The following is a 56,348-nucleotide window of genomic DNA, read 5'->3' as shown; positions in this document are numbered from 1 at the left end:
GCGGACCGCCAGCTCCAACACCCTGGTGGCCAACTTCCGGGTGGCGTCGACCGCACGCCGGGTGGACAAGGAGACCGGCCGCTGGGTGGACGGAAACCACCTTCGCGTACGCGTGAATTGCTGGCGCCGTCTCGCCGAGGGCGTGGCGTCCTCGGTCACCGTCGGCGACCCGGTCATCGTGGCGGGCCGCCTCTATACCCGCGACTGGACCGATGCGGAGGGCAACCTGCGCACCAGCTACGAGATGGAAGCGGTCTCCGTAGGCCACGATCTTTCCCGTGGTCGGGCCAAGTTCTTCCGCACCAGGTCGGCCGCCACCGCGACCGTGGACAACCCCGAGATCACCCCCACCGTACGGGGCGAAGCGGCGTTTGCCCTCAGCGACGACGACGCCCCCACGCGTTACGGCGATGGCCTGCCCGACGCCGACGAACCCGCCTTCGACGATGTCCCGGCCCGCACCCCGGACGGTTTCGAGCCGGTCACCGCCCTCCGCGGCGGAGGCTTCGAACCGTTCGGCACCGGCATCCATCGGGCACCCGACCCGGCACTCGACCTCCGGTCCAGTCCGAGCACGCAGGACGAGGCCGACCTGCTCCTGGAGTCGATCGTGCACCCCACCATGAACGCCGAAGCCGTCGCGACCACACCAGGTGCCCCGCGCGGCGACGCAGGTCCGACGAGCAGGCCGGCGACTCTCGAAACCGGCGTGACGGCAGAGCTGGACGCCTCCTCGACTGTTGCCACCTCGACAGCTGCCACCCCGACTGTTGCCACCTCGACCGGTGCCGAATCGGCCGCTGTCGAATCGAATCCTCGCCGGGTGCGCGGCCGGGTGGCGCGGCGCCAGCCGGTCGCCGTCTGACCAACCAGGCTGGACCGCCGCCGTTGTCGGACCTTGCCTCTTCCCCCAAGGCTCCGGACCGGCGGCTACCAGCCCGACCCCCGCCCTGCCGGCACCAGATCGGCCGGCGTCGAGCCTCCGCGGTCGCCGTCGATCGGTGACGCCAGGCATACCCGGGGGTCTGGTTAGCCGGGGGGCTGCGCCCGGGTCAGGCATAGACCCCCGGCAGGCCCCGGGCGGGTGTTCGGTGGTCGGCACCCGCCCGGGTCGAATAGCCGCTCGTCGCGACGGCGCGCGAGCGAGCGGCCGAGCCCGGTCGCCGTCCCCACGGCGGCGGCCGGGCTCCCCACCTTCGCCGACCGTGTCTCGACGCCGACCGTGGCGGCGCGGACGGTCGCACCCGCAGCAATCCAGTGCTGCTCCCGAACTGCCGGTGTCCCGCTCAGGGGTCAGCTCGCGGCATACCGGCCGGGCGGGCGGATGGTGGGCATCCGCTCGTCCACGCTGTCCGCCCTCTCCGTGGTGGCACCCGGGCAACCGGCTCAGCACCGCCCACCCGGCGAGCTGAGCCCACCCGAGGCGGACAAACAGTCGGTTGCCGCCCCGGCCCCTTCCCGGGGCGGCAACCGGCCCAAACCCACCCCGCTACTCGGACCTGTTCGACCCCACGGGGCCGTAACCGATCGGAGCCTGCCCTCATGCCGCGTCCGGCCCGCCCTCCTCCGCTGCTCCCGGCAGGCCGCACCGTTTGACGGGATGGACCCGGCGTGGCCGGGAGCTGCGGGAGATCCTGATTCGGCCTGAACTTGCCCGCCGGAGAGGCCGAGCGGATTGCCCGCACGCCGCATGCCGCATGCCGCATGCCGCACGCCGCACGCCGCACGCCGCATACCGCATGCCGCACGCCGTTCGCCGCGCGATGGACTTCCGCTCGTCGTCTCGCGGATAGGGCATGTTGTGGATGGGAGAAGCGTTGCCGGGCGATGAGAGTCGTCGGGTCGCGCGATGTGATTAAAAGCGTGCCGCTGCTTTCGCTGCCAGGGCCAGGCTCGCCTTGTCGCTCCGGCTCGGTTTGCTGCCGATCTCGGTCAGCACGTCGCCCTTGCGCACCAGGATGTTCTTGGCGACGTAGCCGCCGTACTGCGTGAAAACTACGAGCAGTGATTCGTCGCCCGCGAAGCCCTCGGCGGCGATGTGCACTGTCTGTCCGCCGGGCGGCGAGCAGGCGGCCACCTTCGACCGGACTGAGGCCAGATAGCGGGCAGCCGCACCCTTTTCGTGCAGCCTGGTTTGCTGGAGTACCGACGCTCCCTTTGCCGGGTCGCCGTGGAAAGACCGCCCCCGCTCCTCGATGGGCTTACGCCACTCGGTGCGCGGGCACTGGAGGTTCGAGGCGCCGAATTCGTAGGTCCAGTCACCACCGGCCTCGGTGCCCATGGTGTAGCCAGTGCCGACGTCCTCGGGCTGGAGCATCATCGCCGGTGTGATCTTGGTGATCGGCGGCTCGGTGTCGACCTTCGGCGGGGTGTCTTCCGACGAGGGCGGGGCGGGGTCCGTGGAGGGTTTTCTGGCCGGAGGCCGAGACGGCTGGACCGGCGCCGGCGCGGACGAAGACGGCCGGACCGACGGTGATGGCGGCACGGACGCCGACGGTGCGACGGAGATCGAGGGCACCGCGGCCGGGGGCGGGCCGGCATCGTGGCGGGTCTGGGCCACGGCGACTCCGCCGCCGACCAGGGCTACCGCGACGAGGCCTGCCACGGTGGCAGCCTGACCGAGGGTGCGGCGCCGGGCGCGGGTACGGACCTGATCCATGGAATCCCACCTCAAACCTTCGATGTCGTGAACGGAGCGCGGAAGTCGTCACAGACAACACCCGCCACTCCGTCCCGTGGTTTCACGAAATTTCCCGGGGTTGAGGCAGCAACGGGCCGTTACTGGACCAACCACTCCACTGCCGAGGTGGACCAGATCGTTTCGCCCGTCGAGGGACGCCGAGGGACGCCATGCGCCGGCAAATCCGGGCTCCGCGGAGGGATGCGGGGGCGCTTACTAGGGTGGTCAGGATGGGACGAGGAAGCCGGGTAGCGCGCAGAGCTGACGCGGTCGGGATCGTGGTGGGCTACCTGCTGGATACCGTTTTCGGTGATCCGCGGCGTTTCCACCCGGTGGCCGGGTTCGGTCGGGTAACGGGTGCGCTCGAGCAGCGCCTGTATCGCCCGAATCGGCGCGCCGGTGCGGTGTTCACTCTCATCGCCGCGGGGGTGCCGGTGGCGGTGGGAGCCGGGCTGTCGCTGGCGACCCGGCGGTGTCCGCCTGCGCGGGCTGTTCTGGTGGCCGCCGCGACCTGGACCGTGCTCGGTGGCCGGACACTGCGGTGGGAGTCCCGGGTCATGGCCGGGCATCTGGAGCGGGGCGACCTCGATGCGGCGCGGGGGCGACTCAACCACCTGTGCGGGCGCGATCCTTCGGCGCTGGACGGGTTCGAGCTTGCTCGTGCCACCGTCGAGTCCGTTGCCGAGAACACCTCCGATGCTGTCGTCGCGCCGCTGCTGTGGGGTGGTGTCGCGGGGCTGCCTGGGCTGCTGGGCTACCGGGCCGCGAACACCTTGGATGCCATGGTCGGGCACCGCTCACCGCGGTACGCGCGCTTCGGCACACCGTCCGCGCGGCTCGATGACGTGCTCAATTTTGTCCCCGCCCGGCTGACCGGGCTGTTGACGATTGGCGTGGCGCCGGTGGTGCGGGGGCGGCCGGGGGAGGTGTTGCGGGTGTGGCGGCGGGATCGGCACGATCATCCGAGCCCCAACGCGGGTCAGTGTGAGTCGGCGATGGCCGGGGCGCTGGGTGTGCGGCTGGGGGGACGCAACGTCTACTTCGGACGTACGGAAACGCGGCCTTTCTTGGGCGACGGGCCGCGACCGTCGGCCGCCCACCTGCGCAAGGCCGCACGTGTCTCCGGTGCCGTCGGCCTGTCGGCGGTTGCCATCGCCGCCGGCCTCGCCCTGCTCCGCGCCTCGATGGGGCGGCGGCGATGAGCGGCCAGGCGCGGGCAGGGACAGTGGCGATGAGCGGCCAGGCGCGGGCAGGGACAGTGGCGATGAGCGGCCAGGCGCGGGCAGGGACAGTGGCGATGAGCGGCCAGGCCCGGACAGGACAGTGGCTATGAGTGGCGGGTTGCTGGTTGCGGGCACGACGTCGGATGCCGGGAAGAGTGTGCTGACTGCCGGGATCTGCCGGTGGTTGCAGCGCCGCGGGGTCAAGGTGGCGCCGTTCAAGGCGCAGAACATGTCGAACAACTCCGTGGTCGTGGTCGGTGCTGACGGGCGGGGTGGGGAGATCGGGCGGGCGCAGGCGATGCAGGCCGCCGCCTGTGGGATTGCGCCGGACATCCGGTTCAATCCGGTGCTGCTCAAGCCCGGCAGTGACCTGTCCAGTCAGGTGGTGCTGCTCGGGGAGGCCGTCGACACGGTCACCGCCGGCAACTACCGGGCGTTGCGGCCGAAGCTGGCCGAGACTGCGCATGCCACGCTCGCCTCGCTGCGGGCGGAGTACGACGTGGTGATCTGTGAGGGGGCCGGGAGTCCTGCTGAGATCAACCTGCGGGACGGGGACTTCGTCAACATGGGGCTGGCGCGGCATGCGGGCCTGCCGGCGATCGTCGTGGGTGACATCGACCGGGGTGGTGTGTTCGCTGCGCTGTTCGGCACGGTCGCGTTGCTGAGTCCCGAGGATCAGGCGCTGGTCAGTGGGTTCGTCATCAACAAGTTCCGGGGTGATCTCGGGCTGTTGCGGCCGGGGCTGGACATGATCACCGGGGTCACGGGGCGGCCGGTGCACGGCGTGCTGCCCTTCGATCTCGATATCTGGCTGGATGCGGAGGATTCGCTGGCCTACGGCAGGACGCTCGGCCGGCCGGCGCAGCCGCGCGGCACCGAGTGGCTGCGGGTCGCCGTGATCCGGCTGCCGCGGATCTCGAACGCCACCGATGCCGAGGCGCTGGCCGCGGAGCCCGGCGTGCAGGTGCGGCTCACCATCGAGCCCGCTGAGATCGCGGACGCGGATCTCGTGGTGCTGCCCGGTTCGAAGGCCACGGTCAGTGATCTGGCGTGGCTGCGGGAGACCGGGCTCGCCGACGCGATCCGGGGGCATGCCGCCTCGGGCAGGCCGCTGGTCGGCATCTGCGGCGGCTACCAGATGCTGTCCGAAACGATCCACGACGAGGTCGAGAGCCGCCGCGGCACGGTGGCGGGTCTGGGTCTGTTGCCCGTCGAGATCACCTTCGGTGCGCGCAAGACCCTGGCCCGGTCGCGGGGCGCGGCCTGGGGGCAGGTCCCGGTCAGCGGATACGAGATTCATCACGGGTACGTCTCCAGCGGCGCACCGGAGCCACTGCTGCGCTACTCGGACGGTTCGCCGGAGGGTGCCGTGGCCGGCGCCGTCTACGGGACGCACTGGCACGGGGCTTTCGAATCCGACGAGTTCCGCCGCCGGTTCCTGACGGAGGCGGCGCGGCAGGCGGGCCGGCACGGCTTCGTGGTGGCTCCGGACACCGTTTTCGCTTCCGTACGGGAGAAAGCCCTCGACACCCTCGGCGACCTGGTCGAGGAACACCTGCACACCGATGCGTTATGGCGCCTGATCGAGTCCGGGGCGCCGGCCGGGCTTCCCTTCGTCCCGCCGGGGGCGCCCGGTGGATAGCTTCACCGAGCTGGCCGCGCACATCCTGGCGACCGCACCGCGCCTCGGCCCGGTGCGGCTCGTAGCCGTGGACGGTCCGAGCGGCGCGGGCAAGAGCTGGTTCGCCGGGAAGCTGGCCGCTGCCGCCGGCATGCCGCTGGTGCACACCGACGACCTGCTCGACGGGTGGGACGACCAGTTCACCTTCTGGGAGCGGCTCGAAGAGCAGGTACTCGCGCCGTTGCGCTGCGGGCGGACAGCCACCTACCGGCGCTACCAGTGGGACCGGGGTGAGTTCGGGGGGAGCCGTGTCACCGTCGGGCCTGCTGCGGCCGTACTTGTCGAAGGGGTGACGTCCGCACGCCGGACGGTCCGGCCGGAGCTCTCGTTCTCGGTGTTCGTGACGGCGCCCGCCGAACTGCGGTGGCGGCGCGCTGTCGCCCGCGACGGGGGCGACGATGTTGCCTTTCGGGCGTACCTTGAGCGCTGGCGTCTTGCCGAGGAGGAGCACTTCGCGGCGGAGGGCACCGCGGGGGCTGTGGACCTGGTGGTCGACGGTGCGGCCGAGGTGCCCGGTGACCGCTATGTACCGTTGCAGGAACCGCTTCACTGGCCACGATCCGCTGTGTGAGCAGCGGGGACGGGGACGACGATGACGATCGACGACGACAACCGGCCGACGCGGCGACGGGTCACGCTGTCCGGCATCAGTTCCCGCGCGTGGGAGCATCCGGCGGACCGGGGCGCGCTGACCGCCCTCCGTGAGCTGCGCGGCTTCGACGACGTGGTGAAGGCGTTCTTCGGCATGTGGAACGAGCGGGGCTTCCGCCTGCAGTTCCTCGCCGGGTCGATCCGGGTCGACCACCGGCAGTATCCGCGGGTCTACCAGCGGTTCGCCGAGGCCGCGACGGCGCTCGACGTGGCCGAGCTGCCCGAGCTGTACGTCGGCCAGGACCCGGTGATCAACGGGCAGGCCATCGGGATGGACAAGCCGTTCATCGTGATCACGTCGGCGGCGGTCGAGAAGCTGGACGACGACGAGCTGCGTGCACTGCTCGGGCACGAGCTCGGGCACGTCCGCAGCGGTCATGCGGTCTACAAGACGATCATGATGATCCTGACCCGCTGGGCCGCCAACCTGAGCTGGCTGCCGGTCGGTGCCATCGCCCTGCGCGCGATCATCGCGGCGATGTTCGAGTGGTGGCGCAAGGCCGAGCTGTCCGCCGACCGCGCCGGTCTGCTCGCGGGACAGGATCCGGCCGCCTCCACCCGGCTGCTGATGAAACTGGCCGGCGGCGGTGACCTCTCCCAGATCGACACCGCGGCGTTTCTGGAGCAGGCCGCCGAGTACGAGAGCGGCGGCGACCTGCGCGACAGCATCCACAAACTGGGCATGACCGCCTGGAGCAGCCACCCGGTGCCGGTCGCCCGCGCCGCCGAGCTGCGCAAGTGGATCGACTCCGGCGCCTACGGCAGCATCCTCGGCGGCGACTATCCACATCGGGATGCCGACGGCGACGCTTCGGTCACCGACGATGTCAAGGCCGCCGCCGACTCGTACCGGCAGACCTTCAGCACGTCCCAGGATCCCCTGGTCGGGCTGCTCCGCAAGCTCGGCGACGGCGCGTCCGACCTGGCCGGATCGGCGGCCCGCGGAGCCCGCGACTGGGCCACCAACGCCGGCCGCCGGCGCGGTGAGGACGCACCCTGACCGGTTGTCCACAGGGCGGCGCCGCGGAGCATCATCGAGGTGGACCGCAGGCCTAGGATCGGGGGCATGAGCCTCACTGAAGACGACCTGCGCGCCGCGATCGCGCGGGAATTGCCCGGTGTCCGCGCCGACCTCGAACGCCTGGTCCGCATCCCCGGGGTCGCGTTCGACGGCTTCGACCACTCGCACGTCGAGCGGTCCGCCGAAGCCGTCGCCGAGCTGCTGCGCGGCTGCGGGCTCGAGGTGCAGATCGTCCGGGCCGGCGGCGGCCAGCCCGCGGTCATCGGCCGCAAGCCCGCGCCGCCCGGCGCGCCGACCGTCCTGCTCTATGCGCACCACGACGTCCAGCCCGCCGGCGACCCCGCGCTGTGGACCAGCGAACCGTTCGAGCCGGTCGAGCGGGACGGCCGGCTCTACGGCCGCGGCGCCGCCGATGACAAGGCCGGGGTGATGGCGCACGTCGCCGCCCTGCGCGCCTTCGGCGACGAGCTGCCGGTCGGCGTCGTGCTGTTCATCGAGGGCGAGGAGGAATATGGCTCCGACTCCCTCGACGAGCTCGTGCAGACCCACCGGGAGCTGCTGCGCTCCGACGTGATCGTGATCGCCGACTCCGGCAACTGGGACATCGGCGTGCCCGCCCTCACCACCTCCTTGCGCGGCCTCGTCAACTGCTTCGTCGAGGTGAGCACCCTGCACAGCGCCGTGCACAGCGGCATGTTCGGCGGCCCGGTGCCCGACGCGATCACCGTCCTCTCCCGCCTGATCACCACCCTGCACGACGACAACGGCGAGGTCGTGGTCGACGGGCTGATCGGCCGCGAGGGCGCCAGCGTCGACTACCCGGAGGACCGGTTCCGGCACGAGGCCGGCGTCCTCGACGGGGTCAAGCTCATCGGCAACGGCCGGCTGACCGACCGCATCTGGACCAAGCCGTCCATCGCGGTGCTCGGCATCGACGCCCCCGGGACCCACGGCGCGCCCAACGCGCTGGTGCCCAAGGCCAAGGCCAAGCTGAGCGTGCGACTTGCGCCCGGAGACGACGCGTCCTCGGCATATGCGGCGATCCGAGCCCACCTCGAGAAGTACGTGCCATGGGGCGCTCACGTCGAGGTGACCCTGGAGAGCGGCGGCGCGCCCTGCGTCATCGACGCGACCGGCCCGGCCTACGACGCGGCGCGGGCCGCGTTCACGACCGCGTGGGACGGCGTCGCGCCCGTGGACATGGGCGTGGGCGGCTCGATTCCGTTCATCGCCACCTTCCAGGAGCTCTTCCCGCAGGCGGCCATCCTGGTCACCGGCGTCGAAGATCCCTATGCCGGCGCGCACGGCCCGAACGAGAGCCTGCACCTCGGCGAGTTCGCCCGGGTCTGCCTGGCCGAAGCGCTGCTCCTGAGCAACGTGGCCGAGCTGGGTCGATGACATGACGACCCCGGCCCCGGGCGACACCTGCGACGTTCTCGTGGTCGGCGCCGGCCCCACCGGGCTGATGCTGGCGAACTGGTTGGTCACGCTCGGGGTCAGGGTCATCATCGCCGACGGCAAGCCCGGCCCCACCCGCGAATCCCGCGCGCTGGTCGTGCAGGCCCGCAGCCTCGAGGTGTACGCCCAGCTCGGACTCGCGGACAAGGTCCTGGCGGCGGCACACCGGGCCGAGGCACTCGCGCCGGGGTTCGGCAGCCGCGCGTTCGGCCGGATTCCTCTGGGCCAGCTGGGGGCGGAGCTCACGCCGTACCCGTTCATCGAGGTCCTCGAACAGAGCCGCAACGAGGAGATCCTCTACGAGAACCTGCTCTCCCTCGGCGGCGCTGTTCGCTGGGGCGCCACCGTCACCTCCCTCGAACCCGCCGGCCACGAGCGGGTCGAGGCGACGGTCGGCGGCGAGACGGTCACCGCGCGGTTCTGCGTCGGCGCGGACGGCGCCAACTCCATAGTGCGCAGAACAAGGGACATCGCCTTCGAGGGCGTGACCAACCCGCACCTGTTCTACGTCATCGACGTGACCGGCGGGACGGGCCTGGTCAAGGACGCGGTGAACGTACGGCCCGGCCGCGACGACTTCCTGCTCTGCTTTCCGATGACCGGCCCGGACAACTGGCGCCTCATCGGCCTGGTCCGCGACGACGACGGCGACGGAGCGGTGGGCGAACAGGACGCCCGCGCGCGGATCCTGCGCGATTTCGCCGTCTCCTACACCGACTCCCGCTGGTTCGCCACCTACCGGGTCCACCACCGGGTAGCGGCCTCCTTCCGCGACGGCCCCTTCTTCCTCGCCGGCGACGCCGCACACGTCCACTCCCCGGTCGGCGCCCAAGGCATGAACACCGGCCTCCAGGACGCCCACAACCTGGCCTTCAAACTCGCCGACGTCCTCCACGGCCGGGCCGGCTCGTCCTGGCTCGACCGATACGAGGCAGAACGCCGGCCGGTCGCCCGCACCCTCGTCTCCACCACCGACCGGCTCTTCGGCTTCATCACCTCCCAGCGCACCCCGATGCGCGTCCTCCGCCGCGCCATCGTGCCGATGCTCGCCCCCATAGGCGTCCGGGCGCTGCCCGGTTCGTCAGGCGGCTCGCGCCTCTTCCAGTACGTGTCACAGACCCGTATCCGCTACCCCATGCTCCCGGACGAACCCCGCGACCCCGTGGTGGGCCGGCGACTGCCATGGACGGGCGACAACTATGCGGTGCTGCGTGCGCTGGAATGGCAGGTTCACAGGTACGGCGGGACGGGGTCGCCGCCGGATCTCGGGTTGCCGGTGCACAACTTCGCAGCGGCGTCGCGGACTGCCTTGCGGCCCGATCTGCTGTATCTGGTCCGCCCGGACGGATTCGTTGCCGCGGCAGCGTCACCGGCCGAGGCCGAGCAGGCTTTCCGCCTCGCGATGCCGTCCCGGGACTGACCCGTCGGCTGGGTCGCTGCTCGCTGGGCGTCGGTATGGAGCCGCCTGGCCTGGCCCGCCTGGCCTGACCTGGCCTGGCCTGGCCCGCCTGGCCTGGCCTGGCCCGCCTGGCCTGACCTGGCCTGACCTGACCCGCTTGACCTGGGCCGCCTGGCCTGGCCTGGTCCGCCTGGCCTGGCCTTGGCCGGCCGTCTAGGCCCAGCCGCCGGCGGCCCGATGAACGCCGAGCTGGCCTGAGGCAGCAGCCCGGCGTCCATCGGCGACAGTGGTGGCAGGGGCGGGTGTGCCGGGTGGGTAGCTCAGGGGAGTTTGTCGACCTCGATGGTGATGCCGGGGATGGGGCGAGTGCCGGTGAGGGTGGGCAGGCCGCTCTTGTCGTCCTTGAGGGTCAGGCGGAAGTAGGACTGAAGGTAGGTGGCAGCGAAGTCCTGCTGCTGTTTGGCGGTGGGGCGGTCGGGTTGCTGCTTGCAGTCGGAGTCGTCGCCGTTGACCAGGCCGGGGGCGGCGGTCCAGACCGTGTTGAAGAAGTTGTGGTTGGCGTGGGCTACGCGTACGTAGAAAGTGGGTTGGCGGGTTTTGCCTTTGGCGTTGTCGAAGAATTCGCGGTCCTGGGCGCTCCAGCATTCGGCGGAGAGGACAGCGAAGGAGGTCTTGGTCACGATGGAGTCGTCGTCCGGGGCCGGGCCATTGGGGGAGGCCACGGGCACGACGGCGCGGATGCGGACGCCGGGTGGGAGCTTGGTGAGACGGTCGTCACCAGCCGCGTACATGACGGCCTGGGAGCCGACCGAGTGGCCGAGGAGGCCGACGCGGGTCATGTCGAGGTGGCCGCGGAAATCGATGTCGAGCTTCTTGCCGGTGGCCGCGTCGGTGAATTTTCCGGCCAAGGCGCCGCCACCGGTGGAGGTCAGTTTCTGCCACAGGGCGAGGTGCTTGTTGATGAGCTTCGCGCGCTGCGGGGCCGTACCCATGAAATGGTTGATGCCGTTGGCGCTGAGTGAGACGACGACGAATCCGTCGCGGGCCAGGGATGTGCCTAGATAGTCGTATCCGCGGTAGCTGGCGAGCGGTTTCATCCCCTTCGGACAGGGCCAGTCCACCTCGGCGTCGTCCGGTGCGTCGCAGGGGCTGTTCTGCCCGTGCAGCAGCATGACCAGCGGAAGCTTGCCCTTCGGCAGCTCGCGGGGGAAGTGGACGACGGCCTTCATTTCCGAATAGCCCGTCCAAGCCGGCTTGTCCGTAAACGCTTCGTCGCCGAGGTGGTATTCGGCCACGGAAACCGCGGCCGGAGCGGCCGCCGGAGGCTTCTTCCCGGTGCCCGCATCCGCCGTCAGGAAACGATTGACCATCAGGCTGCTCGCGGCTACGGCCGCGAGCGAGAACACGGCGACGCCGATACGTACGCGTTTGCTGCCGGCCATGGAGAAGTCCTTCCGATGGGGGTGGCAGCTGACCCTAGAGCGGGAATGTGAGGTTCCTGTCAGGCCGCTGTCCCGGCCGCCGGATCCCCGCGTCACACCCGAGAAAATCTCTTGAAACCGCGGGGCGGTGTCGCGGGTGTTGTCAGTGACGACGGCGAAGGGGGGACACGGGGTGGCCGAGCACACCGGCTTCGAGGAGTTTTACAGCGGCACGCGACATCGGTTGGTGACTTATCTGTACGCGATGACCGGTGACCGGGCAGAGGCCCAGGACGCGGCGCAGGAGGCGTACGTGCGGGCGTGGCAGCGGTGGTCGACGGTGTCGACGTACGACAACCCGGAAGCCTGGCTGCGCAACGTGGCATCACGGCTGTGCATGAATCATTGGCGTAAGGCGCGCAACCGGGTTGCCGCCTACCTCCGGCACGGCACTGGCCCGGACGTGGACGCGCCGAGTGAGAACACGGTCGCGTTGATCGCCGCGCTCAAGCGGCTGCCGGTGGCGGACCGGCAGGTCATCACCATGTACCACCTCATGGACCTGTCCGTGGCCGAGGTTGCGGCGCAGACCGGCCTTCCCGTCAACACCGTGAAGACCCGGCTTTCGCGTGGCCGACGCGCACTGGCCGGTCTCCTCGATACGGACGCCTCCGAGGAGTACACCCATGCCTGACAACAACTTCCGCGCCCTGTTCAACGACACCGAGAATGTCAGGTGGGACTCGATGGACCGGGTCCGGACCCGCGCCCGGCGCCGTACCCTCGGCCAGGCCGCAACCGTGGCGGGCCTCGTCGCGGTAGCCCTGGTCGGCGGCGGCGTCGCCGTGGCACAGACCCGCCCCGACGCCGGCGCGCCACCGGCCGCGGTGCCCTCGATCTCCGTCGCACCGTCGCCGTCCGTGCCGCCGCCACCGTCGGTCCGGCCTTCTCCACCGCCGGCCGCCACGGATCCCGGTGACGACAAGGGCAAAGTGCCGGAGACGCCCGATACGCCCGGGGCCGAAAGCAAGACCCCGCCGACGGCTGTCACGCCCGCGATGATGTTGCAGCCGGAGGACGTCGGCCCGGACTACAGCGCGAAGTCGACGAAGTATCTGAGTGGCGACTGGATGTTCGAGTTCGATGCATCGATCGGCCTCGACTGCCGTCCGAGCAAGCCGACGGGAGACGAGATCTCCTACCGGGAAGCCATCATCAGCAACGGCGACGGCCAGGAATCGGTCTCCGTCTTCCAGCGTACGGACCTTTTCCCCGCTGATGGTTCCGCGGAGCGGCGGCTGTCGTCGATCCGGCAACGCACGGAGACCTGCAAGCCGGGCGGTGGCGCCGGGATCCGGATCAAGTCTGAGGGCTTCGCGGGTGACGAGGCGCTGCTGGTGATCACCACCTTCAAGAGCGGTGGAACCGGTCGGCATGTGCTGGTGCGCAAGGGCGACGTGGTAACCGAGATCGCCGCCGAGCGAAGCGAGTGGAGCGATGAGGAAATTCGGGTCCTCGCGGCGAAGGCCTCGGACCGGATCTGACTAGCTGATCACTGGATCGGGTGAGTGGGCTGTGTCCAGGGGCTCATCCTGGTATTTTAGTACATGCGTTCGAAATCTCGGAGTTGCCTGTCAGTCCGGTCGGGCCTGCCACCCCGTGGGCCCGACCGGGACGGTGGGTGTCTCTGCCGCTGCCATCGCTGAGCTTCGTCGCCACGGAGCCCGGCGAAGGCTGGCGGCGATCCACCGGGTGCTGTCCGGCCCGGTGGTGGACCGGGTCGGCCCGCATGTCCCGCTCGGCCGGCCCGGCAAGCTTCCGCCGCCCGGCCAGGTCCTGCCAGGCGTCGGCTCGGCGCCCGCGTCCGGCCTGGGCCGGGCGGTCGCGGGTGCTGGTTCAGACCAGAGGTGTTCCACGGGGGAACACCTCTGGTCTGAGCCGCCCTCGTGGGGCGGTGGTCAGGGGCTGCACTCGTGAGTGAGGAGAACGCCACCTGCAGAGTGACGCCTTGACGGCGATGGACGGTCCGGGACGTTCCGAGGTGCTGCACGGGGGAGCGCGTCGGCGACGACCGGAAAATGTCGGTGGTGGCTGCCAGGATGATGCCGTGCAGTTCTCGGATCTGGCAGCCACCTCGGCAGCCGTCACCGCCGTCTCGGGCCGCAAGGCGAAAGTCGACCTGATCGCCGATGCCCTGCGGCGGCTCGAGCCGGATGAAGTCGCGCCCGGCTCGGCCTATCTTGCCGGTGAGCTGCCGCAGCGGCAGACCGGCGTCGGATATGCGAGCCTGCGGGAACTGCCGCCGCCCGCGGCACTGCCGGAGCTGACCGTCGCCGAGGTCGACGCGCGGATCGCGGAGATCTCCGTCGTCGCCGGCGCCGGCTCCCAGGCGCGTCGCCGGGAGTTGGTGGGCGCACTCTTCAGCCGGGCTACCAGCGATGAGCAGCGGCATCTCGTCGGGCTCTTCGGTGGGGAGCTTCGCCAGGGTGCCCAGGCAGGCCTGCTCGCCGACGCGATCGCCCGTGCCGCTCAGGTGCCGTCGACTGCCGTCCGCCGGGCGCTGCTGCTCTCCGGCGATCTCAAACGGGTGGCGGTCGCCGCGCTGAGCGGCGGCGCGGCCGCCTTGGCCGAAATCAGCCTCCGGGTGGGCACACCACTCACGCCAATGCTGGCGAGCAGCGCCCCGGACGTCGGGGCGGCGCTGCTCGCGACCGGTTCACCCGCCGCCGCGGACGTGAAACTGGACGGCATCCGGATCCAGGTGCACCGCTCCGGCGATGAGGTGGCCGTCTTCACCCGCAGCCTCGACGACATCACCGCCCGGCTGCCCGGGATCGTCGCCGCCGCGCGTGCCTTGCCGGTCAGCGAGATCGTCCTCGACGGCGAGGCGATGGCCCTCGACGCCGCCGGCCGCCCCCGCCCGTTCCAGGAAATTTCCAGCCGCGCGGCCACCCGAGGCGCCCGGCGCCCCGCCACCCGCCCGGCCGCCGAATCCAGCTCGGCAACCGAGACCGGCCTGGCCGCTGAGACCAGCCCAGCTGCCGCGACCCGCCCGGCTACCGCGCCGCCGGACGCTGCTGACGGCGGTGGAGGCGGTGGCTCATCGTTGGTTCCGTTCTTTTTCGACCTGCTTCACCTCGACGGCACCGACCTGCTGGACGAGCCGGGCCGGGTCCGCTGGGCCGCACTCGCCGACGCGCTGCCCGCAAGCCTGCTCGTCGGCCGCCGCATGGTCGAGACTCCGGAACAGGCGCAGGAGGCGTTCGCCGCCGCACTCGCCGCAGGGCAGGAAGGCGTGGTGATCAAGGCGCAGGAGGCGCCCTACGACGTGGGGCGGCGGGGGTCGGCCTGGGTCAAGGTGAAGCCGCGGCACACCCTCGACCTGGTGGTCCTGGCGGTCGAATGGGGACATGGGCGCCGCAAGGGCTGGCTGTCCAACCTGCACCTCGGGGCCCGCGACCCCCGCACGGGTGAATTCGTGATGCTGGGCAAGACCTTCAAGGGTCTGACGGACGAACTGCTGCGCTGGCAGACCGCGCGGTTCCAGGAGTTGGCCGTGAACGACTCCGGCTGGGTCGTGACGGTCCGGCCCGAGCAGGTCGTGGAGATCGCCTTCGACGGTGTGCAGACGTCACCCCGCTACCCGGGCGGCGTGGCGTTGCGCTTCGCCCGGGTGCTGCGCTATCGCGACGACAAGCGCGCGGAGGAGGCAGACACGATCGACATGGTCAAAGCGCTCGGCCATCCCGAACCCTGACAGCCGACAGCCACGGGGCGCTGGCAATGGCAGACAGCGGACGCCCATCGGGAGCCGACAAAAAGCGGGAGCTAGAGCGCCGCGAGGGAGCGGACGTAGTTGACCTGCTGGTGAACGTAGGTGACCTGCTCCGGATCGGTGACCGGGATCCGGGCCACGTACTGCCGCGTCCCGTTCGTCAGCGTCACCTGCACCGTGCCGCGCGGAATAGTCACCTTGACCAGCAGGAACAGCAGGCTGAACACGGTCAGGACGCAGAAGCCCGCGATGGCCGCCACGATCGCCCACGTCGGGATCTTCGTCTCGCTGTGCCAGTAGTCCGTCACCGTCCAGGTCGATCCGGCGAGGGCGATGTCGCCCGCCGGCGTGTGCACCACCGTCGACGTGATCCCCATGTCGCCGATCTGGACGATCACCGGACCCGGTGCACTGTGCAGGTCCGGGGCGGGGAGGGGCGGAATCGGCACACCCCACGGATCGCTGGACGGGGAGGGAAAGGTCACCCGCAAAACCCTAGTAGGGCAGCGACCACCAGAAAAGGTGCAGGCTCAGGAGGGCGAGGCCACCCGCTGGTCGGCTTCCGCCACCCGGTCCACGCTCGGCTTCTTCGGCGCGTCGCCGTGCGCTTCCTTGCGGGCCTGCCAGCCGAACGCCAGCAGAGCCATCACCGCGAAGGTCCACCACTGGACTGCGTACCCGCCGTTTTGCCATGCGTCTTCGTGGTTGACCGGAATCGGGGAGTAGCCCGCTGTGGGGTCGCTGAGCAGCACGTACGCCCCGTACACGGGGTAGGGGAATTTTTCGGCGAGCTTGGGCAGCGCGATCCGGCGGGTGTCGATCCGGCCGTCCTGGTGGGTGATCGCCGCGGGGCGGCTCTCCGAGAGGTGGATCCGGCCGGTGATCGTGACCGGTCCGCTCGGGGGCGGGGTGGAAACCGGCGGGGACACCGCATCACCGTTGGACGACGGGACCCAGCCGCGGTCCACCAGAATCGCGGTGCCGTCGCTGAGGACCAGGGGGGTCAGGATTTCGAAGCCGACCCGGCCGCTGTTCGACCGCCCGCGCGCCTGGACCTCGTGCGTCGCGTCGTACGTGCCGGTTGCGGTGACCATCGTCCAGGCCTGATCGTCGCCTGGCTGCTGGCCCAGCGTGCCCACCGCAGTGGGTTTGACCAGCACGGACGTCACTGGTGCGGGTGGTGTGGCATCAGCGGCGTCGATGCGTTCATTGATCGCTGTGCGTTCCTGGTAGCGGTGCATCTGCCAGTTGCCCAGGAACACCATGCCCGCCGAGGCGGCGATGGTGAGGACCGCGGCGACGAGCCAGCGGGGGGTCAGCAGGAACCGGTACACGACCCGAGGCTACCGACGCGCGCTGGCTTGCGGCGGGTAGGGTGCGACTTCTTGCACCGCATAGCACGTCGACGGCGTTTTCCGTATCCCCGAGGGAGCCATTGATGACCACCCAATCTCGTCTGGTGGTGAGCGCCCCCTCGTCCGGGCACGGGAAGACCGCGATTGCCGTGGGGCTGCTGGCCGCTTGCGCCGCTCGGGGTGTGCCCGCCGCCGGCTTCAAAGTGGGACCCGACCACACCGACGCCGCGTACCTCGGCCTCGCCGCGGGTCGGCCCGGCCGCAACCTGGACCCTCGACTGGTCGGCGCCCAGCGGCTTGCCCCGCTGTTCGCGCACGGCGCGGCGGGTACGCAGGTAGCGGTCATCGAAGGCGCGATGGGCCTGTTCGACAGCCTGACCGGCCAGCCGGAGATCGACGGCACGGCTGCGGTCGCGGCGGCCCTCCGCGCCCCGGTGCTGCTGGTCGTGGACGTCGCCGCGATGGGGCATTCGCTGGCCGCGCTGGTGCACGGCTTCCGCATGTTCGACGAGATGGTGCACCTGGGCGGCGTCGTGCTGAACCGGGTGGCGTCGCCTCGGCACGAGGAGCTGCTGCGAACGGCGCTCGACGACATCGGCATGCCCGTGCTCGGCGCGCTGCGTCGCGTTGACCTGCCGTCCATCCTCCCGGCCCGGGCGCTGGGTGTCGTGCCGGTTGCGCACCGTTCGGTGGAGGCGGTCCGCGCCGTACGCCGTTTGGGGGAAACTGTCGCGGAAGCCCTCGACCTCGACCGCATCATGGCCCTTGCCGGCACCGCCCCCGCTCTCGGCTGCACACCCTGGTCCCCGGCGGATGCCCTCGCCGAGGCGACCGGTGAATCGCCGTTACTGCCCGAGCACCGCCCGGTGATCGCTGTGGCGGGTGGGGCGGGCGCGCCGTACACGTACGTGGAAACTGCGGAGCTGCTGACGGCCGCCGGCGCCGACGTCGCGGTGATCGACCCGATCCGCGACGAAGCGCTGCCGCCCGGCACGCGCGGGCTGATGATCGGCGCCGCGCTTCCCGAGGGCTACGCGGAGGAGCTTTCGGCAAACCGTCGACTCTGTGCGGCCGTCGCGCAACTCGCCCACGACGGCGGCCCGATCATCGCCGAAGGCGTCGGCCTGCCCTGGCTCGGCCGTGATTTCGACGGCCGAGCGATGTGCGGTGTCCTGGATGCCGCGGCCACCACCGGCACCCAAACAGTGGCGGGCTACCGCGAAGCGACCGCTCCGGCCGCGTCCGCGCTGGCTCCCGCGGGCGCCCGCATCACCGGTTACAAGCAGCACCGCGCGATCGTCACGCCGCGCGCCGGCCAGGTGCCGGCCTGGACCTGGTCGGGCGGTAAGCCGGAAGGCTTCGTCTGGCGCCAGGTCCACGCCTCCCAACTGCAACTGCACTGGGCCGGCGCCCCGGACATCGCCCGCCGCGTCGTCGCCGCGGCCCTGCCGCACGGCCGGCCGGCCGGCCAGCCACCTGTGGCGCCGACCCATGCGCCAACGTCGCCCGCCCAGGTGTCGATGCCCTCCGGCCACGCCCCGGGGTCTCCCGCCCAGGCCCCGACGCTGCCGGGTCACGCGGCCGGTCAACCGCCGGCGAGTGGGGCGCCGGTCGCTCTTCCGCCGGGTCTCGCGCCGCCCGCCGCGTTGCCTGCCGGCCCGGGCGGGATCGGTTCGGGTCACCCGAGTGGAATGCCGCTGGCCCTGCCGGGCGGCGGCCCATCGGGGGTCCCGGCCCAGCCCGCCACTCCCGCCGGCGACGACCCGGGCGAGGCCACGTTGTCGCTCACGGCCATCAACCCCCGATAAGTACGGCCGCACGAGTGCCGTGACAAGGAAAGCGCGCACGGCGTGTCGTGGTTCGCCGCGCCGTTCCGGCAATTGTCGGAGGGCGGCTCTACGGTGAGGGGGTCAGCGAGAAGGGAGAACGGCCGTGGCAGATCGTGTGCCGCTGGACTTCGACCCGCCGGTTCGCCGGATCCGGGGCCTGTTGTTCGGCATCACCGACAAACATCTCACCGCACCGACGCCGTGTCCGGGGTGGTCGGTCGGCGATCTGCTCGATCATCTGATGGGTCTTGGCTGGGCCTTCGCCCAGGCCGCCAACAAGACCGGCGCCCCCGGCAACGGCGAGCCACCGCCGCAGCCGTCCGCTGCGAATCTCTCCCCGCAGTGGCGCAGCCAGCTCCCCGTCGTCCTCGAGGACCTCGCCGCGGCCTGGAAACAACCGGCCGCCTGGGAGGGCACCGCCCAAGCCGGCGGCGTGACGATGCCGGCCGCCGCCATGGGCGCTGTCGCCATCGACGAACTCGTCATGCACGGCTGGGATCTCGCGAAGGCCACCGGCCAGGAATACGCGGTCGATCCCCGCATCTTGGAGCATCTCATCGAGTTCCTGTCGCAGGGTCCCACCGAGGGCACCCCGGGCCTGTTCGGTCCCCGGGTCCCCACCGAGGACGAGGCCACCCTGCTCGACCAGGCAGTGGCCCTGGCCGGACGCGACCCGAATTGGCGTCCCGCCGCCTGACCTTCCCGACCGCGGGGACGCGGGTCGGTCAGTCCCCGTCCTCGCCGTCGCTCTCGTCATCGCTGTTGTTGTTGCTCCAGCCGCCGTCATCGTTATCGTCGTCGTTGTCCTTGCCGCCGTGGACGACCTTGGCGGGGGGTGGGTTGAACTTCATCTTGGGCTGACCTTTGAGCGCGTCTTTCAGCGTCTCGGCAACCGTGAACTTGGAGATGGTGCCGCGACTCGTGCCCACGGTGTTCTCCGGGTTGTCCGGGTCGGCCACGAACGCCGCTGCCGCCAGCTGCGGGGTGAAGCCGCAGAACCAGGCGCTGCGGTTGCTGTCGGTGGTGCCGCTCTTGCCGGCGACCGGGCGCTTCAGGGTGGCGTGCACCATCGGGGAGGTCGACCAGCCGCCACAGCCGCCTTCGGCCGCGCCGTAACCGGTGACGCAGCGGGCCGCGTCGGTTGCCGCCTGGGCTACTTCGGGGGCGATCTCCTGGTGGCAGCGCGGTCCCGCGACCTTCTTATCGTCGTACTCGTAACTGGCGCCGTCCCGGGTGTTGATCAGCCGTACGGGAATGGGCTCGCAGTATTTGCCGTCCGCGCCGAGGGTCGCGAAGACGTTCGCCATTTCGACGGGTGTCGCGTCGCTGACGCCGAGCGTGAAGGCGCCCCAGCCGCTGGCGTGGTCGGGGCCGGCCAGCGTCTTGTCGATCTCGGTACGCCACTTGAGGCCGAGCCGTTCCGCCATCCGCACCGCCTTCTCGGCGCCGACTTTCTGCTCGAGCTGGACGAAGTAGGTGTTGACTGACTTGCCGAAACCGCTCCACATGGTCTGTCGGCCGGTCATGGACTTGCTGGAGTTCTTGGGGCACCAGCGGATGCCGCAGGTGGCCGGGCCGGGGGCGGTGATGTACTTCGTGACGATCCGCTCGGGGGAGTAGAAGCTCGTGTTGAGCGGCATTCCTTCTTCCAGTGCCGCGAGCATCGTGAAGATCTTGAACGTGGAGCCGGCCTGGTAGCCGGCCATGTCGCCGCCGCCGAGGAGCGGGTTGACGGTGTTGGGGTAGTTGCCGCGGACCTGGTCGCGGCGGCGGCTGTCGCTGTGTTCGCCGTTGTCCTTCTGGTCGAGGGAGTAGCGGCGGTTGACGGCCATGGCCTTGATTCGGCCGGTACCGGGTTCGATGACGACCTCGCCGTGGGCGTAGACGCTCTTGCGCTTCTCCTTGTCGAGGATGTGCTTCATCGCCGACGACTGGATCTTCGGGTCGAGAGTGGTGACGACCTTGTAGCCGCCGCGGCGCAGGTTGGCGAGGCGTTCCTGCGGGTTGGCGCCGAACGCGGGCTGTTCCATCCACCAGTTGCGCAGGTAGTCGCAGAAGAAGCCCCAGTCGTTCTCTTCCTCGGGCACCGACACACAGTCGTTGGGCGGGGCGGTCAGGTTGAGCTTGATCTTCGCCTTCTGCGCCGACTTGGCCTGGGCCGGCGTGATCGACCCCATTTTGAGCATCTGGTCGATGACGTAGTTGCGCCGCTCGGTGGCCGCGGTCCGGTCGTTCACCGCCGGGTCGTACGCGGACGGCGCCTTCACCAGCCCGGCGAGCAGCGCGGCCTCGGTGAGCGTCAGGTCCTTGGGCGTCTTGGAGAAGAAGACCTCGGCGGCCGCGAAGACCCCGTACGCGCGGTGCCCGAAGTACGCGGAATTGAGGTAGCGCTGCAGGATTTCCTGCTTCGAGATGCGCTGCTCCAGCTCGATGGCGAGGCGCATCTCCCGCAGTTTGCGTTCGGTGGTCTGCTCGGTGGCTTCCAGCGCCTCTTTGGGTGTTTCGGCGCCGTCGCGCAGGGCCATCCGTACGTATTGCATGGTCAGCGTGGAAGCGCCCTGCGAGACGCCGCCGGCCTGCTGGTTGGCGACGAAGGCCCGGGCGACGCCCTTGGGGTCGACGCCGTTGTGCTCGTAGAACCGGGTGTCCTCGGACGCCACGATCGCACTCGTCAGGTACGGCGACATGTCTTCGATCTTGGTGGGCTTCCGGTGCTCCTCGTAGAACATCGTGAGCAGGGTTTTGCCGTCGTTGGCGTACACGTAGGTGGTCTGGGCGGACGGCACCACCGTGAGTTCGTCGGGCATGCTCGCGAGGGCGTCCGCACCGGTCTTCGCGCCGACGCCGGCGAGGGCGACGAGGGGGAACACCAGGCCGGCGATGGCGAGTCCGGCGATGAGTCCGGCTCGGATGAGCGGGGCGAGTCGTCCAGCTTTGGCGAGTCCGGTCTTCTTCACCCTTCGAAGGTAAGACAAATTGCCTCATGTCCTGACGGAACGGCCGAAGTGGCACCCGGTTTGGCATCCGGCATGCTGAAGCCCGTGGAGATGGACCTGCACCACCACGGCGACGCCGAAGTGGCACCCGGGCTGGTCGATCTGGCCGTCAACGTCCGCCGGCAGCCGATGCCCGCCTGGCTCGCCGATCCGATCGCCGCGACGCTGACCGAGCTGGCCGCCTACCCGGACGCCACCCGGGCCACCGCCGCGGTCGCCCGCCGGCACGGGCGGGCCGCGGGCGAGGTGTTGCTGACGGCCGGCGCCGCGCAAGCTTTCGTGCTGCTCGCCCGGGCCATCGAGGCACGGCGGCCGGTCGTCGTGCACCCGCAGTTCACCGAGCCGGAGGCCGCCCTGCGCAATGCCGGCCACCAGGTCGACCGGGTGTTGCTGCGCGAGGCGGATGGCTTCCGGCTGAACCCTGCGCTGATCCCCGACGACGCCGACCTGGTTTTCGTCGGCAATCCCACCAATCCCACGTCCGTGCTGCACCCCGCCGCGGACCTCGCCGCGCTCGCCCGGCCCGGCCGCGTCCTCGTCGTCGACGAAGCCTTCTCCGACACGACCCGCCGTCCCGGTGTCCCGGGCGAGCCCGAATCCCTGGCCGGCCGCACCGACCTGCCCGGCCTGGTCGTGCTGCGCAGCCTCACCAAAACGTGGGGGCTCGCCGGGTTGCGGATCGGCTACGTCCTGGCCGAGCCCGCGCTGATCGGCAAGCTGGCCGCCGCCCAACCGCTCTGGGCCGTTTCCACGCCGGCCCTCGCGGCCGCCGAGGCCTGCGCCTCCCCGGCCGCCGTAGCCGCCGAGCGGGAGATCGCCGCGGAACTCGCCGTCGAGCGCGAGCATCTGGTCGCGGGGCTGCGCGGAGTGCCGGACGTCACTGTCGCCGGCGAACCGGCCAGTGCCTTCGTCGCGCTGCGGGTGCCCGGCGCCGACCAGGTGCGCCTTGAGCTGCGCAAACGGGGGTACGCGGTCCGCCGCGGCGACACCTTTCCGGGGCTGGGCGCCGACTGGCTGCGGATCGCCGTACGCGACACTGCCACCAGCGACGCCTTCCTGGCGGTGCTGACCGACGTGGTGAAGGAGCGACAGTGACGCTGGAGCCGACCCTCGCGGCCATCCGGCCCGCCGACGAGGCCGCCATGGCCGCCGCCCGGGAGCTGCAGGCCCGCCTGACGAAGCCGGCCGGTTCGCTGGGCGCGCTGGAGGAGCTGTCCGTACGCCTGGCCGGCCTGGCCGGCGTCTGCCCGCCGCCGCTGCCCGAGCCCGCGGCGATCGCCGTCTTCGCCGGAGACCACGGCGTGCACGCGCAGGGCGTCACCCCGTGGCCGCAGGAGGTCACCGCGCAGATGGTGGCAAACTTCGTCGGCGGGGGCGCGGTGATCAACGCCTTCGCCCGGCAGGTCGGCGCCTCGCTGATGGTGGTCGACGTGGGCGTGGCCGTGCCGCTGCACGGCGGCGACACCCTGCTGGACGCCAACGTGCGGCGGGGCACCCGGGACCTCTCCGTCGAGGCGGCATTGACCGAGGACGAGGCCCGAGCCGCGCTGGAGGCCGGGATCGCGGTCGCCAACGCGCTGCTCGACAACGGCGCAAAGTGCTTGCTGACCGGAGACATGGGCATCGCGAACACCACGCCGGCCGCCGCGCTGATCGCCGCCTTCGCCGGTGCCGATTCGGCCACGGTCACCGGCCGGGGCACGGGAATCGACGACGACACGTACGCGCGCAAGATCGATGTGATCACCCGGGCGCTCGCGCTGCACCAGCCGGACCCGGCGCGGCCGCTCGCGACACTCGCCGCCGTCGGTGGCCTGGAGCACGCCGCCCTGGCCGGATTCATCCTGGGCGCCGCCGCCCGGCGCGTCCCGGTGATCGTCGACGGCGTCATCGCGGCCTCGGCAGCGTTGGCGGCTGCGGCGTTCGCGCCGGACGCAGTGGCGGCGATGGTCGCCGGGCACCGGTCCGCGGAACCCGGCGCGACCGTCGCCCTCGCCCATCTCGGCCTGACCCCGCTGCTCGACCTGGGCATGCGTCTCGGTGAAGGTTCCGGCGCCGCCCTGGCGCTGCCGCTGGTCGCGGGTGCCGCCCGGGTGCTGCGCGAAGTGTCCACCTTCGACGCCGCGGGGGTCTCGGAGAAGTGAGCCTCTACCCGCTCGCACTGCGGCTCGACGGCCGCAAAGTGCTCGTTGTCGGCGGCGGGTCGGTGACGACGCGCCGCATCCCCGCCCTGCTAGACGCCGGGGCGCAGGTCCGTATCGTCTCGCCGGTGCTGACCCCGGCGCTGCACGCGCACGTCGAGGCCGGCCGGCTGACCTGGCGCGAGGGCCGGTTCGACGAGTCCGACCTCGACGGCGCCTGGCTGGTCCAGGTGGCGGTGGACGACGCCGAAGCGGCCGCGCGGGTCAGCGCCGCTGCCGAGGAGCGCCGGATTTTTTGCGTACGCGCAGACGACCGCACCGCCGCCACGGCCTGGACCCCCGCCGTGACCCGGCAAGGCCAGATCACCGTCGCGGTGACCGACGGCGGTGACCGCCGCAACGCCATGGCGCTGCGCGACCTCATCGCCGCCGCGTTGACCAACCACGAGCTGCCCGTTGCACGCACCGAGCAGGGACAGGTGTTCCTGGTCGGCAGCGGCCCCGGCGACCCGGAGCTGATCACGGTCAAGGGCCGCCGGCTGCTCGACCGGGCGGACGTCGTGGTGGCCGACCGGCTGGTGCCCGGCATGCTGCTCGACGAGCTGCGGCCCAACGTGGAACTGGTCGACGCCGCCAAAATCCCGTACGGCCCTTCGGTGGCCCAGGAGGAGATCAACCGGATCCTGGTCGACCGGGCGCTGGCCGGCAAGTTCGTGGTCCGGCTCAAGGGCGGCGACCCGTACGTGTTCGGGCGGGGCGGTGAGGAGGCGCTGGCGTGTGCGAAGGCGGGCGTACCCGTCACGGTCGTGCCCGGGGTGACCAGCTCGATCGCTGCGCCCGCGCTGGCCGGCATCCCGGTGACCCACCGCGGCGTCGCGCACGAGTTCACCGTGGTGTCGGGCCATGTTCCGCCGGAGAGCGACCTGTCGCTGGTGGACTGGTCGGCGTTGGCCCGGCTGCGCGGCACGCTGGTGATCCTGATGGGCCTCAAGAACCTGCCGAAGATCGCCGACCGGCTGCTGGCAGACGGCCGTGCCGCCGACACCCCGGCTGCCGTCGTCCAGGAGGGCTCCACGACCGGGCAACGCGTGCTGCGCAGCACGCTCGGCGAGGTCGCGGCGGCAACAGCAGCGGCCGGCCTGCGCCCACCTGCCGTCGTCGTGGTCGGCGACGTCGTGCCTGTCCTGGGGTAGCCGCCGCACGCGCTTGCCGCGGGTGCCACCCTGGCCGACTTCCAGCCGCAGGCGGACGTCCGGGTCTACCTCGACCCGGCCGGCCACCCGTTCTGCTTATTCCTCTGACGACTCCGTGGTGTCGGCGTCCACGCCGAGCTCCTGCAGGAACGAGCGCGCCCACTCGGCGACGTCGTGCGTCCGTAGATGCCGCTGCATGACCCGCATCCGGCGCTTGAGCTCGGCGGGCTCGGCTCCCGCGGCCCGCAGCAGCGCGTCCTTGACCGCATCCGGGTCGTGCGGGTTGCAGAGGAACGCCTGCCGCAGCTCGGTGGCGGCGCCGGCAAACTCGCTGAGCACCAGGGCGCCGCCACGGTCACCACGGCAGGCGACGTACTCCTTGGCGACCAGGTTCATGCCGTCGCGCAGCGGCGTCACCATCATGACGTCGGCGGCCACATACAGCGCGGCGAGCTCCTGCTTGCTGTACGACTGGTGCAGGTAGTGCACGGCCGGCATGCCGACCTTGCCGAACTCGCCGTTGATCCGGCCGACCTCGCGCTCGACTTTCACCCGCAGCGTCTGGTAGTGCTCGACGCGTTCCCGGCTCGGCGTGGCGACCTGCACCATCACCGCGTCCGGCACCTGCAGGCGACCGTCGGCCAGCAGCTCGCGGAACGCCTTGAGCCGCAGCTCGATGCCCTTGGTGTAGTCCAACCGGTCGACGCCGAGGATGACCGTCTCCGGGTCGCCCAGCTCGGCGCGGATCTCCTTGGCCCGAGCCTGCACCTTCGGGTCGGCCGCCATCCGTTCCATGTCGGCGGTGTCGATGCTGATCGGGAAGGCGCCCGCCTTGACCTTGCGGCCGTCCACCTGGATCGTCTGGGCCTCATAGCGCAGACCGAGCAGGTGTCGGGCGAGCCGGACGAAGTTCTGGGCGGCTAGCCGCTGCTGGAAGCCGACCAGGTCGGCGCCGAGCAGACCGCGCAGGATCTCGGCGCGGAACGGCATCTGCATGAACAGCTCGATGGGCGGGAACGGGATGTGCAGGAAGAACCCGATCCGCAGGTCGGGCCGCATCTCCCGAAGCAGGGCGGGCACCAGCTGGAGCTGGTAGTCCTGCACCCAGACGGTCGCGCCCTCGGCGGCCACCTCCGCGGCAGCCTCGGCGAACCGCTGATTGACCACCCGGTACGCCTCGCGCCAGCGCCGCTTGTAGACGGGCGTCTCGACGGCGTCGTGGTAGAGCGGCCAGATCGTCGCGTTGGACTGGCCCTCGTAGTAGCGCTCCAGCTCCTCGGCGCTCAGCGCCACCGGATGCAGGTGGATGCCCTCGAGCTCGAACGGTTCGGGCGCTTCGCCGTCTCCGCCGGGCCACCCGATCCACGTGCCGCGGTGCTGGACCAGCACCGGGTGTAGGGCGGTGACGAGACCGCCCGGGCTCGGGCGCCACTGCCGTTCACCGTCGACGATGATCTCGTCCACGGGTAGGCGATTGGCGACTACGACGAAGGAACTTCGTTCGGCCACGCTGAGAGCACCTCCGGGTCGTTCTGGTTCCCGCCCCAGAGCCTACTGTGCGTGAGCGCATGGGGCGCGTTGAGACATCTTCCGGCCGTGCGGCACCGCGCCTGGAGAGCGGGTGCCATTCTGGGCCGGTGAGCCTGCCCGTTGATCTTCCCTCGCCGCGACGGCCACTGTTCTTCCCTGTGGTCATCGCCACCGTCTTCCTCAGCATCATCGGGATGTCGGCGGGCTTCGCGCTGGGCACGCGACACGAGAGTTCCCCGCCGGCCCCTCCGGTGAACCTGCCGACGCCATCGGTCGGCGTGACAGAGGGCACCGTCTGCCCGGCCGAGATGCTGACCACCGCCCGCCGCGCCGGCCTCTCGACGGCACTGACCGAGGTGTTGCAGGTCCGCACCACCGACACGGGCATGGTGGTCTGGATCTGTCAGGACCCGAGTGGCGCGCTGTATTACCAGGCCAACGACGGCGGCGAAGCGGCCACCTGGATCGAGGGGCAGACCGCCCTTTTCCTCGCCAAGGTGACCCTGGAGAACGGTACCTATGTTGCCACCGCGAGTGATGGCAACACTTTCCATGTGAACAAGCGGCAGCTCCGGATCCGGACAAAGAACGGCGAGCAGACCCACCCTGTCGTCCCCCAGTGAGCGGACAGCGGGAATCCGGCGGTGCCGGGCGGGGTTGTCGTCAGCGGCCGGGAAGCCACCTGGAAAGATTGAGCTTTCATTCGGCACCTGCGAACCCCACGATCACGGAGGTAGGCCGCACCGTGGCCCAGTTCATCTACACCTTGGAAAAGGCGCGCAAGGCGCACGGCGACAAGGTCGTGCTCGACAACGTGACGCTGAACTTCCTGCCCGGGGTCAAGATCGGGGTCGTCGGTCCCAACGGCGCCGGTAAGTCCAGCCTGCTCAAGATCATGGCGGGCGTGGACCAGGTCAGCAACGGCGAGGCCCGGCTGATGCCCGGCTACACCGTCGGCATGCTGGCCCAGGAGCCCCCGCTCAACGAAGAAAAGACCGTCCTCGGCAACATCGAGGAGGCCGTCGCCGAGACGAAGGCGAAGCTCGACCGGTTCAACAAGATCGCCGAGCTGATGGCGACCGACTACAGCGACGAGCTGATGGAGGAGATGGGCAAGCTCCAGGAGGAGCTCGACCACTCCAACGCCTGGGACGTCGACTCCCAGCTCGAGCTCGCGATGGACGCGCTGCGCTGCCCGCCGCCGGACGCCGACGTCACCCAGCTCTCCGGTGGTGAGCGCCGCCGCGTCGCGCTGTGCAAGCTGCTGCTCGAAGCGCCCGACCTGCTGCTGCTCGACGAGCCCACCAACCACCTGGACGCCGAGAGCGTGCACTGGCTGGAACAGCACCTCGCCAAGTACGCCGGCACCGTCATCGCCATCACCCACGACCGGTACTTCCTGGACAACGTGGCAACCTGGATCCTCGAGCTGGACCGCGGCCGGGCGTACCCGTACGAGGGCAACTACTCCACCTACCTGGAGAAGAAGGCGCAGCGTCTCGCGGTCGAGGGCCGCAAGGACGCCAAGATGAAGAAGCGCCTCTCCGAGGAGCTGGAGTGGGTCCGCTCCAACGCCAAGGCCCGGCAGACCAAGAGCAAGGCCCGCCTCGACCGCTACGAGGAGATGGCGACCGAGGCGGAGAAGACCCGCAAGCTCGACTTCGAGGAGATCCAGATCCCGCCGGGCCCCCGCCTGGGTAACACGGTGATCGAGGTCAACGAGCTGGTCAAGGGCTTCGACGGCCGGGTCTTGATCGACCACCTGTCGTTCTCGTTGCCGCGCAACGGCATCGTCGGCATCATCGGCCCGAACGGCGTCGGCAAGACCACGCTGTTCAAGACCATCGTCGGGCTCGAGCAGCCCGACGAGGGCAAGGTCCGCGTCGGCGAGACCGTGAAGCTTTCGTACGTGGACCAGAACCGTTCCGGCCTCGACGGCGACCAGACCGTGTGGGAGGTCGTCTCGGACGGCCTGGACCACATGATGGTCGGCAAGGTCGAGATGCCGTCCCGTGCCTACGTGGCCGCGTTCGGCTTCAAGGGCCCGGACCAGCAGAAGCCGACCAAGGTGCTCTCCGGCGGTGAGCGCAACCGGCTCAACCTCGCGCTGACGCTGAAGATCGGCGGCAACGTGATCCTGCTCGACGAGCCGACCAACGACTTGGACGTCGAGACGTTGTCCAGCCTCGAGAACGCGCTCCTGGAGTTCCCGGGTTGCGCCGTGGTCATCTCCCACGACCGGATGTTCCTCGACCGGGTCACCACGCACATGCTGGCGTGGGAGGGCACCGACGAGGACCCCGACAAGTGGTTCTGGTTCGAGGGCAACTACGACGCGTACGAGAAGAACAAGATCGACCGCCTCGGCGCCGAAGCGGCCCGCCCGCACCGGGTCACCTACCGCAAGCTCACGCGTGACTAAGAGGTTTCTACACAGCGTGGCCGTGCGCTGGTCCGACATGGACGCGTACGGCCACGTCAACAACGCGCGCTTCCTCACCCTGTACGAGGAGGCGCGCGTTGCCATGTTCTTCGTCGCCGCGCGGGCCCAGGGGCTGACCTCGTTCGAGGAGGGCATCGTCATCGCTCGGCAGGAGATCGACTACCTGCGCCCAGTGGACTACGGCGACCCGGTCCGGATCGAGTCCTGGATCTCCGAGCTGCGCAAAGGCTCGTTCGCCGTCTCCTACGAACTGTTCGACGGCGATGTGCTCGCCAGCCGGGCCCGGTCGGTGTGCGTGCCGTACAACCTGGCCGAGGGGTTCGCGCGCCGGCTGACGGCCGAGGAACACGCTTTCCTCGAGCCGTACCTGGAAGCTGCGCCGGCGTGACCGGGCACGGCATCCTCGGCATCCCCGACGCGGGGGCGTTCCTCGCCCGCCTGACCCGCCTCGAACGGGCGATTCCGGTGCGGCTGCGGTCGAGCCAGGCCGGGCGTACGGCGCTGTGGGCCCGTCTGCCGTGGGGTGTCCTGGTCACCCGGGAGGTAGCCGGTCCGGGGCCGGGCGACGCGACGGTGTCCGCGGACGAACTGCTCGCCGCGCTGGCCGCCGGGAACGACGAGCTCCCGGCCCGGCGTGACGCGGACTGGCGCTGGCCGTTGCCGCCGGCCCGGGTGCAGGCCGTGGAGTCGGTCGCCGCCGCTGAACTGACCCGGCTTGCCGCCGCCGCGGCGGGCACCCTGCGGGAGGTGACGGCGGGTGGCCTGAGTGGACGATCGGTGGGGCAGCGGGCGGTCCGTGATGCCCTCCTGGATCACGTTGCGTTGGTCGTCACTCCGGCGGAGGGTGACGCCGTGCCAGTCTCACAGCGGCTCGTTCAGGCCGTCTCCCGGATGGGTTTCCTCGGACCGGCCGACGTGGACGGTCCGGGAGCGCGCGTGTGCACAGCGGGGCGGTGGGTGGGTCTTTCCGCACCATATGGAGTCGCGTGGCTACAGCCAGTCCAAGAATTGACTGTTATGTCTATAGGGGGTCACCCGAAAGGGTGATGCTGCATCGACCGACCGGTCGTGCCCTCCCTTTGAGGGGATGACCTCCGCGACCGGTACGGGTACCGTCGCCCCCGGGTCACCCGCCACGCCCGGCGCTGACCTGCTGGGGAGTGAGGTGCACAACGATGCCGTGGTGGTCATGGCGTCCCGGGTCGTCCGGAGACAACGAACGCGAGAGCGGCGGCGAAGTCGCCGTCCAGAGCACTGTCCGCGTCGGAGTGCCGACGCAGCGTGAGCCCGAGCGCGTCACGAAGCCTCCCGCCGACGTAGCCACGATCGAAGAACCCGAACAGGTCGCCCCGGTCGACCTGACCCGGATCGGCAAGGCGCTCGACCTGCTCGACATCCGATTCCTCGCCGACGGCGGCGGCAGCCTCCTAGCCATGTGGGAACGGCACGCCGTGCTGTTCACCCTCGAAGGCCCGGACGACGAAATCCTCGTCATGCGCGCCCGCCCGCACGCCACCGTCCCACCCGACTGGGCCGACCGCGCCTACCGCGTCGTCAACGAATGGAACCACACCCGCCGCTTCTGCAAGGCCTACGTCGGCGACCCCACCGAACGCGGCCAACTCCCCATCTACGCCGAGCTCCAGGTTCCACTGGCCTCCGGCGCCCACGACGCCCTGCTAGTCGAAATGCTGGACTGCGGCGCTGCGGTGGCTACAAGCTTCGTCGACTGGCTCCACGATGAGGGTGCGTTGTTGTAGGCGGTTGGACTTGGTGGTGGCTGAGCTTGGTGGGCGCGTTGGTAGTGGTGGCTGAGCTTGGTGGGCACGTGACAGTAGTGGCTGAGCTTTGTGGGCACGGCTGCTGAGCTTGCTGGCTTCGCTTCGCTCCGCGTGGCTTTCGCCCCTGAGGAGGCAATGACTTAGGCCCGGTTTTCACCACCCGCAAACCCCGCGGGTGGTGAAAACCGGGCCTAAGTCATTGCCGGGCGAAAGCCGGCAGGCGTTGGAGTGGCAGGGGGCTGGACAAGAGCAGCGGCCACTCGGTCGCGTCCCTAGCTGGGTGGGACCGGCAAAACCGGCTATGGGTCACCCAGGTGAGACAAAGCCGGCTGTGCCGGCAAACCAGTGTCCCGAGCCGTCGTGTGCAAGCCCGTCTCTCCCCCATCCCTCCCCGCGAAGCCCGTTCCTCCCCGGTCCCGCCCCCCGTGCCTGCTCTTGTCCAGCGCCTGCGTAGTCCAACACCTGCCGGCTTTCGCCCGGCAATGACTTGGGCCCGGGTTTTGGTGTTCGCGGGGTGTGCGAATACCAAAACCCGGGCCCAAGTCATTGCCTTCTCAGGGGCGAAAGCCACGCGGAGCGAAGCGAAGCCAGCAAGCTCAGCAGCCGTGCCCACAAAGCTCAGCCACCGCCTGGTGAGCATCTCACTCAGCTCAGCCACCGCCTGGTGAGCATCTCAGTCAGCTCAGCCACCGCCTGGTGAGCATCTCAGTCAGCTCAGCCACCGCCTGGTGAGCATCTCAGTCAGCTCAGCCACTACCTGGTGAGCATCCCACCAACCCTGACAAACTCAACCCGCTACCGGGAACATGCCCACTCGCCCGTGGTACTCCTTGCCCAGTTGGTCGGTGTCCCAGCCGACGATCAGGCCTTCGGGGACGGAGGTGAAGGCGCGGACGCCGACGTTGCGCTTGAGGCTGGGGTTCCAGGGGAGGGCTTTGCCGGTGGTGGGGCTGAGGGCGCCGATGCCGACTCGGGGGACTGCGCCGGGGCCGGGGCCTTTGGCGTCGCTGCCGAGGGGGTTGTCGAGGTAGCGCTGGTGGCCGCCGACGTAGACGGCGCTGCCGGTGACGGCGACGGCGTAGAGGGAGTCGCCGCCGGTGCGCTGGACCCAGGTGGGGTTGTGTTTGCCGCCGCCGGCGGTTTCGAAGCGGGCGGCTGAGTCGCAGAGCTTGGTGGGGGATGAGGCGCGGCCGGTGGACACTACGACGAAGTAGCGGCCGTCGGGGGAGAACTTGACCTGGCGGAGGTACGTGTCGAAGCCCTTCATGCACTCCGCCTTGTAGGCGTCGGTGTACCAGCTGAGCAGCGCGGCGGAGGCGCCGGAGGTGTTGATGAGGGCGATCTGGGTCCGTGCTGCCGTGCCGACTTTGAGGAGCGCGCCGATGATGACCAGCCGGGAGCCGTCGGGGGAGAGGTCGAAGTGTTCGACTCGGGTACGGCTGAGGCCCGGCGCGGACAGCTTGGCGTCGAAGCCGGTGTCGATCGCGCCGGAACTGGTGTGGACGCGGGCCAGGCCGACCCGGGCGACGCCGTTGACGGCCGAGAAGGTGCCGCCGAGGTAGAGCCGGCTGCCGTGCACTTTGAGGCCGCGGATGTCGCCCCAGTTGATTTTCGTGACGAAGCCGGCGACCCGCGCGCTGTTCGCGAGCGACACTCGGGCCACGCCGCGCTGGGCGGCCTGGTTCACGGTCTTGAAGGCGCCGCCGAGGTAGACGGTGTTGTCCGCGCCGGCGGCTAGCGCGTAGACGGCTGCGTCGACTTGCGGGGCGAACGGGCGGATGATGCCGTCGCGGAGGCCGTACGCGAAGATGTTTTTGCGGTCGTAGGTCAGCTTGCGGGTGCTGTCCTGGACTTTGGTGAAGCTGCCGCCGACGACGACGGTGTCGCCGACCACGGCGAGCGCCCACACGGTGCCGTCGAGGACGTGCGGTGTGTGGTCGACGGGGTTTGCCGACACCACCGCGGAGTGGGCGAGGTCGGCCGATGCGGGCGCGGCGGCGCCCAGCAGGGCGGCGCAGGACAGCGCGGCGGCGGCGGCGAACAGGCGGCGTCGCATCGGTGGCAACTCCTGAGATCGGGACGCGGGGTCAACCGATCAACGAGCGGTCGCGTCTGGAGGATGCGCGTCCATGGTGTTCACCATGAAGTAGGCGGCGCGTTCCAGGTAGTCCCAGAGTTGGGTGTGCTGCGGCTCGGGCAGGGTGAGGGAATCGACCGCGGCGCGCATGTGCACCAGCCAGGCGTCGCGTTCGGCGGGGCCGACCCGGAAGGGCGCGTGCCGCATCCGCAGGCGTGGGTGGCCGCGCTGTTCGGAGTAGGTGGTGGGGCCGCCCCAATACTGCATGAGGAACAGCGTCATCCGCTCGGCGGCTGGCCCGAGGTCTTCTTCCGGATACATCGGTCGCAGCACTGGGTCAGCGGCGATGCCCGCGTAGAACCGGTCGACGAGTCGCCGGAAGGTGGGTTCGCCGCCGACTGCCTCGAAGAAGCTGACCTCGTCGCTCACCCGTCCAGTCTGCCAGCAGCCCGATGCCGCTCCGGGCCGGGTGTGACCCGGGGCAGGACGCGCCCGACCGACCGGTCTTCGGCGTGCGGTGGGGCCGGTTCGGTGGCCGGCGCGTCGACGTGAGGCGTCGCTACGACGTGGCCGCGCCAGCGGGTGGCCAATGCCGTCATCAGGACCAGTCCACCGAGGCTCCAGATGCCGACGACCAGGGGAATGGAGGAGTGTTGGGCGAGTGCGCCGCTGATGACGACTGCGGCGCCCTGGATGAGCTGCATGCCCCCCTGCATGACGCCGAACGCGCGGGCGCGGTAGCCGTGGGGTAGGGCGAGCACGAAAACCCCGTTGAGCGTGGGCATGAGGACGCCCTGGGCCACACCGGAGATGGCAACGAAGACCGCAACGGCCGGCGCGTTGGGCGCGACCATGGTGACTGCCAGCGCGAGCGGGGCCAGCACGGCGAAGGGTCGGACCAGCGCGGTACGGCGGGCAGGTGGCACCAGCCGGCCCACGATGAGTCCGCCGACCACGAAGCCGATCGGGCCGGCAGCCATGATCAGGCCCTGGTCGAACCCGCGGGCCGTGGGGTCCTGATGGAACACCGCGGACCAGCCCGCGGCGAGTCCCTCGGGGAGGATGGTGAAGGTCGTCAGCGCGAACACCATGAGCGCGATGGAGCGCAGCAGCGGCGTACCGAAGACCAGCCGGTAGCCCTCGCTGGCCTCCTTCAGCAGGTGTCGGCGGTGGTCCGGGCTGTTGGCTGCGGGACGGTGTCGGATGCCGGCCGCGATGATCACGCTCGAGATCAGCAGCGCGAGGGCGTTGAGCGCAATGCCGATTCGGGCGTTCACGCCGGCTGCCAGGGTCGCCCCGGCTAGGTAGCCGAGGACCTGCGCCGCCTGCGCCGTCGAGGTGTTGATGGCGAGGCCACTCACGACCTGGTGGCGCGGCAGGATCAGGGGGATCAGCGCGGAGCGGGCGGCCTGGGTGGGTGGCGCTCCCAGCATGGCGACGAACAGCAGGGCCAGGATCGCGGGCACCGGCACGCCGGGCAGCGCGATCAGCGCGATCGGCACGGCCCGGGCCAGATCCGTGAAGATCAGGACCCTTCGGTACGGGTACCGCTCAGCGAGCGCCGCGAGCACGGGTCCACCGACGATCCACGGCAGATAGCTCAACGCGAACGAGGCGGCGGACAGCAGCACCGACTGGGTCTGCTGGTAGACGAGCACGATGATGGCGGCACGGGCCAGGTAGTCGCCGACCCAGCTCACGACCAGGGAGCCGTAGAGGGCGCGGAACTCGCGGACCGCGAACACGTCCCGGAAGGTCACCGGGCGGTCCGGCTCCGTCACGCTGGCAGGCTTGTTGCCGAGCTGCGCAGCGGGTCGGTCGTCGGACACTCAGGCCCTCCATCGATCGCGCCGGCCGGCCGGGCCACCTCGAGGGGCGGTCGGCCGCGGACACCGCGAGCCGGCTGGCCCGGCGGTGCGCGTACGTGAAGCTGCATGTGCAGATGCTTCTTGCCGGATTCTGCCCGATCGGCCGAGCCGTGGCTAGGGCGTACGGGGGGATCGTTCGACGTTCGGCCGAGTTCCGACCCCCCAACTATGCCCTACCCGCAGCTCAGGTGGCGCCTCCGGGCGTGCCAGAAGAATCGCCGGCGGTGTCCGAATACATCGGTGGCACCGCGGATCGGGGCAGCATCCGCGACAGGGCGATCCGTTCGGCGATGCCGGAGCTCTCCAGTGCCTCGGTGAGTCGACGCCGCAGCTCGCGTTGCACGATCGGCTGACCGTCCGCCGTGGTCTTGGCGATGGTCCGGATGACGGCACCGTCCACGGTGAGCTGTTCGACGCCGACCACGTCCGGCGGCTCGAGGAACTCAGTGGCGTGCTCGGGTTCGTCCGCCATACCCAGCGCCGCCTGGCGGAGGACGGCGGTGGCCTCCTCGGAGTTGACGAAGCCGATCGGGATGTCGATGACCACCATCGCCCAGCCCTGGCTCTTGTTGCCGACCCGGATGATCTCGCCGTTGCGGATGTACCAGAGGACGCCACGCATGTCGCGCACGGTCGTCACCCGCAGCCCGACCGTCTCCACCACGCCGACCGCATCACCGAGGTCCACCGAGTCGCCCACGCCGTACTGGTCTTCGAGCAGCATGAACAGACCGGCGATCAGGTCCTTGACCAGGCTCTGCGCGCCGAAGCCGAGCGCCACGCCGACGATGCCGGCGCTGGCGAGCAGCGGAGCCAGGTTGAAGTTCAGTTCTCCCAGCACCAGCAGGGCCGCCATGGTGAAGACGACGGCGGTGACGAAGCTGCGCAGCACCGAGCCGATCGCTTCCGCACGTTGGCGGCGGCGTTCCGGAATGAACTGGTTCTCCACCGCTTCGGTGTGTTTGGTGGCCCGGTCGCGGAGCGGCTTGAGAAGCGCGGGCATCTCGGCCCGCGAGGTGGAGGTGGCGAGGCGCTGGATCGCACGGTGCAGAAGCCAGCGGATCAGCATCGCGACCAGGATGATCGCCACGATCTTCAGCGGCTTCACGATGAAGACGAAGCTGCTGTTGGCGAGCCACTGATTGCCGGTCTCGTCGAGGACCCACTTGCACAGGGGATTCGCGTCGCAGCTCTTCGTCACGTCAGGGGTGACGAAGATGGGTTCAGCGCTGCCGGACGGGTTGGGAGTGGGAGCTAGCGGGATCACGGGTCCTCACCGTACCCGCCGGGTGGCGGCGGCTGGGAACCGGACATCTTCGCACGAGACCTCAGACGTTTACCCGCCGGCCGCAGATAGTGCTCGCAAAATCGTCATCCATCAGGGACTATTGGCGCACGAGGGTCACCGGGATTGCCCTCGTGCGGCCTGGACTGAGACGACAAGCACATCGGGAGCGATTGCAAGCACCTCCACCGAAGGGTGAAGCGCGATGCCTGACATACGACCCACAGTGGGCTCCTCCGCGTTGGTTCTGAACGCAACCTACGAGCCGCTGTGCGTCGTATCGGTGCGTCGGGCGACCATCCTGGTGCTGACCGCCAAGGCTGAAACCGTTTCCGACGGCGACGGAGTGCTGCACAGCGCGCGTCAGGCGCTTCCCGTTCCCTCCGTTGTCCGGCTCACCCGTTACGTGAAAGTGCCGTATCGGACCCACGTCGGGCTGTCCCGCCGGGCCATCTTTGCCCGCGACGGCGGCCGCTGCGCCTACTGCCGCGGCTCGGCCGAGACGATCGATCACGTCTTCCCGCGCAGCCGCGGTGGCCTGCACGCCTGGGAGAACGTGGTGGCTGCCTGCGCCAAGTGCAACCACAGCAAGGGCGACAAGACGCCGGCCGAGTTGGGCTGGCGCCTGCACACGCCGCCGCAGGCGCCGCGCGGCGTGGCCTGGCGGGTGCTGGGCCACCGTACGCCGGATCCGCGCTGGTCGGACTGGTTGGACCTGCCCATCGGAGTCGAAGCGGAAGCAGCCTGACGAAGCGGCGTTACTTCGTGCCGATCAGTGCGGCGAAGACGATGACGTTGTCGGCGTATCCACTGTCGCCGCCGACCCACGCCCCGCCACAGGTGACCAGGCGCAGCGACGGTCTGCTGTAGTCGCCGTACACCCGCTGCAGGGGCAGCTTTGCCTTGTCGAACCGCTCCACCGAATTCACCTGGAAGATCGCCGTCTCGTCATCCTCTCGGAGGACTTCGATCCGCTGTCCCGGGCGCAGTTCCTTCAGCCGGTGGAAGACCGCAGGCCCGGTGTTGTCGTCGACGTGTCCCACGATCAGCGCGGGACCGAACTGCCCCGGTGTGGGACCGTCGCCGAACCAGCCGGCTTCGTGCAGCCGGGTCGGTGGTGGCACGTCCACCGTGCCGTCCTCGGCGAGACCCACGGTCAGCACCGGTGCGGCTACTTTGATGGCAGGGATGGTCAGGCGCTTGGGCCGGCTGGGTTCGAGCACCGGGAACTCGCGCGGCGGTGGCTTGTCCGGGCCGCGGAACAGATCGCCGAGGTCGAAGCCGGTGGCCGCACCGACTCCGGCGCCGAGCGCGAACAGCCCGGCGAAAACCAACACCGCGGACAGCAAACCCATCGGCACCGTACGCCGTCCGCGCGCGGGTGATGGCGCGGGCAGCCGCCGCGTCCGTGCGGAGCCCAGCCGAGTCCGCGCGGGGGCGGGTTTCGGTGCCGGCAGGCGCCGCGGAGGTGGCACTGTCCCACCGGAAGGCGTTGCCGTGAGCACCCGCGGGGGAGCGTCGGGCGGGACGGCATCCGGTCGGCCGGCTATGGCGGCCACTGGCCGGGGTCGGGTCGGTTCGGGCGCGACGGGCCGCCGGCGCAGGACTGACTCCGGCATCCGCGGGCCGGGAACGGCCGGGTCCACGGGGCGCGCCACGGGTGCCTCAGCTCACCCGGCGGCGGCGGAGCGCCAGCACGCCCACGATGATGCCGGCGCAGAGCGCTGTGGCTCCGCCGCTGATCAGCACGGGAGCCGTTACGCCGCTGGCGGAGCCGCCGAAGCCGGTGGCGGGTCCGCGGGCCGGTTCGATTCTTGCCACGACGTGCAGGGTGGTCTTCGCGGTCTTGCCGTCAGCGCAGCGCAGCTCGACCTCATATTCGCCGGGGTCGGTGGTGGCGGGCACGCGCGCTGTCGCGGTCAGGAAGCCGTACCGGGGGGAGACCGTCACCTCGCCCAGCGGGGTGGTGGTCACGCGGGCGGCGGTGAGGTTGTCATCGCAGCTCGCCCGGATGCCGATCTCGTCACCGGCGCGGGTGGTGCTGGGGTTGGTCTCCACGAAGACGGCCGCCGCGGCAGCCGGGGAGCCGGGTAGGAGAACGGGTAGTCCGGTCAGGGCAAGCGTGGCGATTGCGGCAGGGACGAACGGGCGCATGACCTCCCCCTCCTGCCGTCCGGGCGGAAACCTCGCGGACGGCGCGTGTTGGTGATTTTCGCACCTCCACTCCGATTTCGCGTGGGCCGATGAATCCCACCCAGTGGGTCTTGACACCCGGCGCTCCGTGACGGCGCACACTCCGCTACCGTGATTGACGTTCGGATCACTGGGAAAACAGTGACTTGGCCCGGTTCCTTTTGACGCCTGGGGGCGTTGAGGTTGTCGATTTTCGAAACGATTCTGATCTTCGCGGTGATCCCGGCGGCGGTCTTCGCCGTGATTGCCGCGGTCGCCGCCGCGGGCGGGCGCGGTAACCGGCCCGACCGTCGTTACCGGCCTGGCCGGCCTTACGACTTCGCGCCGATGTGGTTCCTGGCGTCACCCGCACAGGTGAGCCCGGCCTTCGGTGGCAAGACTTCCGGTGCCGGCGGTCAGCCGGTGCTGGAGCGGGGCGTGGAGGGGGCGGGCCGGCAGGCACGCCTGGGACCGGTGGGAGGCGCAAGTGACCGTTGGTGAGCAGCAGGCCATCCTCAGCGTGCAGGAGCAGCCGCTGACCGCGCTTGACCACCCGGGCGGACCGACGCTGACCGAGCGGCCCGAGCTTGCCATGACTCCCGAGGGCATTGCCGCTCTTGACGGTCCGTTCTCCACTCGGCAGTTGCTGCGCCTCGACGAGGCGTTGCGGGTCGCCGACCAGCAGACCGGACTGACCTTCAGCGTGTTCCTCGGCGATCTCGCCGAACCGACTCGGGACAGCGCCGAGCAGCTGCACCGCGAGATCGAGGGCGCGGCGACGGCCGTTCTCATCGCGGTCTCGCCCAACCAGCGCATCTTGGAGATCGTCACCGGCTCGGACGCCCGCAAGCGCATCTCCGACCGGGACGCGAAGCTCGCGGCGCTGTCGATGTCTGCTGCGTTCGCCGGTGGGGATCTGGCCGGCGGTGTCCTGGCCGGCCTTGACCAGCTGGCATCGCACGCCGGCCGGAGCTGACTTCTCCGGGAGCTACACCCAGGAGCTCGGAGTAACGCGTACAGGGAACGGGGCGTCGACCTTGACCGGGTCGGCGCCCTGAACTGTTTTCGCCGACAGGTAGCCGCCTGAGCCCAGCTCGTACATGTGCAGTTCCGGTTCGTGTTCTCCGGTGATTCGCCAGTAGCCGGGAATGCCAGCGTCGGCGTACAGGGCGGGCTTGAGGAGCCGGTCGTAGTGGCGGCTGGAGGCGTTCTCGACCTCGATGACCAGGGCGACGTCGGCAGGGTCGGCCCAGATGGCGCCGGATGAGCGGGGACGCAGCACGGTCACGTCCGGGATGAGGCTGCTGGTGCCGAGGGCGATGCCGAGCCGGTCGCAGACCCACCAGCCCTCAGGGGCCGCGGCGCGCAGCGTGGCGATGAGTGCCTGGACGACCGTCTCGTGGGCGTCATCCAGCGGCGGCGTCACGTGCAGGCTGCCGTCGACGATCTCGTAGCGGTGGCCGTCCTGGGGGAACAGGTGCAGATCCGGCTCGGTCCAGGGCCCCTCGGGAGCGGCCCAACGCACCGGGGAACTGTGGCCGATCACCACCACCGCACCACCACCTCCATCACCGCGGAGTGTCAGCGTACTCACGCAGTGTTGTTTCTGGTGGGTTTCGTCCGGGTGAGTTTCGCGGGTCGTGCGGAGTCCACTCCGCACGACCCGCGAATTCCGACTTGGTGGGGTTCGGCTAGACGGTGGCGTCCTTCGCGCGCGCCTTCAGCGCCCGCAGCACGCCGTCGCGGCCCTCGGCCACGAGCCGCCGCAGCGACGGGGCATGCCCGTCTGTGGCGAGCCAGGCGTCGGTGGCGGCCACCGTCTCCTCGCTCACCTGGTACGCCGGGTACGCCAGCATCACGAACTCCTGCGCGGGCTCGCTGTCCGAGCGGGTCCACACCTCGTCCACCACCTCGAAGAACTTCGCGGCGAACGGCGCGGTCAGAGCCACCTGCGTCGAGGACTGGAAGCCCTGCAGCAGCGACCGGTTGAGCCAGTTCGGCAGCTTCTCGCCGCCGGTGAGCTTCGCCCAGACCGCCGCCTTGTTCTCCGGCGTGGGCAGCAGTGCCCGGGCCAGCGCGGCCTCTCGCTCGCCGCTGGCCGTACGGTCCGACTCGAGCTCGGCCTCGATCTCCGCGTCGCTCGCGGCACCGCGGGCGGACAGCGACTCGAGCAGCGACCAGCGCAGCTCGGTGTCGACGGTCAGTCCGGCGGGGACGTTGCGGCCTTCCAGCCAGCCGCGCAGGACTTCGAGCTCCTCGGGGGTGCGCGCAGCACCGACGAAGGCGCGTGCCCAGGCGAGCTGGAAGCCGCTGCCCGGCTCCGCGGCTGCCAGCGCCGTACGCGCCGTCGTGGCGAGCTGTCCCCAGCCGGTCGGCGCCCAGGCCGGGTCGGCGTACATGGTCAGCGTGGTCGCCGCCTGCCGCAGCGTGGCCGTGGTCAGGTTGATGTCGCGTTCCTTGGGCAGGCCGGTGCTGACCAGGGCGATGTAGTCGCGGGCGGCCAGTTCGGCGTCGCGGACCATGTCCCAGGCGGCGGCCCAGCACAGCGCCCGCGGCAGCGACGACTCGAAGCCGTCGATGTGCTCCACAACCGTCGCCATCGACCGCTCGTCGAGGCGCAGCTTCGCGTACGTGAGGTCGTCGTCGTTCAGCAGCAGCACGTCCGCCGCCCGCACGCCGACCAGCGCGGAGATCGCGGTCACCTCGCCGCTCACGTCGATCTCGAGGCGGTCGCGGCGCACGAGCCGGTCACCGTCGACGTCGTAGAGGCCGACGCCGATGCGGTGGGTCCGCAGCGTCGGGTACTCGGCGGGAGCCTCCTGCTTGACGACGACGCTCTCGTAGGTGCCGTCGGCGCCGATGGTGAGGACCGGCCGCAGCGTGTTGACCTGCGCGGTCTCCAGCCACTGCGCGGCGAACTTGCGCAGCTCGCGACCGGACGCCGTCTCCAGCTCGGTGAGCAGGTCGTCGAAGGTGGCGTTGCCCCAGGCGTGCTTCTGGAAGTACGCCCGCAGCCCGGCCCGGAACGGCTCCAGCCCGACGTACGCGACGAGTTGCTTGATGACGCTGGCGCCCTTGGCGTACGTGATGCCGTCGAAGTTGACCTCGACCGCCTCCAGGTCGGGCATCTCGCAGTAGACCGGGTGGGTCGACGAGAGCTGGTCCTGGCGGTATCCCCAGGTCTTGCGCACCGACAGGAACGTGGTCCAGGCGTCGGTGAAGCGGGTGGCGCCGGTGTTGCACCAGTGGCTCGCCCACTCGGCGAACGACTCGTTCAGCCACAGGTCGTTCCACCAGCGCATGGTGACCAGGTCGCCGAACCACATGTGGGCCAGCTCGTGCAGGATCGTGTTGGCGCGCTGCTCGTACTCGTAGTCGGTGACCTGCGAGCGGAAGATGTAGTGCGCCTCGGCGTGCGTGACGCAGCCGAAGTTCTCCATCGCGCCGGCGTTGAAGTCGGGCACCCACAGCTGGTCGTACTTCGGCAGCGGGTAGCGCATGCCGAACTGCTCGTGGAAGAAGTCGAAGCCCTGCTTGGTGATCAGGAACAGGTTGTCGGCGTCGAGGTACTGCTGCATCGACGCCCGGCAGAACACGCCCAGCTCGATGCCGTCGTGGCTGTCCCGCACCTCGTGGTACGGCCCCGCGCAGATCGCCGTGATGTACGTGCTCATCCGTGCCGACTTCGCAAAGTGCACCGTCTTGGCGCCCGCCTCGGCGTCGGCGGTGCTCTCGACCGGCATGTTCGAGATGACTTTCCAGTGCGCCGGCACGGTGGCGTGCCAGGTGAAGACGCTCTTGAGGTCGGGCTGGTCGAACGCGGCGAAGACCCGCTGGGCGTCCGCGGTCTCGAACTGGCTGTAGAGGTAGATCTCCTTGTCGACCGGGTCCTCGCTGCGCTGCAGGCCCTGGCCGCTCGCGGAGTAGAAGTAGTCCGCGTCGACGACGAGGGTGTTGTCAGCGGCGAGGCCGGTCAGGGTCAGACCCTTCTCAGCCGACCAGTCGGAGGTGTCGACCGGCGTGCCGTTCAGCACGGCGGAGCGCACGGAAGCGGCCGCGACCTCGATGAAGGTCTGCGCTCCCGGCTCCGAGCAGCCGAAGGTGACCTCGGTGACCGAGCGGAAGGTGCCCGTACCCGGACCGCCGTTCCCGTCGGTGAGGTCCAGGGCGATGTCGTACCCCGTCACCTCGAGCAGGCGGGTCCGCTCGGCGGCCTCCGTCTGGGTCAGGTTACGAACTCCGGCCACGTTCACTCTCCTCCACGCTGGCAGGGCCACGTCGCCCTGCCTCGAGCTTTCCACGCCACCTTATGCGGTGAGTCGTGAGCGCTGTTCGCCCGCTGTCGCCGTACGCAGGTGATCTGGGTAGTTCGGCGAAAATCATCACGAACGTCGGGCGACGGTCGTTCCCATGGTGAGAACTGTCACGCTTGACCGGAGGCTTTCGATGGCCGAATCCGACACCGTCGCCACCAGCACCATCGCGGTGCAGCCGGGCGCCTGGGCCAGTATCTGCCCGAATTTACCCGCCGATGTGGCCGCCATGGTCGCTCCGCCGGTGCTCGTCTCGGCGCTGCCGCTCACCGGCACGGCGACGGCCCAGCAGGAGCGGCGGCGAGCGCGCGAGGCACGCTTCCGGGGGAACATGCCGTCGGTTCCCGCGTACGGACGGCACCGTCGCACGCCCTGAAGCGGGGCCGCGCCCCCACTGGGCGGAGGAGTTTCGGTAGGTTCGCGGTCATGACGGTCGTGCACCCGATCAGCCGGGCCTGGATCACCACTGGCGGCACCGGCGCGCAGAACTACGACGAGTTCGCCGACGACGCGGAGATCACCGCGATCATCGAGGCGAACCCGCACAGCGCGCTTGCCATCGAGATGCCCCACCGGGCGCCCGGGGCGGTGGGCCGCTCATTCCTCGACAGCCTGCCGGACGCCGCCGCGCGCCTCGACGAGGAGAAGGCCGCCGGTGGCTATTCGCCCGCCGAGCAGGTCGTCGTGCTCTACCGGATCAGCGCGCCGGGCACCCCGGCCGCGTTCGGGCTGTGGGCGATGGTCGACACCGCGCAGATCTCCACCAGCGCGGACGAGCCGGGGCTGGTCATCCGCAACGAGGACGTCTTCATCGCGAAGGTCCGCGAGCGGGTGGCGCTCGCCGAGCGGTTGAAGACGCTGCTCTCGCCCGTGCTCCTGCTGCAGACCGGCAAGGGTGATGAGCTGCACGCCGCATTGCACGCCGCGACCGAGGCGGCGGGTCCGCCCGCCGCGACCGACCAGGACCAGAGCGGGCGTACGCACGCGATCTGGATCGTGCCCGCCGGGCAGCTGCAGGACGACCTGACCGCGCTTGCCGGAGGCGGCGAGTTGGTGGTCGCGGACGGCAACCACCGCAGCCTCGCCGCCCAGACCGGCAACCTGCCGCGCTTCCTGGCCGTCGTCACCACCCCGGCGTCGGTCGCCATCCAGCCCTACAACCGGCTGGTCGCCGAGCTCCCGGTCGAAAACCTGGTCGCCCAGCTCACCGCGGCCGGCGCGCGGGTCGAGGAGCTGTCGCGGCCCGCGGACATCCCCACCAAGGGCACCATCCACCTGTACGCCCACAGCACCTCGTACGCGGTGACGCTGCCCGCCGCCGGCGCCTCGGCGGTCGAGAACCTGGACCACGCCCTGGTCGAGCGGGTGCTGTTGCGCGACGCCCTCGGCCTGGACCCGGGCGACAAGCGGATCTCGTATGTCGGCGGTGACTATTCGGCCGAGTGGCTGCGCGGCGAGGTCGACGCCGGCCGGGCCGAGCTGGCGGTGCTGATCGCCCCGGTGACCGTCGACGACTTCGTGGCGGTGAATTTGGCCCGGCAGAAGCTGCCCCGTAAGAGCACCTGGTTCACTCCCAAGGCCCGCGGCGGTCTCGTCCTGGCCCAGCTCGACTGATCCGTCCCACCGCCCCACCCACCACCCAAAAGAGGAAGAGATTGCCTATTCATCCCCAGGTGGAGGCGTCGCTGGCGATCCGGCGGCGCCCACCCGCCGAGGTGTTGGCCGCCGATCCGCTCGAGCGGCTGCGCTATGCGCGGCAGGCGATGGCGGACTCGAACGAGGCCGAGTGCGGCCCCGCCATTCCGTTGCCGGTCGTGGTGGATGTGGACGCGGACGGCGTCCCGGCCCGGCTGTACGCCGCTCGTACCGGCGCTCCGGTTTTCGTCTACCTGCACGGCGGCGGCTGGTGCTACGGCAGTGTGGAAACGGTCGACCGGATGTGCCGCCGCATCGCCGACCGCTCCGGCTGTGCCGTCCTCTCGGTGGACTACCGCCTCGCCCCGGAACACGTGCATCCGGCCGCCCTGGACGACGTCGAAACGGTGCTGCGGTGGGTCCGCAAGGAGGGCCCTGGCCTGGGTGTCGACCCGTCGCGGCTGGCGATCGGCGGTGACAGCGCGGGCGGCCAACTCGCCACGGTCGCCGCCCGCCGCCAGCGCGACGCCGTCACCCCGCTCGACTACCAGGTCCTGATCTACCCCGCAATCGACCCGATGACGGCCTCCGAGTCGTACGACGAGGTCGGCGGCTACGGGCTGGACCGCGCGTCGATGCGGCTGGGCTGGGAGACCTACGTCCCGTCCCTGGCCGACCGGTTCAGCCCCGACGTGGCCCCGCTCGCCGCCGACGACCTCACCGGCATGCCACCCACCCTGCTGATCACCGCCGAGTACGACGTTCTGCGCGACGAAGGTGCCGACTACGCCGACGCGTTGCTCGCTGCTGGGGTGCCCGTCGTGCACGTGCGCTATGCGGGTGTGAACCACGGCTTTGCCCGCAAGCTGGCCCTCTTCGACGCGGCGCGCTCCGCCGCTGACCTCGTCGCCGCGAGTCTCCGGGCGGCGCTGACCTTCTGACCGGCGTTTGACAGACTGCGGGCATGCGCGTCTACCTCGGTTCCGACCACGCCGGCTACGAGCTGAAGAGCCACCTCGTCAACTACCTCACCAAGCAGGGGTACGAAGTCGTCGACGTCGGCCCGCACGTCTACGACCCGGAGGACGACTACCCGGCCTTCTGCTTCCACACCGGCGCGAAGGTGGTCGCCGACGCAGGCAGCCTGGGCATCGTCATCGGCGGCTCCGGCAACGGCGAGCAGATCGCCGCCAACAAGGTCGCAGGCGTCCGCTCGGCGCTGGCCTGGAAGGTGGAAATCGCCCAGCTCGCCCGCCAGCACAACGACTCGAACGTCCTCGCGATCGGCGCCCGCCAGCACACCCTCGACGAGGCGTCCGCCATGGCCGAGGCTTTCCTCACCACCCCGTTCTCCGGCGACGAGCGGCACTCGCGCCGGATCGGCCAGCTCGCCGCCTTCGAGCAGACCCGGGAACTCCCCGCCCTTCCCACCCCCTGACCCGGTCCCCTTTCTGCTCTCTCTGAGCCCCGGACCGGGCGAAGCCAAGAGTCACAGCTCTTCGCGGGGCACCCAGTTGCGGCGCACGATCGTCAGTGTCCGCTCGGCGTCGGCCAACTGGCCGTCGTCCGGGCGGGCCGCATCCCGCGCCCGCATCGCCGCGGCCAGGCTGACCTGCGACGAGCCGGAACCCACCAGCCCGCGCAGCCCTCGCTCGGACTGATCCTCTCCGGTTCCCGCCCGGCCACCGGCAGCGAACCGCCCGGTCGCCCGCCCGGCGTGCGGTGACCGCTGGCCCGAGCTGCTCGGTCCGCCAGCCGGCTTCCCCGGTCCGGGCGCTCCATTTCCCGCCGCCCGTGGCGGAGGCGCCGGCATCGGAACGGGCGCTGCGGGTCCAGAGGGCTCCACACGGCCCACGCGCGGCCTGTCCGGCACGCCACCCACCTCGGCTCGTCGTGGGCTGGGCGAGACTGTGACACCGTCAGTTGCAGCGGAATCGAGTTGGGCCGCGGTATCGGGCGGGGCCGCGGTATTGGTCGGGGCCGGGGCATCGGGCGGGGCCGGGGCGGCGGGCGGGAGAGCGGTTTCGGCCGAAGTCACGGGAGGGCCGGGCGGCCCGGGGTCCTGGTCGGGCGGCGAGGTGGCCGTGGTCTGCGTCGCGGGGGAGGGACGCACGCGGCGGCGCCGGCGTCCGGGTTCGTCACCCATGCCGCTGAACCTACCGCCGCGGCGCGCACCTAGAACACCTCGGTCGGATTCGGCAGCCGATGCCAGCGAAACGCGGTGGCTACTGCTTGCACCGCCCCGGGCGTCAGTTCCTGCACCGTTCCCGCGGCGGCGAGCGCCGCCGGCGACACCGCACCGAGATAGATCGTCCCCAACTCCAGCACGGTGCATTCCAGGTCTGCCGCGTCATCCGTACGCGTACACGTCGCCGGCTCCGAAGCGTGGGCGGTGAGCCGCCAGCGGCCGGTGTTCGCGCCGAGCAACGGGTCTGTCACGGCGAACACCACGTCGAGCGGAGCCGAGTACCGCCGGGCGGTCAGTGCCCGGGGAAGGTCGACGATCCGAATCCAGAGGGCGTCGCCCAGGTTGCTCCCGAGCCGCCGTGGCTCATCGACCAGGTACAGCAGCGGTTCGTCCACGGCCGCGAAGCCCACAGACGCCGTACGGGCGAGGTCGAGGGTGAGCAGGAACCGCCACAACGCCAGGTAGGTCTCCGGGTCGGCGGCGACCACTTCACGGATCTGCACCTCGCCGTCCGGGCCGTGGTTGTTCCAGCCGGATTTCGTGCGCCACAGGGCGTACCCGGTGGGTCGGCCGGCGGTCTCGCGCAGGACGCAGTGCAGGGCGGTGCCGCCGTCGCGCTGCGATTCGAGGTCGGACAGCACGAACCGCCACCAACGCTCGTCGCGACTGGACCAGCCGGTGCGTTCGGGCCGGAGTTGCTCGTACACCTGGGTCAGCTCGGGCAGTGCGGTGAGCGGGTCGGCCAGGCGCAACCGGCCGGTGCCGTCCGCGCTGGGCGGCAGGGTGATCTCGCGGGTCATGATGGTCATGCGCAGGCGAGACGCTGCGGGACCGTACCCGAAGCGGGGATAGATCTTGGTTTCGCTGGCCCACAGCACCGCGATCGGTTCGCGGCCGGCGGCCGCGACCTCACCCAGCTGACGATGCATCAGCTGGGTGAGCAGCCCGCGCCGCCGGTGGGTCGGCGCCACCCCCACCTGGGTGACATGCGCCGCAGGCACGACCGCGCCGGGCACGGTCAAATCCCTCGTGTACGCGGCCGCGTGTCCGACCACACTGCCGGCGTCCTCGACGACCAGTGAGCGGGTAGGTTCGAACACGGATCCCTCGACGTCCCGTTCTGCGGGTGTCGGTGTGTGGTGAAATGCCCGGCCCAGCAGCCAGGAGATGGCGGGCCAGTCGGCCGCTGTGCCGACCCTGATCAGCGTTCCGGAGCCGTCCATGCTGTTTGTGTAACGGACGGCGCGCGCTGCGGCGAGCTATTTGCGGGCTCGTTACTCTCGATACGGGCGGCAAGCGGCCGTACCGGGGGAGGGAACGATGCCTGAGCAACCGCAGTGGCCCGAGCGGACGCTCGATATGCCACCGCAGGATCCCTGGGCCGATCCGCCGACGACGGACATGCCGCCCCGCGGCGCCGCTCCGCAATACGACCCGCGTTCCGCGGGCACCGCCTACCCGGGAACTGCCGACCCGACCCGCCACCAGGGCGCTTCGGACGCCACTCGGCACCAGGGTGCTGCGGACGCGACCCGGCACTACGGTTCCGCAGCTGACACCCGGCACACGGGCGGAGTGGCAAACACTGGACAGGCGGCACCCCAGGGGCGCGCCGCAGCCACGCCGCCAGCGCCGCCGTCCTCGCCGTTCACGAGTGGCCGTGCTGCGGTCAATCCGCGTCCGCAGCCGCAGCAGTTCGTGGCGGAGCACGAGCCCACCGGCACCGGCTGGCCGGGCGCAGCGCCGCCCGCGCAGCAGCAACCATTGAGCTGGCATCTCGCCCAGCTGCGCCGCGGCGGCGAGTGGAGCTTCGCCGGGCTGCTGTTCGCCTTCGTCTGCTGGGGCGTCTGGGCCATGTCGTCGGATGGCAAACTGACCACCCCGATCGTCGTCTTCCTCGTCTCGGTGGCGGTGGCCGGTGGCGTCTTCGCCATGTCCCGCCTGGTGGGCCGGATCGTGCTCGAGCGTCAGTTCGGCCGAGTGCGGCGCACAGCCCGCGGCTCGCACATGGTCGCGGGCCTCTTCCTGGTGGGCGTGGGCATTGCGCACCTGGGGCAGACCGATTGGGTCGTGAATGCGGTGGACTGGGTCGTCGAGCTGTTCCGCTGAGGCCCGTACCCGTCGAATTGTTTCCGGGGGCGACCACCGCGCCGCCCCCGGCCGGGGATCAGCCCACGTCGCTCATCGCGGCGCCGGTTTCCAGCAGCGACTTGAGATCGCTGAGCATCCACGCCCAGCCGCCACCGCCTGCCTCGTCGAGCGGCGAACCCGCCACCATTGTGGCCGTCGCGGGGGCTCCGGTCAGCTCGTGCGTGATGGTCAGGCGGCAAACGCCGGGCTGCGACTTCAACTCCTCGATCTCGTAGGTCAGGGTGGTGAAGGGCTCCGCCGCGGTGGTGGGGTCCATCAGCATCCGCCAGGTCTGCTTGAGCAGGCGCGGCGGGTCGACCTCGATGACTTCGCCGTCGCCGATCGTGTCCGGGATCGTGAACCCGTTCTCTTTCGCGTACGCGTGCATTCCCTCGTTCGCCGCGGCGCGGAACGCACCGCCCGGTCGTAGCTCGTAGAAAGACGGCGCGGCATAGCCGTACTTGACGGTCCATTCCGGATCGGTGATCGCGGTCCAGATCTTCTCCGGCGTGGTCTTGATCCACACCCGGTACACCTGGGTGGTCTGCGGCTCGCTCATGTCTCGTCCTCCAGCGCGTTCTTCAGATCGACGAGCGCCGTGACGTGACGCTCGGTGTACTTGTCGATCCACCGGTCGTGGATCAGCCGGATCGGTACGGGGTTGAGGAAGTGCAACTTCTCCCGTCCGGACCGGCGCACGACGACCAGGCCCGCTTCCTCCAGCAGCTTCAGGTGTTTGGCCACCCCGAAGCGCGTCATCTCCACCTCGGACTCCAGCTCGGTGAGCGTGCGGCCGTCCCGAGCGAAGAGCAGGTCGAGCAGGAAGCGCCGGGTCGGGTCGGCCAACGCCTTGAACACCCGGTCGTCGTTCCCCATGCCGCCAAGTTAGGTGACCAAAAGGTCACATGTCAAGCTGCAAGAACGCCCGCCCAGCGGGGCTGGACGGGCGTGAGTCTCCTCAGCGGCGCGCTACGGCAAAGCCGAGAGTCAGCGCCGCCGGCGGCGCGTCGTCATTCTCAGCAGGCTCACCGACCTGGCAATCACGGCACCGGCAAGCCCGGCCGCCACCAGCGCGAGAGCGAACGGCACCCGGGTATCCGCCCACAGGAACGTGATGTCCACGCCGTCCGTGTTCTGGCCCAGAAACACCAGGGCGAGCACCAGCGCGGCGGCGGCGAGCCCGAGCCCGGCCGGCCGCAACCGAGAAACCCGATCACCGCGAGTAGCGGGAGCGGTCCCGGCTGGCCCGAGCCCGGCCAACGTGCGCGCAAGTTCATCCGGCAGCGGCGGCGCGTTGTCGGTGACCGGTACGGACCCGTCTGGCAGCAGGGAGGCTGCATCCGGGCCCGGCCGGTGCTCAGGGGAATAGGCCATGCCCGCCAGTTTTCCGCAGATCCGCCGGCAAGAGCGGCAAACCCGGCAATCGGCAAAGATCGTCGCAGCCTGCGTGCTGGATAGCTTGGGCGCAGATTCAACGGATGGGTGACACCGGGCTCGCCCGGAACTCGGCGGAGAAGGGTGGAGCGGGCGACGAGAATCGAACTCGCGTAATCAGTTTGGAAGACTGAGGCTCTACCATTGAGCTACGCCCGCATGGCGCCACATACCTGCGTGGCGCCGGGCCTAGCGTACTCGAATCCCCGCGCTCGATGCGAACCGGTTCCCCCTCGTGACGCATCAGGGCGACGCCGCGGCACACACCACCCGGTGGACCGCATACACTTGCGCACGGCCTCGGGGTGTGGCGCAGCTTGGTAGCGCACTCGCTTTGGGAGCGAGGGGCCGTGGGTTCAAATCCCGCCACCCCGACTTTCGACAACAACGAAGAGATCCATCAAGGAGTACGCCTGTGAAGAGCACCGTCGAGACTCTGAGCCCGACCCGGGTGCGGCTCGCCATCGAGGTGCCGTTCGACGAGCTGAAGCCCAGCCTGCAGAAGGCGTACCGAGAGATCGGGTCTCAGGTCCAGATCCCCGGCTTCCGTCGCGGCAAGATCCCGGCCGCCGTCATCGACCAGCGGGTCGGTCGTGGCGCGGTGCTCAACGAGGCCGTGCAGGAGGCGATCCCGCAGCAGATCCTCGCCGCTGTCCGGGAGCACGAGGTCAAGACGCTCGGCCGTCCCGAGGTGGAGATCACCGAGTTCGCCGACAACGAGCCGCTGAAGTTCACGGCCGAGGTCGACGTCCGCCCCGAGATCACCGTCCCCGACCTGTCCACCATCAAGGTCGAGGTGCCGGCGCTGGAGATCGGCGACAACGAGATCGACGAGCAGATCAACGGCCTGCGGGAGCGGTTCGCCACCCTGAAGACGGTGGAGCGCGCCGCGGCCGAGGGCGACTACGTCCAGCTCGACCTCAAGGCGACCGTCGACGGCGAGGAAGTGCCGGGCGGCTCAGCCACCAACATCTCCCACGAGGTCGGCAGCAAGCAGCTGCTCCCGGGTCTCGACGAGGTCCTGGTCGGCCTGGCCGCCGACGCCGAGGCCACCTTCACCACCCAGCTGGTGGGCGGCGACTTCGCCGGCCGGGACGCTGATGTGGCGGTGACCGTCAAGTCGGTCAAGGACAAGCAGCTGCCCGAGATCGACGACGAGTTCGCGCAGATGGCGAGCGAGTTCGACACCCTGGACGAGCTCCGCGCCGACCTCAAGGAGCGGCTCACCAAGGTCAAGAAGGTCGAGCAGATCTATGCCGCCCGGGACGAGGCGCTCAAGCAGCTCGTCGCGGCCGCCGACATCCCGGCGCCCGAGGGCATCGTGAAGGAGGAGGTCGAAGGCCGCAAGCAGGCCATGACCGACCAGCTCGAGCGGATCGGCGCCACCCTCGAGGACTACCTCGCCTCCGAGGAGAAGACCGAGGAGCAGATCGACACCGAGCTGACCGAGGCGGCCGCCGAGGGCGTCAAGATTCAGCTGCTGCTCGACACCATCGCCGACGCCGAGGACATCCAGGTCTCCGACGACGAGTTCGGCCACGAGATCGTGCACCGGGCCCAGCGCGCCCAGATGCAGCCCCAGCAGTACTACGACCAGCTCGTGAAGTCGGGTGCGGCCGCGGCCGTCTTCGGCGACGTGCGCCGGGGCAAGGCCCTCGCGAACGTCATGGAGCAGGTCGAGATGAAGGACACCGAGGGCAACGTCCTCACCCTTGACGACCTGCGGGAAGCCGGCGACGACGAGCACGCCGGGCACAACCACTGAGGTGTCACGAGAGGGGCCGCCGCGTCATCGTGGCGGCCCCTCCGTCGTATCCGCCATCGGCGTGCGCTGTCAGCGAACACCTGCCCGAGCGGGAAGCTGATGCGCAATCGACCGGTTAGGTTGGTCGTACGACGGAGAACCTGCCGACTGGATCCCTCAGCCGGCACAGTCAGCTGTGAAGGGCTGCCATGACCGATCTGCACGTTCCAGCGAGCCCCACGCTGCGTGGTGGCTCCTTCAATGGCAACCTCGAGGACTCGGTCTTCAACCACCTGCTGCGTGAGCGGATCATCTTCCTCGGCAGCGAGGTGACCGACCAGGTCGCCAACCGCATCTGCGCGCAGCTGCTGCTGCTCTCCGCGGAGGACCCGGAGCGCGACATCAACCTCTGGATCAACTCGCCGGGTGGTTCCGTCTACTCCGGCATGGCCATCTACGACACGATGCAGTTCATCGACAACGACGTGTCGACCGTGGCGATGGGCATGGCCGCGTCGATGGGGCAGCTGCTGCTCTGCGCGGGTGCCGAGGGCAAGCGTTACGCCCTGCCGCACGCGCGGATCATGATGCACCAGCCGTCCGGCGGAATGGGTGGCACTGCCGCGGACATCGCCATCCAGGCCGAGCAAATGCTGTATACCAAGCGCATGTTCCAGGAGCGGGTGGCTCACCACACCGGCCAGGACCAGGCGACCATCGAGGCTGACTCCGACCGGGACCGTTGGTTCACGGCGGAGGAAGCCAAGGACTACGGCTTCATCGACAAGGTGATCAGCGGGGCCACTCAGGTTCCCGAGGGCGCCGGAACGCTGAACTGAGGAGCAGAAGAATGACCGACCTGACCATGCCTCCCGGGTTCGCTCCGGTGCACAACCGTTACGTGCTGCCGTCGTTCGTCGAGCGGTCGTCGAACGGCATGATGAAAGAAACCAACCCGTACAACAAGATGTTCGAGGACCGGATCATCTTCCTCGGCGTGCAGGTGGACGACGCGTCGGCCAACGACGTGATGGCCCAGCTGCTGACGCTGGAGAGCGCCGACCCGGACCGCGACATCCTGATGTACATCAACTCGCCCGGCGGCTCCTTCACCGCCATGACGGCGATCTACGACACCATGCAGTATGTCCACCCGGACATCAGCACCGTCTGCCTCGGCCAGGCCGCGAGTGCCGCCGCCGTGCTCCTCGCCGGCGGCACCCCGGGCAAGCGGATGGCGCTGCCGCACTCGCGGATCATCATCCACCAGCCGGCCACCGAGGGCGGTTACGGCCAGGGCTCGGACATCGAGATCCAGGCCCGGGAGATCCTCCGCATGCGGACCCAGCTGGAGGAGCTGATCTCCAAGCACTCCGACCAGCCGCTCGACAAAGTCCGCAAGGACATCGACCGGGACAAGATCATGACGGCCGACGAGGCCAAGGAGTACGGCATCGTGGACACCGTCCTCGCCAGTCGCAAGAAGAGTCTCCAGAAGGCCGGCGTCTGATCGGAGCCCGGACGCTGCTCGCCGCCCTTCAGTGGTGGTCCGGATGCGGACTGTGGCGGAAGTGCGGTGCAGTGCCGGGTGGGAACGCGATGTCAGGGGTCGGTCGGCGCGCGCTAAACTGACTGGCCCCTGACACGCCCGTTTTGGGGGGTCGGAGAACTGCCCCTGAGCGGGTAACGTCGAGTCGGCATACCTCAGCAACGCGGGTCGGCAGACGATGAGATACCGACGAGGAAAATCGTCCTCGGGCCGAGGGCCGGTGCGAACCGGTCGATGAGCGCAGGGAGAACGTAGGTGGCACGGATCGGTGACGGTGGCGACCTACTGAAGTGCTCCTTCTGTGGGAAGTCCCAGAAGCAGGTCAAGAAGCTCATCGCGGGCCCAGGGGTCTACATCTGCGACGAGTGCATCGATCTCTGCAACGAGATCATCGAGGAAGAGCTGGCCGAAACCGGCGAAGTGAAGTGGGAAGAGCTTCCCAAGCCGATGGAGATCTGCCAGTTCCTCGACAACTACGTGGTGGGCCAGGAGCAGGCCAAGAAGGCTCTGTCCGTGGCCGTCTACAACCACTACAAGCGGATCCAGGCCGAGTCGGCCGGCGCCCCCGGAGCGGGCAGCGACGTCGAAGTAGCCAAATCCAACATCATGCTCATCGGCCCCACGGGCTGCGGTAAGACCCACCTGGCCCAGACTCTCGCCCGGATGCTCAACGTCCCGTTCGCCATCGCGGACGCCACGGCACTGACCGAGGCGGGCTATGTCGGCGAGGACGTCGAGAACATCCTGCTCAAGCTGATCCAGGCCGCCGACTACGACGTCAAGCGCGCCGAGCAGGGCATCATCTACATCGACGAGGTCGACAAGATCGCCCGCAAGAGCGAGAACCCGTCAATCACCCGGGACGTCTCCGGCGAGGGCGTGCAGCAGGCCCTGCTCAAAATCCTCGAGGGTACGGTCGCGAACGTCCCGCCGCAGGGCGGCCGCAAGCACCCGCATCAGGAGTTCATCCAGATCGACACCACCAACGTGCTGTTCATCGTCGGTGGCGCTTTCGCGGGCCTGGACCGGATCATCGAGACCCGGGTCGGTCAGGGCGGCGTCGGCTTCGGCGCGCACCTGCGCTCGGTCTCAGAGCGCGACACCGACGACATCTTCAGCAAGGTCATGCCGGAGGACATGCTGAAGTTCGGCCTGATCCCCGAGTTCATCGGCCGGCTCCCCGTGATCACCACGGTCCGCAACCTCGACCGCGAAGCGCTGATCAAGATCCTCACCGAGCCCCGCAACGCCTACGTCAAGCAGTACCAGCGCCTCTTCGAACTGGACGGCGTCGAGCTCGAGTTCGACACCGGCGCCCTCGAGGCCATCGCCGACCAGGCCATGCTCCGTGGCACCGGCGCCCGCGGCCTCCGCGCCATCATGGAGGAGGTCCTCCAGAACGTGATGTTCGAAGTCCCCAGCAACCCCGACGCCGCCCGGGTGGTGATCACTCGCGAGGTCGTGGTCGAGAACGTCATACCGACCATCGTCCCGAGGGAGTTCGTCGGCCGTCGTGCCCGCCGCGAGCGCGAAGAGAAGTCCGCCTGACCCGTCAGTCAGTCGCCCGTTCGATCCCGTCACCGTCGCCCACAGGGCGGCGGTGACGTCGTTTCCGGTCGCTTGCAGCCCGAGGGGTTTGGGCGCTCGGAGGGCCACGGTGCCACGTAGCGGAAAGCTGCTGTGCTCGGGGTGCGCCCGAACAAGCCGGCGTGACAGTGACTCCTCGCCGAATGTGTGGCGTTCCGGGAGAGGGCGTAGCCCCGTAGGCTGATTCGCATGCGCGTTGCCGTCTGTCAGCTGAACGCCCGCGACGACCGTACCGTCAATCTTGCGATGGCCCGCGACCTCCTGGGCCGCGCTGCCGCTGCGGGAGCGACCCTCGCCGTCCTGCCCGAATACAGCGATTACCTCGGTCCCGAGGCGGGCCTGCCGAAGCCGGAGCCGGTCGGCGGCGAACTTTCGGTGTTTTTCGCCGACGCCGCCCGTGACCTGGGCATGTGGGTGCACGCCGGCTCGTTTCATGAGGCCGGACCCGACCCCGGCCGGACCTATAACACGTCGCTGATCTTCAATCCCGCGGGCGAGCTGGTCGAGACCTACCGCAAGATTCATCTGTACGATGTGGAGATTCCGGGCCGAGTGTCCTATCAGGAATCCCGCACCGTGGCACCGGGCGACCGGACTGCCGTAGCCGAGGTCGCCGGCGTCCCAGTCGGCCTGTCCATTTGTTACGACCTGCGCTTTCCGGAGCTGTACCGGCAGCTCGCGATCGCGGGCGCGAAGGTACTGGTGGTGCCGGCTGCGTTCATGATGCACACCGGCCGTGACCATTGGGAGGTTCTGCTCCGCGCCCGCGCGATCGAGAACCAGTGCTACGTCGTGGCAACCGGTCAGTACGGCGACCACGAACCCGGCCGGACCTGCTTCGGTCGCAGCATGATCATCGACCCGTGGGGGACGGTACTTGCGCAGGCGTCGGACAGCGTCGGTATCGCTGTCGCGGATCTCGACATGGACCGGCTGGACAAGATTCGTATCGAACTGCCCAGCCTTGCCAACCGTCGACTGGCCTATCCGGGGCCGCTTGTCGCCCTTTAGAAGGTCTGAAAGAGATAGCTGACTACCGCGATGCCGACCACCGCGCCGCCTGCGATGAGCATCGCGCCGCCCATGCGCGATGGCCCGCGCAGGAACAGCCGATGGATGGAAACCACCACCGCGGCCAGCACGAGAAGGCCGATGACCAGCTGAGACAGTGGCATCAGGAGGTCGAACAGCGCGTCGGCGGCAAGCGCCGGTTCGGGTGCCATGCCTGCCACTCTGACATGGCTTCGCGACGGGTGGGACTCCTGGGACGGGGGGCGATTTGCATTGCCGGTGGGGCGTCGAGTAACTTTCTCTCTGTCAGCGGGGAACGCGGACAGAGCGGCACGAAAGTGGCCGGTCTGGCGATCTCCCTGAGGGCAGCTGGAAGCAAGCGTTAAGCTTGTGGAATGTTCCGGGCGAGGCAGGCGGATTTGCGCCAGCGAGAACGACCGGGTAGAGTGAACCGGCCAGCAGGAACCGGGCGGATCGATCACTGAGTGATCTCCGGACGGCTGCAAGGCCACCTAGCGAACGTTTCACCCCGACTGGGGTTTTCGATCGTGCGGGAAAAACTTGGGTGATGTCAGCGTAGATCCTCTTGGATCTTCCAAGACTCCGGTCTTGCGCTGACGAAGTCAACCAGGTAAGTTAGAGCGGTTGCCCCGAGCGGGTCTCTTCGAAGAGGAGAAGTCGAACGGTGTGTGGTTGTTCTTTGAGAACTCAACAGGGTGCTTGATAAGCCAGTGCCAATTAGTTATACCCCGGCCATGCTTTTCGGAGTGTGGTTGTG

General features: G+C 69.8%; 53 protein-coding genes, 2 tRNA genes and 1 pseudogene (1 of these 56 running past the window's edge). 35 read left to right on the top strand and 21 right to left on the bottom strand.

Features of this window, described 5'->3' with window-relative positions; translation table 11 throughout:
• On the top strand, positions 1-865 hold the 3' portion of the coding sequence (gene ssb, locus ACIA1L_RS30975) for a single-stranded DNA-binding protein (RefSeq protein WP_396076573.1). It extends 56 nt beyond the left edge of the window; the window shows 865 of its 921 coding nt (coding positions 57-921); the start codon falls outside the window, past its left edge; the stop codon is at positions 863-865.
• Positions 866-1,855: 990 nt separating this feature from the next.
• On the opposite strand, the gene ACIA1L_RS30970 is transcribed toward ssb, so the two are convergent.
• Positions 1,856-2,659: a hypothetical protein gene (locus ACIA1L_RS30970; RefSeq protein WP_396076572.1), complete on the bottom strand. Its 804-nt coding sequence runs from the start codon at positions 2,657-2,659 to the stop codon at positions 1,856-1,858.
• Positions 2,660-2,910: 251 nt separating this feature from the next.
• Here ACIA1L_RS30970 and ACIA1L_RS30965 point away from each other — a divergent pair, with 251 nt between their 5' ends.
• The 6 genes from ACIA1L_RS30965 (at position 2,911) to ACIA1L_RS30940 (ending at position 10,134) form a co-directional block, all read left to right on the top strand.
• Positions 2,911-3,882, top strand: coding sequence for a cobalamin biosynthesis protein (locus tag ACIA1L_RS30965; RefSeq protein ID WP_396076571.1), 972 nt, complete (start codon positions 2,911-2,913; stop codon positions 3,880-3,882).
• Between the two features lie 127 nt (positions 3,883-4,009).
• A complete protein-coding gene (locus tag ACIA1L_RS30960; protein WP_396076570.1) occupies positions 4,010-5,545 on the top strand; it encodes a cobyric acid synthase in 1,536 nt (511 codons plus the stop codon).
• Entirely contained in the window at positions 5,538-6,155 is a 618-nt protein-coding gene (locus ACIA1L_RS30955; RefSeq protein ID WP_396076569.1) for a uridine kinase, read from the top strand. The genes ACIA1L_RS30960 and ACIA1L_RS30955 overlap by 8 nt, the downstream gene beginning before the upstream one ends.
• Before the next feature lie 21 nt (positions 6,156-6,176).
• Positions 6,177-7,235, top strand: coding sequence for a M48 family metallopeptidase (locus tag ACIA1L_RS30950; RefSeq protein WP_396076568.1), 1,059 nt, complete (start codon positions 6,177-6,179; stop codon positions 7,233-7,235).
• A gap of 66 nt (positions 7,236-7,301) precedes the next feature.
• Positions 7,302-8,654 (top strand): dipeptidase, encoded by a 1,353-nt coding sequence (locus ACIA1L_RS30945; protein WP_396076567.1) that lies wholly within the window; start codon positions 7,302-7,304, stop codon positions 8,652-8,654.
• 1 nt (position 8,655) lies between these two features.
• Positions 8,656-10,134 (top strand): FAD-dependent monooxygenase, encoded by a 1,479-nt coding sequence (locus tag ACIA1L_RS30940; protein ID WP_396076566.1) that lies wholly within the window; start codon positions 8,656-8,658, stop codon positions 10,132-10,134.
• A 299-nt stretch (positions 10,135-10,433) separates the two neighbouring features.
• Here the strand turns inward: ACIA1L_RS30940 and ACIA1L_RS30935 are convergent, their stop codons facing one another.
• The gene (locus ACIA1L_RS30935; protein WP_396076564.1) at positions 10,434-11,555 is read right to left on the bottom strand and encodes a hypothetical protein; all 1,122 of its coding nucleotides are present in this window, start codon (positions 11,553-11,555) and stop codon (positions 10,434-10,436) included.
• Between the two features lie 172 nt (positions 11,556-11,727).
• Here ACIA1L_RS30935 and ACIA1L_RS30930 point away from each other — a divergent pair, with 172 nt between their 5' ends.
• The 3 genes from ACIA1L_RS30930 to ACIA1L_RS30920 all read left to right on the top strand — a co-directional run bounded on the left by ACIA1L_RS30930 (position 11,728) and on the right by ACIA1L_RS30920 (position 15,291).
• Entirely contained in the window at positions 11,728-12,228 is a 501-nt protein-coding gene (locus ACIA1L_RS30930; protein WP_396076598.1) for a sigma-70 family RNA polymerase sigma factor, read from the top strand.
• Positions 12,221-13,078, top strand: coding sequence for a hypothetical protein (locus tag ACIA1L_RS30925; RefSeq protein ID WP_396076563.1), 858 nt, complete (start codon positions 12,221-12,223; stop codon positions 13,076-13,078). Before ACIA1L_RS30930 ends, ACIA1L_RS30925 begins: the two co-directional genes overlap by 8 nt.
• A 563-nt stretch (positions 13,079-13,641) precedes the next feature.
• Positions 13,642-15,291, top strand: coding sequence for an ATP-dependent DNA ligase (locus tag ACIA1L_RS30920; protein ID WP_396076562.1), 1,650 nt, complete (start codon positions 13,642-13,644; stop codon positions 15,289-15,291).
• A 71-nt stretch (positions 15,292-15,362) separates the two neighbouring features.
• On the opposite strand, the gene ACIA1L_RS30915 is transcribed toward ACIA1L_RS30920, so the two are convergent.
• Both ACIA1L_RS30915 and ACIA1L_RS30910 read right to left on the bottom strand, forming a co-directional pair.
• A complete protein-coding gene (locus ACIA1L_RS30915; protein ID WP_396076561.1) occupies positions 15,363-15,794 on the bottom strand; it encodes a hypothetical protein in 432 nt (143 codons plus the stop codon).
• 45 nt (positions 15,795-15,839) lie between these two features.
• Entirely contained in the window at positions 15,840-16,643 is an 804-nt protein-coding gene (locus tag ACIA1L_RS30910) for an SURF1 family protein (RefSeq protein WP_396076560.1), read from the bottom strand.
• Positions 16,644-16,747: 104 nt separating this feature from the next.
• Here ACIA1L_RS30910 and ACIA1L_RS30905 point away from each other — a divergent pair, with 104 nt between their 5' ends.
• Positions 16,748-18,472 carry a cobyrinate a,c-diamide synthase gene (locus ACIA1L_RS30905; protein ID WP_396076559.1) on the top strand — a complete coding sequence of 575 codons (1,725 nt, stop codon included), beginning with the start codon at positions 16,748-16,750 and terminating at the stop codon, positions 18,470-18,472.
• A gap of 124 nt (positions 18,473-18,596) precedes the next feature.
• Complete coding sequence (locus ACIA1L_RS30900; protein WP_396076558.1) at positions 18,597-19,190, top strand: TIGR03086 family metal-binding protein; 594 nt, start codon at positions 18,597-18,599, stop codon at positions 19,188-19,190.
• Between the two features lie 28 nt (positions 19,191-19,218).
• Here the strand turns inward: ACIA1L_RS30900 and ACIA1L_RS30895 are convergent, their stop codons facing one another.
• Positions 19,219-21,450 (bottom strand): transglycosylase domain-containing protein, encoded by a 2,232-nt coding sequence (locus ACIA1L_RS30895; RefSeq protein ID WP_396076557.1) that lies wholly within the window; start codon positions 21,448-21,450, stop codon positions 19,219-19,221.
• 72 nt (positions 21,451-21,522) lie between these two features.
• Between ACIA1L_RS30895 and cobC the strand changes: the two genes are divergently transcribed.
• From cobC to ACIA1L_RS30875, 4 genes and pseudogenes are all read left to right on the top strand, one after another.
• Positions 21,523-22,584 (top strand): Rv2231c family pyridoxal phosphate-dependent protein CobC, encoded by a 1,062-nt coding sequence (gene cobC / locus ACIA1L_RS30890; protein WP_396076556.1) that lies wholly within the window; start codon positions 21,523-21,525, stop codon positions 22,582-22,584.
• Positions 22,581-23,633, top strand: a complete 1,053-nt coding sequence (gene cobT, locus ACIA1L_RS30885; protein ID WP_396076555.1) for a nicotinate-nucleotide--dimethylbenzimidazole phosphoribosyltransferase — start codon at positions 22,581-22,583, stop codon at positions 23,631-23,633. The genes cobC and cobT overlap by 4 nt, the downstream gene beginning before the upstream one ends.
• Positions 23,630-24,823: a uroporphyrinogen-III C-methyltransferase gene (gene cobA, locus ACIA1L_RS30880; RefSeq protein ID WP_396076554.1), complete on the top strand. Its 1,194-nt coding sequence runs from the start codon at positions 23,630-23,632 to the stop codon at positions 24,821-24,823. The genes cobT and cobA overlap by 4 nt, the downstream gene beginning before the upstream one ends.
• 6 nt (positions 24,824-24,829) lie before the next feature.
• Positions 24,830-24,931: pseudogene (locus ACIA1L_RS30875) on the top strand (VOC family protein); the annotation flags it as partial.
• Here the strand turns inward: ACIA1L_RS30875 and ACIA1L_RS30870 are convergent.
• Positions 24,920-26,332 (bottom strand): trehalose-6-phosphate synthase, encoded by a 1,413-nt coding sequence (locus ACIA1L_RS30870; protein WP_396076553.1) that lies wholly within the window; start codon positions 26,330-26,332, stop codon positions 24,920-24,922. The pseudogene ACIA1L_RS30875 and the gene ACIA1L_RS30870 sit on opposite strands and share 12 nt — an antisense overlap.
• Before the next feature lie 179 nt (positions 26,333-26,511).
• Between ACIA1L_RS30870 and ACIA1L_RS30865 the strand changes: the two genes are divergently transcribed.
• The 5 genes from ACIA1L_RS30865 (at position 26,512) to ACIA1L_RS30845 (ending at position 30,556) form a co-directional block, all read left to right on the top strand.
• Positions 26,512-26,976: a hypothetical protein gene (locus ACIA1L_RS30865; RefSeq protein WP_396076552.1), complete on the top strand. Its 465-nt coding sequence runs from the start codon at positions 26,512-26,514 to the stop codon at positions 26,974-26,976.
• Between the two features lie 122 nt (positions 26,977-27,098).
• Complete coding sequence (ettA, locus tag ACIA1L_RS30860) at positions 27,099-28,775, top strand: energy-dependent translational throttle protein EttA (protein ID WP_396076551.1); 1,677 nt, start codon at positions 27,099-27,101, stop codon at positions 28,773-28,775.
• Positions 28,768-29,184, top strand: coding sequence for an acyl-CoA thioesterase (locus ACIA1L_RS30855; protein WP_396076550.1), 417 nt, complete (start codon positions 28,768-28,770; stop codon positions 29,182-29,184). The genes ettA and ACIA1L_RS30855 overlap by 8 nt, the downstream gene beginning before the upstream one ends.
• Positions 29,181-29,843, top strand: coding sequence for a hypothetical protein (locus ACIA1L_RS30850; protein WP_396076549.1), 663 nt, complete (start codon positions 29,181-29,183; stop codon positions 29,841-29,843). The genes ACIA1L_RS30855 and ACIA1L_RS30850 overlap by 4 nt, the downstream gene beginning before the upstream one ends.
• A gap of 128 nt (positions 29,844-29,971) precedes the next feature.
• Entirely contained in the window at positions 29,972-30,556 is a 585-nt protein-coding gene (locus ACIA1L_RS30845) for a YbjN domain-containing protein (protein WP_396076548.1), read from the top strand.
• Between the two features lie 808 nt (positions 30,557-31,364).
• Here ACIA1L_RS30845 and ACIA1L_RS30840 read toward each other — a convergent pair.
• The 4 genes from ACIA1L_RS30840 to ACIA1L_RS30825 form a co-directional block, all read right to left on the bottom strand.
• Complete coding sequence (locus tag ACIA1L_RS30840; RefSeq protein WP_396076547.1) at positions 31,365-32,633, bottom strand: PKD domain containing protein; 1,269 nt, start codon at positions 32,631-32,633, stop codon at positions 31,365-31,367.
• Between the two features lie 39 nt (positions 32,634-32,672).
• Positions 32,673-33,083, bottom strand: a complete 411-nt coding sequence (locus ACIA1L_RS30835) for a globin (RefSeq protein WP_396076546.1) — start codon at positions 33,081-33,083, stop codon at positions 32,673-32,675.
• Positions 33,080-34,483, bottom strand: a complete 1,404-nt coding sequence (locus ACIA1L_RS30830; RefSeq protein WP_396076545.1) for an MFS transporter — start codon at positions 34,481-34,483, stop codon at positions 33,080-33,082. Before ACIA1L_RS30830 ends, ACIA1L_RS30835 begins: the two co-directional genes overlap by 4 nt.
• Positions 34,484-34,706: 223 nt before the next feature.
• Positions 34,707-35,789, bottom strand: coding sequence for a mechanosensitive ion channel family protein (locus tag ACIA1L_RS30825; protein WP_396076544.1), 1,083 nt, complete (start codon positions 35,787-35,789; stop codon positions 34,707-34,709).
• Between the two features lie 223 nt (positions 35,790-36,012).
• Between ACIA1L_RS30825 and ACIA1L_RS30820 the strand changes: the two genes are divergently transcribed.
• Positions 36,013-36,555: an HNH endonuclease gene (locus ACIA1L_RS30820; RefSeq protein ID WP_396076543.1), complete on the top strand. Its 543-nt coding sequence runs from the start codon at positions 36,013-36,015 to the stop codon at positions 36,553-36,555.
• 10 nt (positions 36,556-36,565) lie between these two features.
• Here the strand turns inward: ACIA1L_RS30820 and ACIA1L_RS30815 are convergent, their stop codons facing one another.
• Both ACIA1L_RS30815 and ACIA1L_RS30810 read right to left on the bottom strand, forming a co-directional pair.
• A complete protein-coding gene (locus tag ACIA1L_RS30815) occupies positions 36,566-37,162 on the bottom strand; it encodes a class F sortase (RefSeq protein ID WP_396076542.1) in 597 nt (198 codons plus the stop codon).
• A gap of 310 nt (positions 37,163-37,472) precedes the next feature.
• Complete coding sequence (locus tag ACIA1L_RS30810; RefSeq protein ID WP_396076541.1) at positions 37,473-37,961, bottom strand: hypothetical protein; 489 nt, start codon at positions 37,959-37,961, stop codon at positions 37,473-37,475.
• Between the two features lie 240 nt (positions 37,962-38,201).
• Between ACIA1L_RS30810 and ACIA1L_RS30805 the strand changes: the two genes are divergently transcribed.
• Complete coding sequence (locus ACIA1L_RS30805) at positions 38,202-38,480, top strand: hypothetical protein (protein WP_396076597.1); 279 nt, start codon at positions 38,202-38,204, stop codon at positions 38,478-38,480.
• Positions 38,481-38,571: 91 nt separating this feature from the next.
• Complete coding sequence (locus ACIA1L_RS30800; protein WP_396076596.1) at positions 38,572-38,955, top strand: DUF5130 family protein; 384 nt, start codon at positions 38,572-38,574, stop codon at positions 38,953-38,955.
• A 12-nt stretch (positions 38,956-38,967) separates the two neighbouring features.
• On the opposite strand, the gene ACIA1L_RS30795 is transcribed toward ACIA1L_RS30800, so the two are convergent.
• Both ACIA1L_RS30795 and pepN read right to left on the bottom strand, forming a co-directional pair.
• Positions 38,968-39,573: a Uma2 family endonuclease gene (locus ACIA1L_RS30795; RefSeq protein ID WP_396076540.1), complete on the bottom strand. Its 606-nt coding sequence runs from the start codon at positions 39,571-39,573 to the stop codon at positions 38,968-38,970.
• A gap of 97 nt (positions 39,574-39,670) precedes the next feature.
• Positions 39,671-42,226, bottom strand: coding sequence for an aminopeptidase N (gene pepN, locus ACIA1L_RS30790; protein ID WP_396076539.1), 2,556 nt, complete (start codon positions 42,224-42,226; stop codon positions 39,671-39,673).
• Between the two features lie 199 nt (positions 42,227-42,425).
• Here pepN and ACIA1L_RS30785 point away from each other — a divergent pair, with 199 nt between their 5' ends.
• Genes ACIA1L_RS30785 through ACIA1L_RS30770 form a run of 4 tightly spaced genes read left to right on the top strand, consistent with a single transcriptional unit; the run spans position 42,426 to position 45,365 of the window.
• Positions 42,426-42,668, top strand: a complete 243-nt coding sequence (locus ACIA1L_RS30785) for a hypothetical protein (protein ID WP_396076538.1) — start codon at positions 42,426-42,428, stop codon at positions 42,666-42,668.
• Between the two features lie 50 nt (positions 42,669-42,718).
• Positions 42,719-43,906, top strand: a complete 1,188-nt coding sequence (locus ACIA1L_RS30780) for a DUF1015 family protein (protein WP_396076537.1) — start codon at positions 42,719-42,721, stop codon at positions 43,904-43,906.
• Between the two features lie 41 nt (positions 43,907-43,947).
• Positions 43,948-44,868: an alpha/beta hydrolase gene (locus ACIA1L_RS30775; protein ID WP_396076536.1), complete on the top strand. Its 921-nt coding sequence runs from the start codon at positions 43,948-43,950 to the stop codon at positions 44,866-44,868.
• A 23-nt stretch (positions 44,869-44,891) separates the two neighbouring features.
• Positions 44,892-45,365 (top strand): ribose-5-phosphate isomerase, encoded by a 474-nt coding sequence (locus ACIA1L_RS30770; protein WP_396076535.1) that lies wholly within the window; start codon positions 44,892-44,894, stop codon positions 45,363-45,365.
• A 51-nt stretch (positions 45,366-45,416) separates the two neighbouring features.
• Here ACIA1L_RS30770 and ACIA1L_RS30765 read toward each other — a convergent pair whose 3' ends face one another.
• Together ACIA1L_RS30765 and ACIA1L_RS30760 are read right to left on the bottom strand one after the other, a co-directional pair.
• Positions 45,417-45,560: a hypothetical protein gene (locus ACIA1L_RS30765; protein ID WP_396076534.1), complete on the bottom strand. Its 144-nt coding sequence runs from the start codon at positions 45,558-45,560 to the stop codon at positions 45,417-45,419.
• A 542-nt stretch (positions 45,561-46,102) separates the two neighbouring features.
• On the bottom strand, positions 46,103-47,338 hold the full coding sequence (locus ACIA1L_RS30760) for a GNAT family N-acetyltransferase (RefSeq protein ID WP_396076533.1): 1,236 nt from the start codon (positions 47,336-47,338) through the stop codon (positions 46,103-46,105).
• A gap of 97 nt (positions 47,339-47,435) precedes the next feature.
• Between ACIA1L_RS30760 and ACIA1L_RS30755 the strand changes: the two genes are divergently transcribed.
• Complete coding sequence (locus ACIA1L_RS30755; RefSeq protein WP_396076532.1) at positions 47,436-48,224, top strand: DNA-directed RNA polymerase II; 789 nt, start codon at positions 47,436-47,438, stop codon at positions 48,222-48,224.
• A gap of 58 nt (positions 48,225-48,282) precedes the next feature.
• On the opposite strand, the gene ACIA1L_RS30750 is transcribed toward ACIA1L_RS30755, so the two are convergent.
• From ACIA1L_RS30750 to ACIA1L_RS30735, 4 genes are all read right to left on the bottom strand, one after another.
• Complete coding sequence (locus ACIA1L_RS30750) at positions 48,283-48,804, bottom strand: SRPBCC domain-containing protein (RefSeq protein ID WP_396076531.1); 522 nt, start codon at positions 48,802-48,804, stop codon at positions 48,283-48,285.
• Positions 48,801-49,121: an ArsR/SmtB family transcription factor gene (locus tag ACIA1L_RS30745; RefSeq protein WP_396076530.1), complete on the bottom strand. Its 321-nt coding sequence runs from the start codon at positions 49,119-49,121 to the stop codon at positions 48,801-48,803. The genes ACIA1L_RS30750 and ACIA1L_RS30745 overlap by 4 nt, the downstream gene beginning before the upstream one ends.
• Positions 49,122-49,232: 111 nt before the next feature.
• Positions 49,233-49,619 carry a hypothetical protein gene (locus ACIA1L_RS30740; RefSeq protein WP_396076529.1) on the bottom strand — a complete coding sequence of 129 codons (387 nt, stop codon included), beginning with the start codon at positions 49,617-49,619 and terminating at the stop codon, positions 49,233-49,235.
• A gap of 145 nt (positions 49,620-49,764) precedes the next feature.
• Positions 49,765-49,838: transfer RNA gene (locus ACIA1L_RS30735), tRNA-Gly, on the bottom strand.
• 142 nt (positions 49,839-49,980) lie between these two features.
• Here ACIA1L_RS30735 and ACIA1L_RS30730 point away from each other — a divergent pair.
• The 6 genes from ACIA1L_RS30730 (at position 49,981) to ACIA1L_RS30705 (ending at position 55,570) form a co-directional block, all read left to right on the top strand.
• Positions 49,981-50,054: transfer RNA gene (locus ACIA1L_RS30730), tRNA-Pro, on the top strand.
• Positions 50,055-50,094: 40 nt separating this feature from the next.
• On the top strand, positions 50,095-51,444 hold the full coding sequence (gene tig / locus ACIA1L_RS30725) for a trigger factor (RefSeq protein ID WP_396076527.1): 1,350 nt from the start codon (positions 50,095-50,097) through the stop codon (positions 51,442-51,444).
• A 188-nt stretch (positions 51,445-51,632) separates the two neighbouring features.
• A complete protein-coding gene (locus ACIA1L_RS30720) occupies positions 51,633-52,262 on the top strand; it encodes a ClpP family protease (RefSeq protein WP_396076526.1) in 630 nt (209 codons plus the stop codon).
• Between the two features lie 11 nt (positions 52,263-52,273).
• Entirely contained in the window at positions 52,274-52,933 is a 660-nt protein-coding gene (locus tag ACIA1L_RS30715) for an ATP-dependent Clp protease proteolytic subunit (RefSeq protein ID WP_396076525.1), read from the top strand.
• Between the two features lie 294 nt (positions 52,934-53,227).
• Positions 53,228-54,520, top strand: a complete 1,293-nt coding sequence (gene clpX / locus ACIA1L_RS30710; protein ID WP_396076524.1) for an ATP-dependent Clp protease ATP-binding subunit ClpX — start codon at positions 53,228-53,230, stop codon at positions 54,518-54,520.
• A 228-nt stretch (positions 54,521-54,748) separates the two neighbouring features.
• On the top strand, positions 54,749-55,570 hold the full coding sequence (locus ACIA1L_RS30705) for a carbon-nitrogen hydrolase family protein (RefSeq protein WP_396076523.1): 822 nt from the start codon (positions 54,749-54,751) through the stop codon (positions 55,568-55,570).
• Here ACIA1L_RS30705 and ACIA1L_RS30700 read toward each other — a convergent pair.
• Positions 55,567-55,782 (bottom strand): hypothetical protein, encoded by a 216-nt coding sequence (locus ACIA1L_RS30700; RefSeq protein ID WP_396076522.1) that lies wholly within the window; start codon positions 55,780-55,782, stop codon positions 55,567-55,569. The two genes, ACIA1L_RS30705 and ACIA1L_RS30700, sit on opposite strands and share 4 nt — an antisense overlap.
• Between the last annotated feature and the right edge of the window lie 566 nt (positions 55,783-56,348).

Source organism: Actinoplanes sp. NPDC051859 (assembly GCF_044452725.1).
Classification (GTDB): Bacteria; Actinomycetota; Actinomycetes; order Mycobacteriales; family Micromonosporaceae; genus Actinoplanes.
The sequence above is the reverse complement of the archived record's forward strand: the minus strand, read 5'-3'. Positions and strand labels throughout refer to the sequence as shown.

Bases quoted from the DNA above. Each gene is read 5' to 3' on its own strand.
- ACIA1L_RS30770 (WP_396076535.1), top strand. From the start codon at position 44,892: ATGCGCGTCTACCTCGGTTCCGACCACGCCGGCTACGAGCTGAAGAGC.
- ACIA1L_RS30705 (WP_396076523.1), top strand. From the start codon at position 54,749: ATGCGCGTTGCCGTCTGTCAGCTGAACGCCCGCGACGACCGTACCGTC.
- cobC (WP_396076556.1), top strand. From the start codon at position 21,523: ATGCTGAAGCCCGTGGAGATGGACCTGCACCACCACGGCGACGCCGAA.
- ACIA1L_RS30715 (WP_396076525.1), top strand. From the start codon at position 52,274: ATGACCGACCTGACCATGCCTCCCGGGTTCGCTCCGGTGCACAACCGT.
- ACIA1L_RS30950 (WP_396076568.1), top strand. From the start codon at position 6,177: ATGACGATCGACGACGACAACCGGCCGACGCGGCGACGGGTCACGCTG.
- ACIA1L_RS30750 (WP_396076531.1), bottom strand. From the start codon at position 48,804: ATGAGCGAGCCGCAGACCACCCAGGTGTACCGGGTGTGGATCAAGACC.
- ACIA1L_RS30785 (WP_396076538.1), top strand. From the start codon at position 42,426: ATGGCCGAATCCGACACCGTCGCCACCAGCACCATCGCGGTGCAGCCG.
- ACIA1L_RS30745 (WP_396076530.1), bottom strand. From the start codon at position 49,121: ATGGGGAACGACGACCGGGTGTTCAAGGCGTTGGCCGACCCGACCCGG.
- ACIA1L_RS30755 (WP_396076532.1), top strand. From the start codon at position 47,436: ATGCCTGAGCAACCGCAGTGGCCCGAGCGGACGCTCGATATGCCACCG.
- ACIA1L_RS30845 (WP_396076548.1), top strand. From the start codon at position 29,972: ATGCCGTGGTGGTCATGGCGTCCCGGGTCGTCCGGAGACAACGAACGC.
- ACIA1L_RS30945 (WP_396076567.1), top strand. From the start codon at position 7,302: ATGAGCCTCACTGAAGACGACCTGCGCGCCGCGATCGCGCGGGAATTG.
- ACIA1L_RS30780 (WP_396076537.1), top strand. From the start codon at position 42,719: ATGACGGTCGTGCACCCGATCAGCCGGGCCTGGATCACCACTGGCGGC.
- ACIA1L_RS30925 (WP_396076563.1), top strand. From the start codon at position 12,221: ATGCCTGACAACAACTTCCGCGCCCTGTTCAACGACACCGAGAATGTC.
- ACIA1L_RS30935 (WP_396076564.1), bottom strand. From the start codon at position 11,555: ATGGCCGGCAGCAAACGCGTACGTATCGGCGTCGCCGTGTTCTCGCTC.
- ACIA1L_RS30940 (WP_396076566.1), top strand. From the start codon at position 8,656: ATGACGACCCCGGCCCCGGGCGACACCTGCGACGTTCTCGTGGTCGGC.
- ACIA1L_RS30810 (WP_396076541.1), bottom strand. From the start codon at position 37,961: ATGCGCCCGTTCGTCCCTGCCGCAATCGCCACGCTTGCCCTGACCGGA.
- ACIA1L_RS30905 (WP_396076559.1), top strand. From the start codon at position 16,748: ATGACCACCCAATCTCGTCTGGTGGTGAGCGCCCCCTCGTCCGGGCAC.
- ACIA1L_RS30740 (WP_396076529.1), bottom strand. From the start codon at position 49,619: ATGGCCTATTCCCCTGAGCACCGGCCGGGCCCGGATGCAGCCTCCCTG.
- ACIA1L_RS30820 (WP_396076543.1), top strand. From the start codon at position 36,013: ATGCCTGACATACGACCCACAGTGGGCTCCTCCGCGTTGGTTCTGAAC.
- ACIA1L_RS30840 (WP_396076547.1), bottom strand. From the start codon at position 32,633: ATGCGACGCCGCCTGTTCGCCGCCGCCGCCGCGCTGTCCTGCGCCGCC.
- ACIA1L_RS30760 (WP_396076533.1), bottom strand. From the start codon at position 47,338: ATGGACGGCTCCGGAACGCTGATCAGGGTCGGCACAGCGGCCGACTGG.
- ACIA1L_RS30720 (WP_396076526.1), top strand. From the start codon at position 51,633: ATGACCGATCTGCACGTTCCAGCGAGCCCCACGCTGCGTGGTGGCTCC.
- ACIA1L_RS30970 (WP_396076572.1), bottom strand. From the start codon at position 2,659: ATGGATCAGGTCCGTACCCGCGCCCGGCGCCGCACCCTCGGTCAGGCT.
- ACIA1L_RS30800 (WP_396076596.1), top strand. From the start codon at position 38,572: ATGACTCCCGAGGGCATTGCCGCTCTTGACGGTCCGTTCTCCACTCGG.
- ACIA1L_RS30960 (WP_396076570.1), top strand. From the start codon at position 4,010: ATGAGTGGCGGGTTGCTGGTTGCGGGCACGACGTCGGATGCCGGGAAG.
- ACIA1L_RS30700 (WP_396076522.1), bottom strand. From the start codon at position 55,782: ATGGCACCCGAACCGGCGCTTGCCGCCGACGCGCTGTTCGACCTCCTG.
- ACIA1L_RS30965 (WP_396076571.1), top strand. From the start codon at position 2,911: ATGGGACGAGGAAGCCGGGTAGCGCGCAGAGCTGACGCGGTCGGGATC.
- ACIA1L_RS30815 (WP_396076542.1), bottom strand. From the start codon at position 37,162: ATGGGTTTGCTGTCCGCGGTGTTGGTTTTCGCCGGGCTGTTCGCGCTC.